Raw genomic sequence first — 57,671 nt, forward strand, 5'->3', positions numbered from 1 at the left:
GCAGCGGCCAGCCGGTGACCTGCGCGATCGCGCTGAAGCCGACCTCCAGCCTGCGCCTGCCGGTGGCCTCGGTCGACCACGAGGGCCGGCCGGTGACCGTCGAGGTCAAGGGCCGGCACGACCCCTGCGTCGGCATCCGCGCGGTGCCGATCGCCGAGGCGATGGTGGCCCTGGTGCTGGCCGATCAGTATCTGCGGCATCGCGCCCAGTGCGGCGAACCCGCAACGGAGAACCTGCGACCATGAACCCCACACCCCGGATCGCCGTGGCCGGCGCCACCGGCGCCGTCGGCGAGGCGCTGCTCGACATCCTGGGCGAGCGTGGCTTCCCGTTCGCCGACCTGGTGCCGCTGGCAAGCGCCCGATCTGCCGGCGGCCAGGTGCGCTGCCGCGGTCGCGACTGGACCGTGCGCGAACTGGACGGCTTCGACTTCGCCGGCATCGACATCGCCTTCTTCTCCGCAGGCGGCTCGGTCTCCGCGCAGCACGCGCCGCGCGCCGCGGCGGCGGGTGCCGTGGTCATCGACAACACCTCGCATTTCCGCAATGAACCCGATGTGCCGCTGGTGGTGGTCGAGGTCAATCCCGAGGCGCTGAAGCATCGCCCGCGCGGCATCGTCGCCAATCCCAACTGCTCGACGATGCAGATGATGGTGGCGCTGGCGCCGCTGTACCGGGAGGTCGGCATCGATCGCATCAACGTCGCCAGCTACCAGTCGGTATCCGGCGCCGGCCGGTCGGCGATGGAGGAGCTGGGGCTGCAGACGGCGCGACTGCTCAACTTCCAGGATGCGGCGCCGGAAAGGTTTCCCGTGCAGATCGCCTTCAACCTGATCCCGCAGATCGACGAGTTCACCGACAACGGCTACACGCGGGAAGAAATGAAGATGGTCTGGGAGACCCGCAAGATCCTGGGCGACCCGGCGATCGGCGTGAACCCGACCTGCGTGCGCGTGCCGGTGTTCTACGGCCACGCGCTGGCCTGCCACATCGAGACCCGCCAGCCGATAACGCCGGAACGGGCCCGGGCCGTGCTGGCCGCGGCCCCAGGCGTGGTCGTCGTGGACGAGCACCGGCCCGGTGGCTGGCCGACCCCGGTGACCCATGCGGCGGGGTCGGATCCGGTCTATGTGGGGCGGGTCAGGGCCGACCCGTCGCACCCGCGTGGGCTGGCCTTGTGGATCGTCGCGGACAATATCCGCAAGGGCGCGGCGCTGAATGCTGTTCAGCTGGCCGAAATCTTGGTAAAAGACGTGGCGTGATCTATAGTTGCGCCGTAGTTATGAGACTGCGTCACACTTTGGCCCCGGTTGCGGGGGTCGGCGCGCGGGTCCCTCCGGGGGTGCGGGCGCGGTGGGTGGCGCGGGGCAGGGGGAATCACCGGCAGGTTCAGGCGCCCGTGGGGGCGCCGTCCAGGTCCGGTGCCGTGGAATCCGGCCGCCACCGCCGGAACCGTCGCGGTGCGGGTGGTCCGCAGCGGCGTCCAGTCATCCGGGGGAGTCACCGAGCATGAAAATCCGAGTCCTGTTGGCCGCCAGCCTGATGGCGCTGCTGTCCGGGGCCGCCTGGGCGCTGGGCCTGGGCGAGATCGTGGTCAATTCCCGACTGAACCAGCCGCTGAGCGCCGAGATACTGGTGCGCGAGGCCTTCCCGGGAGAGGCCGAACAGCTGGTCGCCCGTCTCGCCTCGCAGGAAGACTTCGCGCGAGTCGGACTGGAGCGTGCCCGGATGCCGGTCACGCCGCGCTTCGAAGTCGGCCGGAACCAGCGCGGCCAGACCGTGATCCGGATCCGTTCCGACGAGCCGGTCCGTGAGCCCTTCCTGACCCTGCTGGTCGAGGCCAGCTGGAGTGGCGGCAGGCTGTTGCGGGAGTACGGCGTCCTGCTGGACCCGCCGGTCTCCGCGCCGGCCAGCAGCATCGCCCGCAGCGAGCCGGCGGCCGCCCCGCCCCCGGCGCCGGCCGCCACCGTACCCCTGGCCGAAACCCCAACCGGCCCGGCGCCCGCCGAGGCGCGGGTTCCTGAGCCGGTCTCGCCGCCCAGCCCGGCGCCGGCCGCCCCCGCCCCCGCGCCGGCCGCGCCCCAGGCCGCAGCGCCTGCGGTGCGGCGCCGCCGCCGGTCGGCCGCGCCGCCGCCCGCTGTTCGGCCGCCGGCCGCGCCTGGGCCGCGCCCGCCGTGGCCGACGATTCGGCCTATACGGTCCAGCGCGGCGACACCCTGGGCAGGATCGCCGCGCGCTATGCCGCCGCGCAGGGCGTCGCCACCAACCAGATGATGGTCGCGCTGCAGCGCGAGAACCCGCGCGCCTTCTTCGCCGACAACATCAACGCCTTGAAGGCCGGTGCGGTCCTGCGGGTCCCCGATGCCGACCAGGTGCGCGCTCTCTCGACCCGCGAGGCCACCGCGACGGTTCGCGCGCAGAACCAGGCATGGGCCGGGACCACCGCGCTGGCCGACGCGGGCGCCGCGCCGCGCCGCAGCAGCGTCCCGGCTGCGCCAGCCGCGGTCGACGACCGCCTGGCGATCGTGCCGCCCCGGGGCGAGGGTGGCGACAGTGAATCCGCCGGCCGCGCCGGCAGCGACCGGGGAGCAGCGCAGATGGCGCAGGTTGAGGCTGAGCTGCAACGTACGCGGGAAGACCTGCGCAGCAAGGACCAGGAGGTCTCCGAACTGGCTTCCCGGATCCGGGACCTCGAGGAACTGAACTCCCGCAACGCGCGCTTGCTGGAACTCAAGGATGCGGAGGTCGCGGAGCTGCAGCGCAGGCTGGCCGACGTGGCGCAGGCGCCGGTGCCGGTCGCCGAGGCCGTGGCCCCGCCGGAGCCGGTCGTGCCCGTCGAGGCGCCGATCGCCGTGGCGCCCGACGAGATCCAGGAAGCCGGCATGGACCCGGACGACACTGCAGGCTGGCCGACGCCGGGTGTCGATGAGACCGCGGATGCCGGCACGGACCCCGTTGCCGGGGAATTCGACGCGTCGATGCCGCCGGTGGATACCGAGCAGACTGGGCAGGTCGGTCCGACCGAGGGCGAAGCCTTCGTCGACGGCGAAGCGCCGGCCACGGTCGGCGAGCCTGAGCCGGTGCTGCCGGTCGCCGGCAGCGAGCCGGCGGAACCGGCGATGACGACGGCGGTGGAGGTGCCTGCGGCCCCCGCGCCGCTCCCGCGCCCCTGGTACATGGATCCGATGGTCCAGGGGGCAATCGGGCTGGGCGTGCTCGCGCTGCTGCTGCTGGCCGTGCTGGCGGGGCGCCAGCGTCGCAACGCCCAGGCCCAGGTCCCGGTGGAGGCGCCGCGCCGCTCGGTGGCCGACCTGTTCGGCAAGGAAGGCTCGGCGGCACCGGTTGCCGTGGCCGCGCCTGCGGTCGCCGACGGCATCGAGGCCGAGGCCCAGGCCCTGGAGGATCAGGTCGCAGCCGACCCTGACGATTTCGGTGCGCACCTGGAGCTGCTGAGCATCTACTACGCCGAGGGCGATCGCACGCGATTCGAAGCCGCCGCCATGCGCTTCCACGCCCGTCCGGGCGCTGCGACCAGCGCCGAGTGGGCCCAGGCGCTTGACCTTGGCGCCGAGCTTTCTCCCGGCCATCCGCTGTTCGCCGGCGCCGTCCAGGGCAGCGACCTGGCCGATGCCGCGGACGTCGGGGAGTTCGGTGGCGCGGGCTGGGACGAGCCGGAGTCGGAATCCGCAGCGGCGTCGACCCGGGCCCCCATGGAGGAGCCCGTGCGACGTGTGGTCGACATCGGTGGCACCCAGTTTCCGGCCGAACCGGACGTCTACGAGGAGGTCCTGGAACCGGATGCCCCGGCGATCGACTTCCAGCCGACCCCGATCGAGGAGCTCGACCTGGCTCCCGTGACCCCGGCCCCGGCGACGGATGCCGCCGACCAGGAGGACGACGAGGAGGCGCTGCCGCCGCTCACCTTCGGGGGCAACTTCGAAAAGGTCGATTCCGTGTCCGCGGAACCGGAGATCACCTTCGAGGGGGAGACCATGGACGCATCCGATTCCGTCGACGAGGGCGCCGGCATGGACGAGGCGGCGACCAAGCTCGAGCTTGCCCGCGCCTACCTCGACATGGGCGATCCCGAAGGTGCCCGCGCCATGCTGGAGGAAGTGCTGGGCGAAGGTGACACCTCGCAGCGCGAGGAAGCCCGGAAGCTGCTGGCGACCCTGTGACGGCGGCACCCGCGCCGGACCGCCAGCGCTTCGCGCTGGCGGTCGAGTACGACGGCAGCGGGTATTCGGGCTGGCAGCGGCTCGCGCACACGACGACCGTGCAGGCGACGCTCGAGGCGGTGCTGTCGAGGGTCGCAGACGAACCGATCGAAACCACCTGCGCCGGGCGCACCGATGCGGGGGTGCACGCCCGGGCCCAGGTCGTCCATTTCGACACCACCGCCCGGCGCAGTCCGCGCGGCTGGATGCTGGGCAGCAACGGCTGGCTCCCCGAGACCGTGGCGGTGGTATGGGTTGGCCAGGTGCCCGCGCAGTTCCATGCCCGCTTCACCGCCCGCCGGCGACGCTATCGCTACTGCATCCTGAACCGCGATGCCCGGCCGGGGTTGCAGGGTCGGTTCCTCACCTGGCAGCACCACCGGCTCGACCATGCGGCGATGGACCGCGCCGCAGCGGTGCTGGTGGGCCGCCACGACTTCTCGGCCTTCCGCGCCCTGGCCTGCCAGGCGCGCCACGCGCAGCGCACCGTGCACGAGGTCTCGGTGCGCCGGGACGGCGACCTGGTGGTCCTGGAGATCGAGGCCAACGCCTTTCTGCACCACATGGTTCGCAACATCGTCGGTTCCCTGGTCCTGGTCGGACGCGGCAAGCGGCCCGGCAGCTGGATCGCGGAACTGCTGGCCGGTCGCCGCCGCGAGCCGGCCGGGCCGACCGCGCCGCCGGAGGGGCTCACCTTCCTCGGCCCCCGCTATCCGCGGGGCCTTGGCTTGCCGGCCTGGCTGGAATGCGACGACCCGCTGTGAACGTTCCGCTGGTCAAGTTCTGCGGCCTGACCCGCGCCGTCGACGTCGAGCGGGCCGCCCGTCTCGGCGTCGCTGCGATCGGACTCGTGCTGGCCACCGGCAGTCCGCGCCGGGTCGGCGTGGATCTGGCCCGGTCCCTCGCCGAGACGGCGAGGGAACAGGTTCGCCCGCCGCGGGTGGTGCTGCTGCTGCGCAATGCGCCGGCCGGCGAGGTTGCGGCCGCGATCGCCGCGATCGCTCCCGACCTGCTGCAGTTCCACGGCGATGAGTCCGAGGACGAGTGCACGCGCTTCGGGCTTCCCTACTGGAAGGCGCTCGGGCTGGCCGGCGTCGCCGACCCGGCCGCGCTGCTGGCCGGGCACCTGCGCGCCGAGGCGCTGCTGCTGGACGGCCATCCGCCCGGCGCCGCCGGCGGCAGCGGGCAACGCCTGGACTGGCGACGCTGGCCCGCCGGCGCAAGTCGCCGGCTGGTGCTGGCCGGCGGCCTGGCGCCGGGCAACATCGCCGCGGCGATCGCCGCGACCCGACCGTGGGCGGTGGACGTCTCGTCCGGCATCGAATCGGCACCCGGCATCAAGGACGAGGCAGCCATGGCCGCGTTCATGGCCGCCGTGGCACAGGCGTAGCCGCCTGGCGCGGGCCAGCCTGCGCGCCGCGCCGGCGCCAGGCCGCCCGGCGAAGTGACGGGGCTCCGCCCCCGATGCGCGGACCGCACGGGCCGACACCGTCCGCAAGCGCCCACTGAAAGGCCATCCGCCCACCGGTCGCGCCGTTGTCCATGCCCTTGACCCTACCTGATTAGCGTCGTGTCTCCGCCCGCTGCCAGGCAGCTTTACGTCAGTGCGACGACACCGCACTTCTCCCCTCCCCCGCCCTGCGGGGGAGGGGCGGGGGAGAGGGCCGCCCGGGCCAGCGCGCGCCACCACTGGGCCGGCCACCATGCAAATCATGGCAAGTGCCGGCCCTCTCCCCCGGCCCCTCTCCCAGAGGGATGAGGGGAGTACAGCGCGCTGCGCTCACCGAACACCGGGTCCTGGTCCTTGGTCCCCGATCCTGGGCTGAGACACGACGCCAATCAGGTCGACCCGATGCCTGCCGGCGGGTCCGCAGTCCTGGGGTTGCACCCGGGCCCGGCGCCGCAGCGCCCCCGGATCGCGTCGTCTCGACACCCGGCAGCCGGCAAGACCGCTAAGCTTCGCGTCCGCCCTCCATGCTGCGATGCAATGAACGCGCCAACCACGCCAGCAACCGATCTAGACCTGACCGCCTGGCCGGATGCCGAGGGCCGCTTCGGCCAGTTCGGCGGCCGCTACGTGGCGGAAACCCTGATGGCCCCGCTGGCCGAACTGGAGGCCGCCTACCGCACGCTGCGCGACGATGCCGCCTTCCAGGCCGAACTGATGCGCGACCTCGCCGACTATGTCGGCCGGCCCAGCCCGATCTACCACGCGGAGCGCCTGAGTCGGCAGGTCGGCGGTGCGCGCATCCTGCTCAAGCGCGAGGACCTGAACCACACCGGCGCGCACAAGATCAACAACACGGTCGGCCAGGCCCTGGTCGCCCGGCGCATGGGCAAGCCCCGGGTGATCGCCGAGACCGGCGCCGGCCAGCACGGCGTCGCCACCGCCACGGTGGCGGCACGCCTGGGCCTGGAATGCGTGGTCTACATGGGTGCCACCGACATCGAGCGGCAGGCCATCAACGTGTTCCGGATGAAGCTGCTGGGCGCCACCGTGGTGCCGGTGACCTCCGGCTCGCGCACGCTCAAGGACGCCCTCAACGAGGCGCTGCGCGACTGGGTCACCAATGTCGCCGACACCTTCTACATCATCGGCACGGTCGCCGGCCCGCATCCCTACCCGATGATGGTGCGCGACTTCAACGCGGTGATCGGCCGCGAGGCCCGCGCGCAGATGCTGGAGCGCGAGGGCGCACTGCCCGACGCCCTGGTCGCCTGCGTGGGCGGCGGCAGCAATGCGATCGGCCTGTTCCACGCCTTCCTCAACGACCGCCAGGTGGCCCTGTACGGCGCCGAGGCGGCGGGCGACGGCATCGCCAGCGGGCGGCACGCCGCGTCGCTGGCGGCCGGTCGCCCCGGCGTGCTGCACGGCAACCGCACCTATGTGCTGTGCGACGACGATGGCCAGATCACCGAAACCCATTCGGTCTCGGCCGGCCTGGACTACCCGGGCGTCGGTCCCGAGCACGCCTGGCTGAAGGACACCGGGCGCGCCACCTACCTGGGCGTCGACGACGAGGAGGCGATGGCCGCCTTCCATGCACTGGCCCGCACCGAGGGCATCCTGGCTGCGCTGGAATCCAGCCATGCGGTGGCGCTGGCGATGCGCCTGGCCCGCGGGATGCGCCCGGATCAGACCGTCCTGGTCAACCTGTCCGGGCGTGGCGACAAGGACGTGCAGACCATCGCCGCGCGCGAGGGCATCGAACTGTGAACCGCATCGATCGACGATTCGCGGCCCTGGCCGCTGCCGGCCGCACCGGCCTGGTGCCCTTCATCACGGCGGGCGATCCGTTGCCTGAAGCGACCGTGCCGGTCATGCATGCCCTGGTCGAGGCCGGCGCCGACCTCATCGAACTGGGCGTGCCGTTCTCAGACCCCATGGCCGACGGCCCGGTCATCCAGAAGGCCAGCGAGCGGGCGATCGCCGCCGGCGTCGGCGCCAGCGCGGTGCTGGCGATGGTCGAGGAGTTCCGGCGCCAGGACGTCGACACCCCGGTGGTGCTGATGGGCTACCTCAATCCGGTCGAGATCGTCGGACGCGAGCGCTTCGTGGCGCAGGCCGCCCGCGCCGGCGTCGACGGCCTGCTGCTGGTCGACGCGCCCGTCGAGGAGTCGGCGGCGCTTGGCCCCCTGCTGGCCGGGCACGGCCTGCACCAGATCCTGCTGGCCGCGCCGACCACCGGGGGCGAACGCCTCGCCCGGCTCGCGGCGCAGGCGCGCGGCTTCCTCTACTACGTCGCCTTCGCCGGGGTCACCGGCGCCAGCCGCCTGGAGCCCGCCGAGGTCGGCACCAAGGTCGCGGCGATCAAGGCGCTCACCCAGGTGCCGGTGGCGGTGGGTTTCGGCGTCAAGGACGCCGCCTCGGCGCGGGCCGTGGCCGCCCATGCCGACGCGGTGGTGGTCGGCAGCGCCCTGGTGGAAACCCTGGCCGGCTGCGCGGATGCGGAGACCGCGGCAGCCGATGCCGGTGCCTTCCTGGCCCCGCTGCGCACGGCCCTGGACCACGCCTGACAGGCCGAGGCGGCAGGGCAGGGCGTTCGGCCGGTCGGTCTGCAGCCACCCCCAGACCGCCTCCCGACTGGCCCCGCTGCCGTCCCCGCGCTATCTTTGGCGGCTCGTCCGCACGCCGCCTTCCGAATGAACTGGTTGTCCAAGCTCATGCCCTCGCGGATCCGCACCGAGGCCGGCAACGGCCGACGCGGCGTCAAGGAGGGCGTCTGGGAGAAGTGCGAGGGCTGCGGTGCCGCCCTCTACCTGCCGGAGCTGGAGCGCAACCTGCAGGTCTGCCCGAAGTGCGGCCACCATCGTCCGATCGGCGCCCGGCAGCGGCTGCTGGCCCTGCTCGATGCCGGCTCCGCCGCCGAGATCGCCGCCGGCATCGAGCCCGACGACCCGCTGCGCTTCCGGGACGGGAAGAAATACAAGGACCGGCTCGTCGCGACCCAGAAGAAGGTCGGCGAGAAGGATGCCCTGGTCGCCATGCGCGGCACCCTGCACGGCCGGCCGCTGGCCGCCTGCGCGTTCGAGTTCGCGTTCATGGGCGGCTCGATGGGCTCGGTGGTCGGTGAGCGCTTCGCCCGCGCCGGCGAGATGGCGCTGGCCGAGCGCATGCCCCTGGTGTGCTTCTCGGCGACCGGCGGTGCCCGCATGCACGAGGGCCTGCTGTCGCTGATGCAGATGGCCAAGACCTCCGCGGTGATCGCGCGGATGCGCGAGGCCGGTCTGCCCTACATCTCGGTGATGACCCATCCGACCACCGGCGGCGTCTCCGCATCGCTGGCCATGCTCGGCGATCTCAACCTGGCCGAGCCGAAGGCCCTGATCGGATTCGCCGGACCGCGGGTGATCGCCCAGACCGTGCGGGAGACCCTGCCGGACGGCTTCCAGCGCAGCGAGTTCCTGCTCGAGCACGGCGCCATCGACCTGATCGTCGACCGGCGCGAGCAGCGCGACACCCTGGCCAGACTGCTGGCCATGCTGATGAACCAGCCGCGGCCGCTGCCGGCCGACGCCGGCGACTGATACCCGCCTGCCACGCCCCGTGACCCCGGCCGACGACCTGGCCGCCTGGCTGCGGCGTCTGGAGCGCGGCCATCCGCAGGCCATCGCCCTCGGCCTGGACCGCGTCGGCCGGGTCTGGCAGGCCCTTGGCGCGCCCCGCCCCGGCACCCGCGTGATCACCGTGGGCGGCACCAACGGCAAGGGCTCGACGGTCGCCTTCGTGGAAGCGGCGGCCACCGCGGCGGGAATGCGGGTCGGCTGTTACACCTCGCCGCATCTTCATCGCTACAACGAGCGGGTGCGCATCGCCGGTGTCGAGGTCGGCGACGCCGCGCTGGTCGAGGCGTTCGAGCGCGTCGAGCGCGCCCGCGAGGGTGTTCCCCTGACCTACTTCGAAGCCGGCACGCTGGCCGCGTTCCTGGTGATGGCGCAGGCCGACCTCGACCTGGCCGTGCTCGAGGTGGGCCTGGGCGGCCGGCTGGACGCGGTGAACCTGATCGATGCCGAAGTCGCGGTGGTGACCACGGTGGCCCTGGACCACCAGGACTGGCTGGGCGATACGCGCGCCGCCATCGCCCGCGAGAAGGCGGGCATCGCCCGCCCGGGACGTGCGCTGGTGATCGGCGAGCGCGATGCCGAGCCGGCCCTGCTGGCGGCGGCCGCCGCGCTCGGCGCCGGTGTGCGCTGGCTGGGCCGTGATCATGACTGGCTGCCCGGTCCGCCACCGGTCTGGCAGGCCGGCGGGCGCCGTGTCGCATTGCCCGGGCGACTGCCCCTGGTGGCGCCGGTGCAATGGGACAACGCGGCCTCCGCGCTGGCTGCACTGCATGCCCTGGATCCGGCCATCGATCTGCAAGCCGCGGCCGGCGGACTGGCGGGCGCAGCGCTGCCGGGTCGCCTGCAACGGGCGGGTGGCGATCGCCGCGTGATCCTGGATGTGGCCCACAACCCGCAGGCGGCGACGGCGCTGGCGCACTGGCTGGCGGACCAGCCCGGGCCCACCGACGCGGTGTTTTCCGGGTTGCTCGACAAGGACCTGCCCGGCGTGATCGCGCCACTGCGGTCGCATGTGCGCACCTGGCACCTGGCCGGCCTCGCGGACGACAGCCCGCGCGGACTGCCGGTCGAGGCGCTCGCGCTGCGCGTCGCGGGCCTGCTGCCGGCGGGTCGGGTGCACCGGCATGCCGATGTCGCCGCTGCGGTCGCCGCCGCTCGCGCGCTTGCCGGACCCGACGACCGGATCGTGGTGTTCGGCTCGTTCCTCACCGTGGCCCTTGCGGATGCCGCGCTCGGGCCAGGCGGAGGAGCCAGCTGAGTCCTCGGTCCCGACCTGCGCACAGGCATGCGGGCACGGCGATTCCGATGGCGCAGTCCGGTGGTGGCGCCGATCGGGACCTGTACCGGACACCAGCGGCACCGCATGGCCGGTCGCGGGCCGGCCCTGCGCTTGGCCTATAATCGGCGGCATGGATCCGACTCTGAAACGCCGCCTCGTCGGCGCTGCCGTGCTGATCGTGCTGGCCGCCATCGTGCTGCCGATGTTCCTGGCCGGGCCGCCGCCCGAGCAGCGCCGTACCGAGACGCTGCCGCTGCAGATTCCGCCGGCGCCGGACCGGGAGCTGGCCCGGGTCGAATTGCCCCTGACTGGCGACGTCGCCGACGCCGACCGGGTGGTCACGGTGGACACCGCCAGCCAGGCCCCGGCGCCGGTGGCCGCGCCGGATCCAGCCGCGGCTGCCGCGCCGCCGGAGCCGGCCCCGGTGACGGCCGCACCGCCGGCCACGACCCCGGCGACTGCCCCGGCGCCGGTGACACCGACCCCCGCCCAGGCTTCTGCGCCCGCGCCTGCCGCCGCTGGCGGCGGATTGCCGGCCACCGAGGCTGGCGGCCGCTTCTGGGTGAGTCTGGGCAGCTACGGCCAGACGGGCAACGCGGACCGTGTCGAGGCCGCGGCGCGGCGGGCCGGCGCTGCCGTCGCACGCGAGCAGGTGCAGTCCGGCGGGCGCAGCCTGGTGCGGCTGCGTGCCGGCCCCTGGCAGACCCGTGCCCAGGCCGAACAGGCGCGCCAGCGCCTGCTGACCGCCGTGCCCGATGCCCAGCCCAAGGTCGAGGAGGACGCTTCCGGCGGGGCCCCGGTCGCCGCCGCGCCGACGGCACCCCAGGGTGCTGGTGCGTTCGCGGTCCAGGTCGGCGCCTTCGCCCAGGAAGCGACGGCACGCCAGCTGGGCGACCGCCTGCGCGGCGCCGGGTACCCGGCCTTCGTGGTCCGGCGTGGCGACAGCCACGCGGTCCGGGTCGGGCCCTACACGCGGCGCGACCAGGCACAGGCCCAGCTGGAGCGGCTGAAGTCCAGCCAGCGCCTGGACGGTCTGGTGGTACCGCATCCGTGAGCCTGGGCCGGACGCCATGAACGGCGCCGACTGGGTGATCGTGGCCATCCTGCTGCTGTCGCTGCTGGTCGGCCTGTGGCGCGGCCTGGTGCGCGAGGCTCTGGCCCTGGTCACCTGGCTGGCGGCGATCGCCGGTGCCCTGCTGTTCGGCGGCCAGGTCGCGCAGTTCTACGCGGCCTGGATCGACCTGCCGTCGGCGCGCACCGCACTGGGCTACGGCACCGTGTTCGTGCTGGTGCTGGTGGTCGGCGGCCTGCTCGGCTGGCTGGTCGCGCGGGTCGTACGCGCCGGCGGGCTGGGCGGCACCGACCGCGTGCTCGGACTCGGCTTCGGCCTGCTGCGCGGCGGCCTGGTGGTCGCGGCGCTGGTGCTGGTGCTCGGCTACACGCCCTTTCCCCAGGATCCCTGGTGGCAGCAGTCCGAGCTGATCCCGCGCTTCCAGCCGGTGGCGACCTGGCTGCGCGAGCAGATCCCGGAAACCCTGGCCGCCCTGCAGGCCCTGTCGCCGCCGGTGCTGCCCTCGGCCGCCGAACTGCCGCAGCCGCCCCTCCCGGCCCCGGCCGGCAATTGAACCAGGACGCCATCCGGCCATGTGCGGAATCATCGGAATCATGGGCAAGTCGGATGTCGCCGGCGCCCTCTACGACGGCCTGACCGTCCTGCAGCACCGTGGCCAGGATGCCGCCGGCATCGCCACGGTCGACGGCAGCCGGCTGCGCCTGCACAAGGCCAACGGCCTGGTGCGCGACGTGTTCGGGCCGCCGGAAATGGCGCGCCTGACCGGCCATGCCGGCATCGGCCATTGCCGCTATCCGACCGCCGGGGCCGAGAACGCCGAGGAGGCCCAGCCCTTCTACGTCAACTCGCCGTACGGAATCGCCCTGGGCCACAACGGCAACCTCACCAATGCCGACGCCATCCGCGGGCAGCTGTTCGAGGAGGATCGGCGGCACATCAACACGTCCTCGGACTCGGAGGTGCTGCTCAACGTCTTCGCGCACGAACTGGCGATCCAGGACCGCATGCGGCTGACGCCCGAGCACATCTTCAAGGCGGTGGGCGCGGTGCACGCGCGCTGCAAGGGCGGCTATGCGGCGGTCGCCCTGCTGCTGGGTCACGGCCTGGTCGCGTTCCGCGACCCGCACGGCATCCGGCCCCTGGTGCTGGGCCAGCGCTGGACTGCCCAAGGCATGGAGTACGCCGTCGCCTCGGAGAGCGTCGCGCTCGACATCCTCGGCTTCGAACTGCTCCGCGACGTGGCACCGGGCGAAGCCGTGCTGATCGGCTTCGACGGCGTGCTGCACCACCGCCAGTGCGCCGAATCGACGCCGGCGCCGTGCATCTTCGAGTACGTCTACCTGGCCCGCCCGGACTCGATCATCGAGGGCATCTCGGTGTACCAGGCCCGCGTCCGCATGGGCGAACTGCTCGCGCGCCGGATCCAGGCGCTGCGCCCGGACCACGACATCGACGTGGTCATGCCGATCCCCGATACCGCGCGCAGCGCGGCGCTGGTGCTGGCTGCCGCCCTGGGCGTGCCGTTCCGCGAGGGCTTCGTGAAGAACCGCTACATCGGGCGCACCTTCATCATGCCGGGCCAGACCGAGCGCGCGAAATCGGTGCGGCGCAAGCTCAACGCCATCGGCCAGGAGTTCCGAGACAAGGTCGTGCTGCTGATCGACGATTCCATCGTCCGCGGCACCACCTCGAAGCAGATCATCCAGATGGCCCGCGACGCCGGCGCCCGCAAGGTCTATTTCGCATCCGCGGCGCCGCCGGTCCGCCACCCCAACGTCTACGGCATCGACATGCCCTCGGCGCAGGAACTGATCGCCAACGGCCGCACCGAGGACCAGGTGCAGACCCTGCTCGGCGCGGACTGGCTGGTCTACCAGCGCCTGGACGACCTGGTCGACGCGGTTCGCGACGGTCGCGACGACATCCAGCGTTTCGACACGTCCTGCTTTTCCGGCGAATACGTGACCGGTCTGGAGAGCAACTACCTGCGCGAGCTGGAGCTGATCCGCTCCGACGAGGCCAAGCAGGCCCGGCGCCTGGCGTCCTGACCGGGTCGGCGGCAGGGGGATGGCCAGCATCGAGGACAATCTGCACCTGCGTGCGCGCGCCTGCCTGGCGGCGCCCGAGCCGGCCGACAAGCTGGCGGCCACCGGCCAGGCCGTGGCGGACTGGCGCGCCGGGCGCCTGCGCGCGAGCGGCGAGGGGCTGGCGCCGCCGGAGCGCATCGATTGCCCGGGCCGGCCCGCACGTCCGGTCCTGGTGCATCCGCGGGCGCTGTCGCAGCGCGGCCTGGGCAGCGCCGAGGGCCGGGCCGCGCTGGTGCATGCGGTCGCCCACATCGAGTTGAACGCCATCGACCTGGCCTGGGATGCGGTGTACCGGTTCCGCGACATGCCGGATGGCTTCTACGACGACTGGATCTCGGTGGCCGCCGACGAGGCCAGGCACTTCGGGCTGCTGGCCGCCCGGCTTGCCGACCTCGGCCACGCCTACGGCGACTTCCCGGCCCACAACGGCCTGTGGGAAATGGCGCTGCGCACCGACCACGACTGCCTGCAGCGCATGGCCCTGGTGCCGCGCGTGCTCGAGGCGCGTGGCCTGGATGTCACGCCCGGGATGATCGACCGACTGAAGGCCGTTGGCGACGTGCAGACCGTGGCGATCCTCGAGACCATCCTGCGCGAGGAGGTCGACCATGTCGCCGCCGGGAGCCGCTGGTTCCACTGGTGTTGCGCGCAGGCCGGCGTCTGCCCGGACACGCGTTTCCACTCCCTGCTCGAGGGCCTGGCGCCCGGCGCGCTGCGCGGGCCGCTGAACCTCGCTGCGCGCCGGGCCGCCGGCTTCAGCAGTGCCGAGCTGGACCGGCTCGGGCAGCGGGTCGCCTGATGCGCCGGCCGATCTTCGCAGCCCTCGTGCTCGCCTGGAGCGCCCTGCTTCTGGCGCTGTTCGTGCCGCTGCGTCCCGGCGATCCGCCGAGACCGGCGCAGTCGCTGGCGATACCCGGCGAACGCTTCGCCAGTGCCATCGGCCAGGCGCGCGCGCGCGACGGCGGCCTGCACGTCACCGCGATGGCCGGCGCCAACGGTGCGCTGCAGGTCCATGCGCCGACGCCGTTCCGCGCGGAAGAGCTGCCGATACTGCGCTACCGCTTCGAGGGCCTGCCGCGGACCCTCGAGCTCACCTTCGTGTTCCGGCGCGCCGACCAGCCGGACGATGTCCGGGTGATGAGCCTGCCCGGCGTCGGGACCGGCGAAGGGGCGGTCGACCTGTCGGCATCGCCCCACTGGCGCGGCACCATCACGGAGATCGGTCTGGCCGAGTATCCCGGCGCGCAGTCCGTGCCGCCGGGTGCCGCTTTCCGGCCGTTCACCCTGCGCTCGGTGGAGTTGCAGTCGCCCTCCTGGTCGGGCGCCCTGGCGGCGCGGCGGCACGACTGGTTCGGCCGTCAGAACTGGGAGCTGCTGTCGCTCAGCGCGATCGGGCCGGACTCGCCGCAGGCACGCGGTTGGCCCTTGCCGGTGCTGCTGGCGCTGGCGGCGACCGGCGCCTGGCTGGCCGGCGTGCTGGTTCTGGGCTGGCGGGGCCGACGGGCCGGGCAGGCGGCGCTGCTGCTCGCGGCGATCGGCTGGCTGCTGCTCGACCTGCGCTGGCTGCACAACTTCCATGGCCGCCACCAGGCGACCCGGGTCGTCTACGCCGGTCTCGACGCCGGCGAGCGGGCTGCGCTGCAGCCGGACCAGGCCGCCTTCGACGCGGCCGCGCGGGTGCGCGAAGCGCTGGCAGGAATGGACTCCGACACCCGGGTGTTCGTCGATGCCGGATCCGACTACCAGCGCGCGCGCCTGCTGTACCACCTGCTGCCGCTCAACGTGGCGCCGGTCAACCTGGTCACCTACGGGACACCGGCGCAGCGTGCCGGTGCGGTGGTGGTCCTGTTCGATGCCCGGGCGCCGCGCTGGCAACCCGAGGCCGGCCTGCTGCATTTCGCCGACGTCGCCATGGCCGCCGAGCCGATCGTCCTCGACGGCGCCCTGCGCATCTTCCGTCTGGGTGAGGCGCCATGACCGTGACCCTCGGCCTGCTGCTGCTTCTGCTGCTGGGGGCGGGTGTCTACCGGTGCCTCTCGGGGCGGCCGTCGTCGCCGGGCGGCTGGCTGGCGTTCGCCGGCTATGCCGTGGTCCTGGGCCTGATCGGCGTCGGCTTCGTGACCCGATTGCCGTCGATGCTCGGGATCGAGGCGCTGCCGGCCTGGCGCTGGGCGTGGCCCGCGCTGCCCGCGCTGCTTGCCTGGGCGATGGCGGCGCCGGCCGCGCGCCTGCTGCGCGCACGTGCCGCAGGCCCGGCCCCGTCGACCGCCTGGCCGCCGGCTTCGCCCTGGCTGCTGCTGGCCGTGCTGACGCTGCTGGCCGTGCGCCTGGTGTGGATCATCGACGAGGCCTGGCTGCGGCCGTTGTTCGGCTGGGATGCCTGGCTGGCCTGGAGCGCCAAGGCCAAGGCCTGGTCGCTGGCTGGCGAGGCGGTCGAGTTCGCGCCTGCCCAGGTCTGGCTGGAACAGCCCCCCGGCAGCGCCCGGATCTCCCTGGCGCATCATTACCCCGAGCTGCTGAGCTGGATCGAGGTCTGGCTGGCCAGCCTGGCCGGCGGCTGGCGCGAGTCGGCCATCAACCTGGCGTGGCCGGCCCTCTGGCTGGCCATGCTGGCCGGTTGCGCGGGTCAGTGGCGGGTGCTGGGCGCGTCGCCGACCGCGGTCGCGCTGGGCGCCTACGCGCTGGGTTCCCTGCCCCTGCTGACCGTCCATGCCGCGCTGCCCGGCTACGCCGACATGTGGGTGGCCACCTGCCTGGCGTTCGCCGTGCTCTCGTGGCTGCGCTGGATGGAGCGCGGCGAGCGCGGCCACCTGCTGCTTGCCCTGGTGCTGCTGGCGGTCCTGCCGGCCCTGAAGTTCGAGGGCATGGTGTGGGCGCTGGGCATGATCGCCGTGATGCTGTGGTTCGGTTTGGCACGGCACCGCGCGGCCCTGCGCGTCCTGATCATCGCCGGCGGCGCGGCGCTCGTGGTGCTGCTGTCCTGGCTGTGCGGCCTGCAATGGCTGGAGACGCTGCGCCACCTCATGGCGCCGGCCCCCGAGGGCGCGGGCCGGCCGCTGGGCAGCGTGCTGCTGGCGACGGCGGCCGGCCTGTTCGCGCAGGGCAACTGGCACCTGCTCTGGTACCTGCTGCCGCTGGTGCTCGTCTGGCGCTGGCGTCGCCTGTGCAGCGATCCGCCGCTGGCCGGTGCGACGCTGCTGGTGCTGGCCGGGATGGGCCTGATCCTTGGCCTGTTCGTGTTCACCCAGGCCGGCCGGTGGGCGGAGAGCTACACGGTGGTCAACCGCCTGGTCATGCACCTGGCACCCACTGCCGTGGCCCTGATGGTGCTGGCGAGCCGGCCAGCCAGGCAGCCGGTCGACGGGGCGGTGCCGGCCGATGCGCCGGCGAAGGCCGTTGCCGGGTAGCCAGTCGTCTGCGGCGGCCGCCTGGGACCCGGGCGACGCGTGGTCCGAGCCTGGGCGCGGGTCGATCCCTCGGTGTGGCGGCGCACGCCGGCCGGTTCAGGCGGCCGCACCGTCCGCGAGGCATTCCCGATAGACCGCCTGCAGCGCCTGAGCCACGGCGTCGATGCGGTAGCAGCGCTGGAAACGCCGGGCACCGGCCTGACCTAGGCGGGCGCGCAGCAGGGGGTCGTCGCGCAGGCGCCCAAGTGCCTCGGCCAGGGCCCGCGGGTCGGCCGGCGGCACCACCAGGCCTGCGGGTTCGGGTCCGTCGGCAGCCAGCACCTCGGTCATGCCGCTGCCGGGCACCCGCGTCGCCAGGCACGGCACGCCGGCGCGCATCGCTTCCAGCAGCACCATGCCGAAGGCTTCGCTGCGTTCGATCGAGGGCAGGCACAGCACATCGGCCGCCGCCAGGGCGGTCGCCAGGGCGGCGTCGTCGAGGCTGCCCGGCAGGGCGACCCGGCCGGCCAGGTCGGGCCGGGCGGCCCGCTCGCGCACCGGGCGCGCCAGGTCGCCGTCGCCGATCAGCAGCAGCTGCACCCCGGGCGTCGCAGCCACCGCCTCGAGCAGGTGGTCGATGCCCTTGTAATAGCTGAAGCGCCCAACGAACAGCACGCGCAGGCCGGTGCCGGCGGGCCAGGCCTCCATCGTCGCCGCGGCCGCGCGGCCATCGGCCAGACCCAGGGGCAGCACCCGCACCTTGTCCTGCCAGGGCGCCAGCGGCCGGCTCGACGCGGCGTAGGCGGCACTGGTGGCGACCACCCGCCGGGCACGCCTCAGCAGGGCGGTCTCCAGTCGACGGTAGCCGGGATACAGCAGCCGCAGCCGCAGCGACAGGGCATCGTGCGGGACATCGGCATGCCAGTGGATCAGCCAGGGCAGGCGCCGTGCCGAGGGCAGGGCCAGCGCCCAGAACGCGGAAGGGTTGGGCAGGTGCAGATGCAGCAGTTGCGGCCGCCAGCGCCGGATCAGGCGGTCCAGGAGGCAAGGCCAGCCCGGGCTGACCGGCGCGTAGGCCAGGCGGGCCAGCACGCGTGCCTGTACCGCCGCGGCGCCAAGGGCGCGACGGCAATGCGTCGACGGATTGCCGGGATCGGCATGTGCAAGCACCGCCGGCCGCAGACCCAGGCGCCGCTGCGCCGGCAGCAGGTCGGCCAGGAACCGCTCGATGCCACCGGGGTGGGGCGGCAGGAACTTGCCGAGGTGGAGAATCCGCAGGGGAGCGTCGGTGGTGCCGCGCATGTCAGGGTCCGGCGGCGCGTCGCGCGGCAACACCCGAGCATCGGCCTTGCTTGCTGACGGCGATGCGGGCGATCGACGCTGACACGCGCGTTCAGTCCGGTCCGGTCTCGCGACGCGGCGGCGGCAACCCCTGGCGCACCCGCATCTCCTCCATGTCCTGCTCGAGAATGGCCAGCTTCTGCGACAGCCGGCGCAGCGCGCGCTCCTGGCGCGAGCGCTGCAGGTCGCCGAGCAGGCTCTTGATCAGCAGCGCGGCGATCGCCACCAGGCAGAGCAGGATCGGCGGGTAGTAGACGCCGGTGAGCTGGCCGATCCGGTCGATCACCCGGGGGAAGGCCGACAGGCCGATGATGCCCGCCGCCAGCAACAACCAGCCCAGTGCGTAGGGGCCGTGCAGGTGGTCGCGGCGCACCATGTACAGGATGGTGCCGGCCAGCGCCAGTCCGATCGCCAGGGTGACCACGATCAGGCTCATGCCTGCGCCTCCTCGGGCAGGCGCCTGCGGATCTGCGCCAGGCACAGCACCGTGGTGTGGATCATGTAGCGGGCGACGCTGAACCAGGACGAGAACACGCGCGAGTGGCCGTTCTCGCGCTTGCGCATCGCCACCGGCAGCTCGTGGATGCTGAGCCCCTGGCCGGACAGCAGCAGGAGCACGCCGATGTCCTGGTAGTCCAGCAGGCTGGCCTCCGGCCGCGACAGCAGGTCGATCGCCCGCGGCCCGTAGGCGCGCAGGCCGGAGGTGACGTCGACCACCTTCAGGCCGGTCAGAAACCGGAAGTAGGACCAGGCGACGCGCCGGGCCAGGCTGAGCCGGGCCGGGCAGGTGCCGATCACCACGTCGTCCTGCGCCAGCGCGGCGCGCAGGCCGGGCAGGGCATCGGTGGGGTGCTGGCCGTCGGCGTCCAGGGTCAGCACCTGCCGGTAGCCGTGCCGGCGCGCGTAGCGCAGTCCTGTCTGGATGGCGCCCCAGGCACCCAGCCTGGCGGGCAGCTCGAGCACGGTCGCGCCGGCAGCCAGCGCGGTGGCGACGGTGTCGTCGTCCGATGCGTCGGAAATGACCAGCACCGTGGCGCCAGGCAGGGCGCGCGCGCCGGCGACGACGGCCGCCACGGAGGCGCCCTCGTTGTAGGCGGGGATCACGACCAGGCAATCGGAGGTCGACACGGGAGGGTGCGCGGCGGGGGACCGACGATTGTCCCGGTCGGGTGCGCAAAGTGTCAAACCGAACGTCGGCGCCCTGGCGAGGCCTCCGCCCGGCGACCCGCGCCGGACGGCATGCGGGTTGGCCAGCACGCGGCACCATCCGGTGGCCGCGCGGCGGGTCATCCGTGCCGACTGACGCCTGTCAGTGGCGCCGCTGCGCCGGCCGATGGACCCTGCGTGCCATCAGGTCCATCACGAAGGAATTGCGCCATGCACCCGTCCGCCAAGGTTCCCGTCGTTGCCGTCCTGTCCAGCCTGCCGGTGGCCCTGGCGGTCGCCAGGTTGACCGGTCTGGCGCCGGGCCAGGTGCTCGCCCTGCTGCTGGGGGGACTGCTGCTGGCCGGATTCGTGGCCGCCTGGGCCGCCCGGCCGGCACCGGCCAGCGCCGGCTGGCTGGCCGCCGTGTTCGCCCGGAGCCTGCAGCTCCTGGTCGGACTGGTGGTGGTCGCCTTCGTCGTCCAGGGCCTGGTCTGGGCGCTCGCCAGGGTCGCCGTGACCGGGACAGCGTAGCCGCCACCCCGGCATGGCCCGCTTCATGCCGAACCCGGGGCGATCCCCGCTGGTTCCCTGCGCGCTACCGGGCGGGCGCGAGCGGAACCATCGGGTCCCCCCCCTCGCGCTGCGCGGCGCAGGTCAGGGGCAGGCGCCCGGGGCGGCGGGTCCGGTGCGTGGTCGACCGCCGTTGTTCACGACGACGGCGCGACCCTGGCCCGGCAGCCGGCTGTCGCACAGGGTGAGGGTCAGGTTGCTGCCGCTGGCGCTGCCGTCGGGCCGGTAGCGAAGCTGCGGCCGGCCGATGCTGCTGCGCGCGGTCAGGCCCGCCGGCAGCGGGTCGACGCGGGCCAGCACCGGCTCGCCGGGGTCCAGGCGTCGGTTGCGGTTGTCGTCCTGCCAGGCAAGCCAGCCGGCACTCCAGTCCAGCCCCCCGGAACAGGCGTGCTCCTGGACGGCCGGGCACAGCTCGGTCGGCAACTGGTTCGCCAGTGCGTGCATCCGCGCCTGCTGGAAGCTGGCCACGAACTGGTTGGCGGCGGTCGCCAGTCGATGCCGTGCGGCCAGCTCGCGCAGCGAGGGCGCGGCCATGCCGGCCAGGATCGCCAGCAGGGCCAGCGCGGCGAGCAGTTCGACCAGGGTGAACCCGGCCGGAACGCGGCGGGCAGGCATCGTGTCGGCGGGCTTGCATGGGCTGTCCATGGCCGCCACTGTGTCCGGTCGGGTCGCCGGCGTCGTCGGCGACCGCCCCGATCGCCTGTAGGAAAATGCCGGTCATGTCCGACGAACGTTCCGACGCCTTCCGCCTGGCCACGCCGTTCCCGCCGGCCGGCGACCAGCCGCAGGCCATCGCCCGGCTGATCGAGGGCTTCCATGCCGGCCTGGCGCACCAGACCCTGCTCGGCGTCACCGGTTCGGGCAAGACCTACACCATCGCCAACGTCATCCAGTCGGTGCAGCGGCCGACCCTGGTGATGGCGCCCAACAAGACCCTGGCGGCGCAGCTCTATGGCGAGTTCAAGGCGTTCTTCCCGGACAACGCGGTCGAGTACTTCGTCAGCTACTACGACTACTACCAGCCCGAGGCCTACGTGCCGTCCTCGGACACCTACATCGAGAAGGACAGCTCGATCAACGAACACATCGAGCAGATGCGCCTGTCGGCGACCAAGGCGCTGATCAGCCGGCGCGACGCCATCGTCGTCGCCACCGTGTCGGCGATCTACGGCCTGGGCAGCCCGGAGGAGTACTACAAGATGGTGCTGCACATGGTGCGCGGCGAGCGCATCGAGCAGCGCGAGCTGATCCGGCGCCTGACCGAGCTGCAGTACACGCGCGGCGACCACGAGCTGCGCCGCGCCACCTACCGGGTGCGCGGCGAGGTGGTCGACGTGTTCCCGGCCGAGAACGAGGACGAGGCGCTGCGCATCGAGCTGTTCGACGGCGAGATCGAGAACCTGGCGCTGTTCGACCCGTTGACCGGCGAGGTCCGCCGGCGCATCCCGCGCTACACCATCTACCCGAAGTCGCACTACGTCACCACCCGGCGCACCGTGCTTGAGGCGATCGAGACGATCAAGACCGAGCTGGCCGACCGCCTCAAGGAGTTGACCGAGGGCGGCCGCCTGCTGGAGGCGCAGCGGCTCGGCCAGCGCACCCAGTTCGACCTGGAGATGATGGCCGAGATCGGCTACTGCAACGGCATCGAGAACTACTCCCGGCACCTGACCGGCGGCATGCCCGGCGAGCCGCCGCCGACCCTGTTCGACTATCTGCCGCCGGACGCCCTGCTGGTGCTGGACGAATCGCACGTCACCGTCCCGCAGATCGGCGCCATGTACAAGGGCGACCGTTCGCGCAAGGAGACCCTGGTCGAGTTCGGCTTCCGGCTGCCCAGCGCCCTGGACAACCGGCCGCTGAAGTTCGAGGAGTTCGAGCGGCGCGCGCCGCGCACCATCTATGTCTCGGCGACGCCCGGCGCCTACGAGCTGCAGCATTCCGGCGACGCCGTGGTCGAGCAGGTGGTGCGGCCGACCGGCCTGGTCGATCCGGCGGTCGAGGTGCGCCCGGTCGCCACCCAGGTCGACGACCTGCTCGGCGAGATCCGACTGCGCACCGCGATGGGCGACCGCGTCCTGGTAACCACCCTGACCAAGCGCATGGCCGAGAACCTCACCGAATACCTGGCCGAGAACGGCGTGCGGGTGCGCTACCTGCACTCGGACATCGAGACGGTGGAGCGCGTCGAGATCATCCGCGACCTGCGCCTGGGCGCCTTCGACGTGCTGGTCGGCATCAACCTGCTGCGCGAGGGCCTGGACATGCCCGAGGTGTCCCTGGTGGCGATCCTGGACGCCGACAAGGAGGGCTTCCTGCGCTCCACCGGCTCGCTGATCCAGACCATCGGCCGCGCCGCCCGCAACCTGCGCGGCACCGCCATCCTCTACGCCGACCGGATGACCCGCTCGATGCAGGCGGCGATCGAGGAGACCGACCGGCGCCGGGCGAAGCAGCTCGCCTTCAATGCCGAGCACGGCATCGTCCCGCAGACCATCAGCAAGCAGGTCGCCGACATCATGGAAGGCGCCCGCGACGACACCCGCACCGGCAAGACCGGCCAGCGCAGCCGCAAGGTCGCCGCCGTGGCCGAGCCTGCCACCGACTACGCCTCGATGGACCCCGCCCGCCTGGCCGCCGCCCTGAAGAAACTCGAGGCGCAGATGTTCCGCCACGCCCAGGACCTGGAGTTCGAGGCGGCGGCCCGCGTCCGCGACGAGATCCACCGGCTGAAGGCCGCCTCGCTGATGGCCTGATGGGCGCTGGACAGCCGCTCGTCCCGGGCAGACACTTGCCCAGCGGCCGCCGGCCGCGACTGCCAGCATCCTTGAGGGAGGATCCATCATGCATCGACTGCTTGCCGCCGCCACCTTGCTGCTGGCGGGACTGCCGTTCGCCGTCTCGGCGCAGGGCCCGGCGCCGAAGTACCACTCCGGCCAGGGCACCGTCACCTGCGAGAGCAGTCGCGGCGGCTATCGCGAGTGCCATACGGGTTACCGGGCGCCGCCCCGCGTGATCCAGCGCCTGTCGGATTCCGCCTGCGTCGAGGGCCGAAGCTGGGGCCACCGTCCCGGCATGGTCTGGGTCAGCCAGGGTTGCCGCGCCGTATTCGAGGAGAGCCGGGGCTGGGCCGGCGGCGGCGGTCAGGGCCCGGGCGGCGGCATCGTCTGCGAGAGTCGGCGCAATCGCTACACCGAATGCCGCGCCGACTTCCGCGGCCAGGTCGACCTGGTCGAGCAGCTGTCCCGCGAGCCCTGCATCGAAGGCCGGACCTGGGGCCAGTCGCGCAACGGCGTCTGGGTCGACAGCGGCTGTCGCGGCCGCTTCGCCGAGTTCTACCAGGGCGGTGGCGGCCACTGGGGTGGCGGCAGCGGCTACAGCGTGGAATGCGAGAGCCGGGGCAACCGCCACCAGCGCTGCGCCTGGGACTGGGGCCGCGGCACGCCCTTCCTGCTGCGCCAGCTTTCCCATACGCCCTGCGTGCGCAACCAGACCTGGGGCTACGACGCCCGTCGCCAGGAGTTGTGGGTGACCGAAGGCTGCCGCGCGGTGTTCGGCGCCCGGTAACCGGGTTGCAGGCGGACCGCCTCCGGCACGACCGGAGGCGGCTCCGGTCGGTTTCCGGCACCTGCCGATAGCGGAGCGCGCTGTGCTCCCCTCTCCCTCTGGGAGAGGGGCCGGGGGAGAGGGCCGGCACTTGCCATGATGCGCATCGCTGCCGTCCCAGGCGGCGCGCGCTGGCCCGGGCAGCCCTCTCCCCCGCCCCTCCCCCGCAGGCGGGGGAGGGGAGAAGTGCGATGTCGTCGCACTGGCGACACGCCGCCTGGCAGCGGGCTGAGACACGATCCTGATCGGGCTGACGGGCGGGGTCGATCGGAGACCTCTGCGGGCCTGGCCTTTTCCGACGTCTGCCAGGAGGCGTGCCGGTGGGCGAGAAGACGACGGCCCGGCGGCGTTGCCCTTCAGTCGCCTGCTAGGGATCGCGACGGGCGTCCAGGGGCCAGGCGACGCCGCCGCGGGCGCTGACCAGGGCGCCTCGGCTGGCGCCGGGGCGCGAGGGCGCGTCGAGCAGCAGCACGAACGGATCTTCCGCGTCGGCGGACACCGGCAGCACCATCACCAGTCGTCCCTCGACCAGCGCTGCCGGCGTCGGGCCGCCGTGCGCGCCCATCCATTCGCAGGGCTCGTCCGCCAGCGGCTCGGGGCAGATCGCGGGGCCGGCATGCCACCAGACATGGGCCTCGGCTGCGCCCTGGGCATGATGGATGGCGAGTTCGAGCAGGCGGCTGCCGGCCAGGGTGCGCAGCGCCGGGTGGTCGCGGGTCAGGGTCCATTCGCCCTGCCAGGCGCCGAGCGGGGTCGGCACACGGTCGGCCGGATCTTCCTGGGCGGGGGCCCCGGCGGCCAGAAACAGGAGGAGCAGGGCTGGGAGGGCCGCCTGCCAGGCGCGGGTCGGCGGGGTTCGGGCGACTTCAGCCCTGGATACGGAGCGAACGGGGGCTGCGCTTCTCATTGCGGCACTCGATGGGAGGGTGCCTGCAGGAACGCGGACACCGTTCAGCGACTGCCATCGAACCCGGCCGGTGCCGTCCCGTGCGGTTCGCTGCGCCCGGTTTCCGATGCATCGGGTTCGTGCCAGATCCGCTGCCACATGGCGGCCAGACGGCGACGCGCGTCCAGCGGCTGGCGGACCTGTTCGGGCGGGATCGCCTGCCAGCCCGTGCCCTCGGCGCGGGCTACCGCGAAGTTGAAGGTGTAGGTCGGCTCGGCGCCCATCCTTAGGTCGGACAGCACCAGCCGGTCGTCGTCGCGCCAGGCCTTCATGAAGCCGTGGTTGAACCAGGCCAGGCGCTGCACGGCGGGCAGGTGGGCGACCGCGGCGAGATCCTCCTGGCCACGGTCGTGGGCGCGGAAACGCATCGGCGCGCGATCGGCGACCAGGGAGCGCTCGCCCTCCAGGAAACCGTCCGGGGTCAGCACCACGACCCGCCACAGCAGGATGTTGAACGGCATCGGCACCGAGAACCGTGGCGCATCGGCCAGTCCGGCCGCCGCCAGGGTCGCTGCGGCCGCGCGCTCCACCTGTGCCTTGGCCAGCAGCGAGGCGCCGGCGTAGCCGGTGCTCAGCACCAGGCCGGTGGCCAAGGCCTGGCCGGCGATCCGGCGCGGCCCGGCCAGGGCCGCCACCGCGACGGCCAGCAGCAGCCACACCGTGTACAGCGGATCGATGATGAACAGGCTCGACACCATCACCGGCGGCACCGGCAGCGGCCACCACAGCTGCGTGCCGTAGACGGTCAGCGCGTCGAGCAGCGGGTGGGTGAGCAGGGCCAGCACGATCGCCCACCACCAGCCGCGCGGCGCCGCGCGTACCGGCGCGGTGCGGCGCGCCAGCCACCAGAGCAGGTGGCCGAGCAGGGGCAGCATCAGAAGCGAATGGCTGGGGCCGCGGTGCCAGGTCATGCGCAGCACCGGGTCGTCGACCAGCAGCAGGGGCAGGGCATCGAGGTCGGGCAGGGTGCCGAGCGCGGCGCCGGCGAGCAGGGCGCGGCGGCGATGGCCGGGCGGCACGCAGGCGGCGGCGACGCAGCCGCCGAGCAGCATCTGGGTCAACGAGTCCATGGCCCAGAGCCTAAGGGCAAGGCACCGTCGACGCGGTGAAGACGGCGTTCGGGCACAATCGCGCGGTCCCCAACCGGCACGACGCCATGGCCAGCCTGGATCCGGTCATCCTGTTCTTCGCGCTCGGCCTGCTCGCCGGCCTGGCGCGCTCGGATCTGCGCCTGCCGGCGGCGATCTACGACTTCCTGACCGTGGTCCTGCTGCTGGCGATCGGCCTGAAGGGCGGCGTCGAGCTGGCCCGGCAGCCGGCCGCCGCCCTGCTGCTGCCGTCGCTGGCGGTGATCGCCATGGGCCTGGTGCTGCCGCTGCTGGCCTTCGCCTGGCTGCGTCTGGGCCTGGCGCGCGTCGATGCCGCGGCGATCGCCGGCCACTACGGTTCTGTGAGCGTCGGCACCTTCGCGGTGGCGGTGGCCTTCGTGCAGGCCCAGGGCCTGGCCTTCGAGGGTTATCTCGCCCTGTTCGTGGTGCTGCTGGAGGTGCCGGCGATCGTGGTCGGCATCGTGCTGGCGCGCGGCCTGGCCGCCGGCACCCGCTGGGGCGAACTGGCCGGTGAGGTATTGCTGGGCAAGAGCATCGTCCTGCTGCTGGGCGGCCTGGCGATCGGCTGGATCGCCGGCGAGGACGGCCTGGCGCCGATGTCCGGCCTGTTCGTCGACCTGTTCAAGGGCTTCCTTGCGCTGTTCCTGCTGGAGATGGGCCTGATCACCGCCGCGCGCGCCGGCGACCTGCGCCGCAGCGGGCTATTCCTGGTGGCGTTCGCCGTGCTGTTTCCGCTCGGCAGCGCGGTGGTCGGCGCCACCCTGGGCTGGCTGCTCGGCCTGTCGGTGGGCGGCACCACCCTGCTCGCCACGCTGGCCGCCAGCGCCTCGTACATCGCCGCGCCGGCGGCGTTCCGCCTGGCGGTGCCGCAGGCCAACCCGGCGCTGTCGCTGGCGGCCTCTCTGGGCATCACCTTCCCCTTCAACGTGCTGGTCGGCCTGCCCCTGTACCTGGGCCTGGCGCGCTGGCTGCACGCCTGACCGGAGACCGGCCATGGCCACCGCCATCCGCAAGCTCGTCACCATCGTCACCGAGGCCCGCATCGAGCGGCAGTTGCTGGCCGCGGTGGAGGCTGCCGGCGCCCGCGGCTGGACGATCACCGACGTCCGCGGCAAGGGCAGTCGCGGCGTGCGCCGTGCCGAGTTCGACCTGAGCGGCAACCTGCGGCTCGAGGTGGTCTGCGAGGCCGCGGTCGCCGAAGCGATCGCGACCGCCGTGCGCGAGCGCTTCTACGCCGATTACGCGATGATCCTGTACCTCCAGGACGTCGAAGTGCTGCGGCCGGAGAAGTTCTGATCAGCAGCCGTTGGGGATCGGCGCCACCGTGCAGATGTCCAGGGTGAGCTGGTTGCCCTCCATGGAGTGGCGGAACAGCACGTCGCTGTTGGCGAACAGCGGCACGCCCGGATAGCCGACCACACCGATATCCGGATTGACCCGGAAGCGGATCTCCTGGTTGCCGAACTGCGGCTGGCTGGTCTGCAGGGGGATCAGCAGTTCCAGCCAGACGCCGCGCGCCATGCCCCAGGCGCCGCCGCCGATGCCGCCGTTGGGTGCGGCGATGCGCAGGCCCTCCAGGCCCTGGGGGAACACCTGCGGACAGCCATACCCCGGATCGGTGCCCAGGTTGAACAACTGGTGGAACGGCCGGTTCGGGTTGGGCGGCGTGCGCGCGAAGCAGAACGCCGGATTGGCGGCGCTGGCCGCCGGGGCGACGCCCGGCGGCAACAGCATCTCGATGCCGACCGCGCTGCCCGCGCAGGGGTTGCCGGGGTGGCTGACCACAAGATGCGCGTAGAAGACCTCGCCGACCGCCGGCGTGCGGTTGGGAGGACGCAGGGTATAGCCGGCATAGGCCTGGGTACGCACCTCGACGATCGGCGGGTCGCTCAGGCAGGCGATGTTCTGGCCGATGTTGCGGAACACCCCGTTGAACCAGGGCAGGACCAGCTGCGGCATGGCCTCGCGAACGTCGGGCCCGGCCAGTCGGGTGTCGGCCCGGGCAGCGGTGAGGCTGCAGGCTATGAGCACGACGAGGGCGAGGGAGGATCGGAAAGGTGTGGACATGGCGGACTCCGGAAGCGGTCGGGCGCCCTGCCGGCTGGCGGGCTTCCTGTCCACCGGAAACGCAAACCAGGCGCCGGTCCCCTCAGCACGTTCCAAACAAGGCCGTTCTGGCCTCGATCGGACTCGCCGCGCCCGACACACTCCGCGCCGGGATCCGATGAATCAAACCCTTGCGTGCGTGGCTCACACCGGCCCGTCCACGGGCCGGAGGCGGATCTGGGGTGATCGGACCTTCCCTCCAGGGCGCCGCCGCCTTTCAGGCGCCGATCACGCCGCCATCGTCACGGGTGATCACCACGGTGGCCGAGCGCGGCCGTCCGGCGGCGGGGCCGTCCGGCCAGGCGCTGACTGCGGTCGGGCTGGCCGGGCCGGTGCGCAGGCCCAGCGCCGCGAGATCGCCGGGCACTTCGCCGGGATGCTGGATGTTGACGAAGAAGGTGCGCAGGTCCGGGGTCATCGACAGGCCGGTGACCTCGCAGCCGACCGGCCCGGTCAGGAACCGGCGGATCTCTCCGGTGTCCGGATCGCAGGCCAGCATCATGTTGTTGCCGAACCCGGCGAAGGCGCCGGCGCGCAGGTTGCGTTCGGGGATGTCGGTCTGGATCCAGAGCACCTCGCGGTCGTCCATCCACAGTCCGTCCGGATTGGCGAAGGCGTCGCGCGGCACGCCGCTGCCGTCGCCGGCCGGCTCGCCGGCCAGCGCCAGGATGTCCCAGCGGAAGCGCGGGGCGCCGGGGTGGTCGCCGTCTTCGCGCCAGCGCAGGATGTGGCCGAACGGGTTGGCCGCCCGGGGGTTGGCGGCATCCGCCGCCGGCTGGCCAGGCGCCCCGCGCAGTTCGTTCATGGTCAGCGACAGGTACAGCTCCCGGGTGCGCGGATTGGCGGCGATCCACTCGGGCCGGTCCATCGGCGTCGCGCCCAGCGCGTCGGCGGCGTTGCGGGCGAACACAAGCACCTCGGCCTGGTCGGCGAAGCCGTTCTCCGGGGTCAGCGGTCCCTGTCCGTGCACCAGCGGCAACCAATCGCCGCTGCCGTCCTCATGGAAGCGGGCGACGTACAGGGTGCCCTCGTCGAGCAGTCCCCGACCGGACGCGGGATCGGTCGGGTCGTAGCGCCGGCTGGCGACGAACTTGTAAGCGTATTCGAAGCGCTCGTCGTCGCCCGAGTACACCGCCACCGTGCCGTCCGGCCCCAGCACGCAGGTCGCGCTCTCGTGCGCGAAGCGGCCCAGTGCGGTGCGCTTGACCGGGGTCGAGTCCGGGTCGAAGGGATCGATCTCGACCACCCAGCCGTGTCGGTGCGGTTCATTGGGCTCGCGCGCCACATCGAAACGCGGCAGCAGGCTCGACCAGCCCAGCCGAAGGTATCCGGCGCCGACCAGGCGATAGCGCCGGTAGCGCTCGGGGCGGTCGGGAACGTGCCCGTCCGGCACGTCGAAATGGCCGTGGAAGTTCTCCTCGCAGGTCAGGTAGGTGCCCCAGGGCGTGACCCCGTGCGCGCAGTTGTTGAAGGTGCCCAGCACGGTCCGGCCCGCCGGGTCCTCGCTGGTGCGCATCAGCGGATGGCCGGCTGCAGGGCCGGCCAGCGCCATCGGCGTCGCCGCGGTGATCCGGCGCGCCAGGGCCGAGGGGCGGACCACATGCCATTCGCCCGCCTCGTCGCGTCGTACCTCGATCACGCTGACGCCATGCGCAGCCAGTTCCTTGTCGAGCTTCTCGCGGTCGTATCCGAAGGGATCGTGGCGATGGCCGCCGTCGGGGTGCAGCAGGCCGGGGGCGATGTACTCGTGGTTGAGAACCAGCAGACCATGGTCGGCGCTGGCGCTGCCGCGCGGCAGGGGAAAGAAGTGCATGCCGTCGTGGTGCATGCCGGCCTGCAGCGCCTGGTCGGCCGCCGGGTTCGTCGCATCCTGGCGGAACGCGGGTCCGTCGGAGATCGGGTCGCCCCAGGCGTACAGGACCCGGGCGCTGTAGCCGGGCGGCACCACCACGGTGTCGGCGGTCGAGACGGGCACCGGCCGGAAGCCCAGCTTGCCGGCGGTTGCGGAGCGCGCGCCGCGATCCACCGGCCCGGAAGCCGCCGAGCACCCGGGCAGCAGGGACCCCGCGGCGAGGCCGGCAAGTCCCAGGCCGGCGCCGCGCAGCAGTTCGCGCCGGCTCAGCATCCGGGCCAGGATCTCCTGGAACGGTGCGGTCGGGTTGCCGGTGGGTGGCGACGGCTTTCGGTTCGGTATCGACATGGGAGCGCGGGAAGTTCGGGTAGCGTGGATTCTGGCGTGCCAGGATGACCGGCGCGTGGCGAGGTCCGGGTGATTGTGCGCCGCCGCGAACGCGCGTATCATTCGCGGCCCTGACGGGCGCGTAGCTCAGCGGTAGAGCACTACCTTGACATGGTAGGGGTCACAGGTTCGATCCCTGTCGCGCCCACCACCGGCCCCGCCGGTGCCGTCGATCCACAGGAGCCGTAGCCCGAACGGGCACGATCACCATGACGCGAACCGCCTTCAACGCCTGAGTCGAGCGCGATGCGTGGTTCCGCACAGGGGCGCGTTGCGCCCCTTTTCGTTTCCGGCACCGTCGGATCCCGCGCCAGCGCGGGATCGGGCAGGGCGGCGCCGACAGGAGCACCCCGATGGTCACGATCACCCTTCCCGACGGCAGCCAGCGCAGCTTCGAGCAGCCGGTGACGGTCCATGAACTGGCCGCCAGCATCGGGCCCGGCCTGGCCAAGGCCGCCCTGGCCGGCAAGGTCGACGGCACGCTGGTCGACACCAGCCATCCGATCGCCGCCGATGCCGTGGTCGAGATCGTCACCGACCGCCATCCGGACGCCCTCGAGGTGCTGCGCCACTCCACGGCGCACCTGCTGGCGCAGGCGGTGCAGCGCCTGTTCCCGGGCGCCCAGGTCACCATCGGCCCGGTGATCGACAACGGCTTCTATTACGACTTCTCCTACGAGCGGCCGTTCACCGCCGACGACCTGCCGCGCATCGAGGAAGAGATGCAGCGCATCGTCAAGGAGGCGCTGCCGGTGACCCGCACGGTGAAGCCGCGCGACGAGGCGGTCGCCTTCTTCCGCGGCCTCGGCGAGGAGTACAAGGCCCGGATCATCGAGGACATCCCGGCCGGCGAGGCGCTGTCCCTGTACAGCCAGGGCGAGTTCACCGACCTGTGCCGCGGCCCGCACGTACCCGGCACCGACCGCCTGCGCGCGTTCAAGCTGATGAAGGTGGCCGGGGCCTACTGGCGCGGCGACCACAACAACGAGATGCTCAGCCGCATCTACGGCACCGCCTGGCTGAACGACAAGGACCTGAAGGCCTACCTGCTGCAGCTCGAGGAGGCCGACAAGCGCGACCACCGCAAGCTGGCCCGCCAGCTCGGCCTTTTCCACCAGCAGGAAGAGGCGCCGGGCATGGTGTTCTGGCACCCGCGCGGCTGGGCGCTGTGGCAGCAGGTCGAGCAGTACATGCGCCGGGTGTACCGGGAGTCCGGCTACCAGGAGGTGCGCTGCCCGCAGATCCTCGACGTCACCCTGTGGAAGAAGTCCGGCCACTGGGACAACTACAAGGACAACATGTTCTTCACCGAGTCGGAGAAGCGCGACTACGCGCTCAAGCCGATGAACTGCCCCGGCCACGTGCAGGTCTTCAACCACGGCCTGCACAGCTACCGCGACCTGCCGATCCGCTACGGCGAGTTCGGCTCGTGCCACCGCAACGAGCCGTCCGGCGCCCTGCACGGCATCATGCGCGTGCGCGCCTTCACCCAGGACGACGGCCACGTGTTTTGCACCGACGGCCAGGTCGAGGCCGAGGTCACCGCCTTCCACCGGCAGGCGTTGAAGGTCTACGAGACCTTCGGCTTCACCGACATCGAGGTGAAGATCGCCCTGCGCCCGGAGTCGCGGCTGGGCGACGACGCCACCTGGGACCGCGCCGAGGCCGCGCTGCGCGCGGCGCTGTCGGCCTGCGGCGTGGCCTGGACCGAGCTGCCCGGGGAGGGCGCCTTCTACGGCCCGAAGATCGAATACCACCTCAAGGACGCCATCGGCCGCGCCTGGCAGCTCGGCACCATGCAGGTCGACTTCATGATGCCGCAGCGCCTCGGGGCCGAGTACGTGGACGAGCACTCCTCGCGTCGCCACCCGGTCATGCTGCACCGGGCCATCGTCGGCTCCATGGAGCGCTTCATCGGCATCCTTCTGGAACACCATGCCGGCGCCCTGCCGCCCTGGCTGGCGCCGGTGCAGGCGGTCCTGCTCAACATCACCGACGCCCAGGGCCCCTATATCGACGCGCTCGGAAAAGCCTTTGCAAATCAAGGCTTCCGCGTGGAAACGGATTTGCGGAACGAGAAGATCGGCTATAAGATCCGCGAGCACACCTTGCAGAAGGTGCCCTACCTGCTGGTCGCGGGCGACCGCGAGAAGGAGCAGGGCACGATCGCGGTGCGCACGCGCGGCGGGGAGGACCTGGGGGTGATGACGCCCGCCGAGTTCGAACGCCGGCTGCGCGAGGAATGCGTGCGGCCCTGACGGCGCACGACCGGACAACCCCCTGGAGGACCAGCGAATCAGCACCGTCAACGACAAGGGCAACCGCCGCAACGAGGACATCCGCGTTCCGCGGGTGCGGGTGATCGACGCCGAAGGCGAACAGGCCGGCATCCTGACCCGCGCCCAGGCGCTGGCCATGGCCGAGGAGGCCGGCATGGATCTGGTCGAGATCCAGCCGAACGCCGATCCGCCGGTCTGCCGGATCATGGATTACGGCAAGTACCGCTTCGAGCTGCAGAAGAAGGCCAACGCCGCGCGCAAGAAGCAGAAGATGGTCGAGATCAAGGAAGTCAAGTTCCGTCCGACCACGGACGAGGGCGACTACCAGATCAAGCTGCGCAACATGCGCCGTTTCCTGGAAGAGGGCGACAAGGTCAAGGTCACGATCCGCTTCCGCGGCCGCGAGATGAGCCACCAGGAACTCGGCCTGGCCAAGACCCAGCGCATCGAGGCCGACCTCGGCGAGGAGGCCGTGATCGAGCAGCGGCCGCGCCAGGAAGGCCGCCTGCTGGTGATGATGATCGCCCCCAAGAAGCGCTGACCGCGCCGGGGGCCCCGAGTCCTGGGGCCGATTGGCGTCGTGTCTCAGCCCTGGATCGGGGACCAAGGGCCAGGGCGCGGTATTCGGTGAGCGGAGCGCGTGTGCTCCCCTCTCCCTCTGGGAGAGGGACCGGGGGAGAGGGTCGGGGCTGGCCACGATCTGCATCGTTGCCGGCCCAGCGGCCCGCGCTGGTCCGGGCAGCCCTCTCCCCCGCCCCTCCCCCGCAGGCGGGGGAGGGGAGAAGTGCGGTGCCGTCGCGTAGGCGACACGCTGCCTGGCAGCGGGCTGAGACACGGCTCCAACCAGGTCCCCTGGGGGTGCGGGCCGCCGCGCAGGGCGGACGCAGGGTCCGGACCGGTCCGGATATTCCTGCTATCATGCGCGGCCCGGTTCGTCCGGGCCGCCCCCGCGTGGGGCATACAAGCAGGTCGAGGTCTCCACGAAGTGCGCCGCCATGGCGCCACCCCGGCCGGTAACGAAGAGCAGCTCACGGAGCCAACACCATGCCAAAGATGAAGACCAACCGCGCGGCGGCCAAGCGCTTCCGCAAGACCGCGTCCGGCAAGTTCAAGGCCGGCCATGCGTTCAAGAGCCACATCCTGACCAAGAAGTCGACCAAGCGTAAGCGCGGTCTGCGCGCGACCAACCACGTGCGTGCCGAGGACGCCGGTCGCGTCCAGCGCATGCTGCCGTACATCTGAGGAGCGCTGAGCCATGGCACGAGTCAAGCGTGGTGTCACCGCCCGCCGTCGTCACAAGAAGGTCCTGGCCAAGGCCAAGGGCTACTACAACGCGCGCCGCAAGGTCTTCCGCGTCGCCAAGCAGGCGGTCACCAAGGCCGCCCAGTACGCCTACATCGGCCGCAAGCAGAAGAAGCGCAACTTCCGCTCGCTGTGGATCGTCCGCATCAACGCGGCGGCGCGCCAGTTCGGGCTGTCCTACAGCCGCCTGATCGCCGGTCTCAAGAAGGCGCAGATCAACATCGACCGCAAGATGCTGGCCGACCTGGCCTTCCATGACATCAAGGCGTTCGGCGCGGTCGCGGAACGCGCCAAGCAGAGCCTGGCGGCCTGAAGCCGTCCGTCCGGGGCGCATCGCGCGCCCCGGCATCCATGGAATTGCTGGCGTGGGGATCGGGACGACCGGTCCCCACGCGCGTTTTGGAGGCCGGAATCGTGGCGGTGGACCAGCTCAATCTCGACAACGCGCATGCGCGCATCGAAGCCGCGGACAGCCTGGACGCCCTGGAGTCGCTGCGCGTCGCGCTGCTCGGCAAGCAGGGCCTGGTGACCGCCGAGCTCAAGCGGCTCGGAGGCCTGTCGCCCGAGCAGCGCAAGCAGCAGGGTGGCGTCATCAATCGCCTCAAGGACGAGATCGGCCAGGCCCTGGCCCATCGCCGGGAGATGCTGGAGGCGCGCGTGCTGGCCGGTCGACTGGCCAGCGAGCGCATCGACGTCACCCTGCCGGGCCGGCAGGCAGGTACCGGCGGCCTGCATCCGGTGACCCGCGCGCTGGAGCGGATCACCGACATCTTCTCCCGGTTCGGCTACGACGTCGCCGAGGGTCCCGAGGTCGAGGACGACTGGCACAACTTCGAGGCGCTCAACTTCCCGCCCGACCACCCGGCGCGGGCGATGCACGACACCTTCTATTTTCCGGACGGCCGGCTGCTGCGCACCCACACCTCGCCGGTGCAGATCCGCGCCATGGCCGGCCGTGAGCCGCCGCTGCGCCTGATCGCGCCGGGCAAGGTCTACCGCAGCGACTCCGACCAGACCCACTCGCCGATGTTCCACCAGGTCGAGGGCCTGGTGGTCGGTGAGGGCATCACCCTGGCCGACCTCAAGGGCACCCTGGCCGCCTTCCTGCGCGGTTTCTTCGAGCGCGACTTCGAGATGCGCTTCAAGCCCACCTATTTCCCCTTCGTCGAGCCCGGCGCCGACGTGGTGATCCGCTGGCAGCTTCCGGACGGCGGCAGCCGCTGGCTGGAGGTGCTGGGCGCCGGCATGGTGCATCCGGCGGTGCTGCGCAACTGCGGCATCGACCCGGAACGCTACAGCGGCTTCGCCTTCGGCATGGGCGTCGAACGCCTGGCCATGCTGCGCTACGGCGTCACCGACCTGCGCGCGTTCTTCGAGAACGACGTGCGGTTTCTGGGGCAGTTCCGGTGAGGAGCGGGGACCGGGGACCAGGGACCAGGGACCGGGGACCAGGGACCGGGGACCAGGGACCGGGGACCGGGGACCAGGGACCAGGGACCAGGGACCAGGGACTGGGAACTGGGACTGGGAACTGGGAACTGGGAACTGGGAACTGGGAACTGGGAACTGGGAACTGGGAACTGGGACTGCCGGCCGGGAAACGGAGCGATGCAGCGATGACGGGCAGGATTGACAACGCGCGCCGGGTCTTGCGGACGGTGCGCCGGAAGGCGGGGCGGCTGGATCGGGGCTCTTCCGGTCCCCGGTCCCCGGTCCCCGGTCCCCGTCTCGAGTCGGCCATCAAGGATGCTGGAACACCATGAAGCTGAGCGAAAACTGGCTGCGCGAATGGGTCGATCCAGGGGTGGATCGCGAAACGCTGTGCACCCGGCTGGACATGATCGGGCTGGAGGTCGAGTCGGTCGAGACGCTGGGCGCAGGCCTCGACGGTGTTGTGGTGGCGCGCATCGTTTCGGCGGTGCCGCACCCGGATGCCGACCGCCTGCGTGTGTGCGAAGTCGATGCCGGCGACGCGCGCCTGCAGATCGTCTGCGGCGCCCCGAACGCGCGTGAGGGCCTGCTGGCGCCGCTGGCGCGCGTCGGTGCCCGTCTGCCGGGCGGCCTCGAGATCAAGGCGGCCAGCCTTCGCGGCGTGGAGTCGCAGGGCATGCTGTGCTCGGCACGCGAGCTGGGCATCGATGCCGACGCCGCCGGGCTCATGGAACTGCCGGCCGAAGCCGTCCCGGGCACGCCTCTGGCGACGCTGCTCGGCCTTCCCGACGCGGTCATCGAACTGGGCCTGACGCCCAACCGCGCCGACTGCCTGGGCATGCTCGGTCTGGCCGTGGACGTCGGCGCCGCGTTCGCGGTGCCGGTGTGCCGGCCGGCGATCGCCGACGTACCGGCGCAGGTCGCCAGCAGCCGGGCGGTGGCGCTGGCCTCGCCGGCCGCCTGTCCGCGCTACCTGGGCCGCGTGGTGGAGGGCGTCGATGCCTCGCGCAGCTCGCCGCCGTGGCTGGCCGAGCGGCTGCGCCGTGCCGGCATCCGGCCGATCAATGCGGTGATCGACGTCACCGCCTACGTCATGCTGGAACTGGGCCAGCCGATGCACGCCTTCGACCAGGCCCATCTGCACGGCGATATCGTCGTGCGCCACGCGGCTGCGGGCGAGCGTCTGGTCCTGCTCGACGGCCGCGAGCTCGTGCTGGATCCGGACCTGCTGGTGATCGCCGACGCCCGCGCGCCGGTCGCCCTGGCCGGCATCATGGGCGGCATGGACAGCCGGGTCACCGAGACCACCCGCGACGTCTTCCTGGAGGCCGCGCATTTCGCGCCCGCCGCCATCATCGGCCGCGCCCGTCGCCTGGGCATGCACACCGATGCCTCGCACCGATTCGAGCGCGGCGTCGACCCGGCGCTGCCCCGTCTGGCGCTGGAACGCGCGACCGCCCTGCTGGTCGAGCTGGCCGGTGGCCGGCCGGGTCCGGTGGTCGAGGCCATGGATGCCGGCCACCTGCGCAGCCATACCCAGGTGCCATTGCGCCGCAGCCGCATCGGCCGGCTGCTCGGCATCGAGGTCGCCGATGCCGAGGTCGAGCGCATCCTGGCCGCGCTGGACATGGCGGTCGAGCGCTGCGACGCCGGCTGGCGGGTGACCCCGCCGGGCAGGCGCTTCGATATCGCCATCGAGGAGGACCTGATCGAGGAGGTGGCGCGCATCCACGGCTACGACAACATCCCGGTGCGACCGCCCGGGGGCGAGCTTGCGCCCGCGCTGCCCAGCGAGGCCCAGCTGGCCGACAGCCTGCTCCGGCGCAGCCTGGCGGCCCGCGACTGGCAGGAGGCGATCACCTTCGCGTTCGTCGACCAGGCGCTGCTCGAGCGCTGGCAGCTTGCCGGCGATGCGCTGGCGCTGGGCAACCCGCTGTCCGCCGAGCTGGGCGTGATGCGCACCTCGCTGTTGCCGGGACTGGTGCAGGCGCTGGCCCACAACCGCGCGCGCCAGGTCGACCGGGTCCGGTTGTTCGAGCTGGGCCGCCGTTTCCACGCCGCCGCCGGGGAACGCGACAGCCTGGCCATGGTCGCCTGCGGGCCGGCCCACACCGAACATTGGGCCGGCCGGGACCGTCGTGGCCACGATTTCCACGACCTCAAGGGCGAGCTGGAAGCGCTGATCGCCCTGGGCGGCGAGCCCGAGGTCTGGTCCTTCGCCGCCGACGCGTTGCCGGCCTGGTTGCACCCGGGCCGGGCCGCCACCGTGTCCCGCGACGGCCGGCCGGTGGGCTGGATCGGTGCGCTGCACCCGGCGCTGCTGCGGCGGCTCGACCTCGATCACGAGGTGATCGTGGCCGAGCTGGACCTGGATGCTCTTCGGGGCGCCCGCGTTCCGAAAGCGAGAGCTCTATCACGCTTTCCGTCGGTGCGCCGCGACATCGCGGTCAAGGTCGATGCCGGCATCCCCTACCAGGCCCTTGCGAGCGTCGCCCGGGAGGCCCTGGGCAGCCGGCTCGAGGACCTGGTCGTCTTCGACGAGTACCGGGGCGCCGGTTTGAGCGAAGACACAAAAAGTATCGCCATGGGCTTGATTTTGCGTGACCCTTCGCGCACCCTTACCGACGACGATGCCGACCGGGCAGTTGCCGCGGTGGTGCACGGGCTGAACGCGCGTTTTGGCGCGGAACTCAGGGGCTAGGGGATGACCACGCTGACCAAGGCCGAGATGGCCGAGCGGCTGTTCCAGGAAGTGGGGCTGAACAAGCGTGAGGCGAAGGAGTTCGTCGACGCCCTGTTCGAGACCCTGCGCGCGGCCCTGGAGCGCGGTGAGCAGGTCAAGCTCTCGGGTTTCGGCAATTTCGAGCTTCGCCAGAAGAACCAGCGTCCCGGTCGGAATCCGAAGACCGGCGAGGAAATCCCCATTTCGGCCCGGCGGGTGGTCACCTTCCGCCCGGGTCAGAAACTGCGCGCACGGGTGGAAACCTATGTTGGATCCGACCAGCAATGACGAGCTGCCGCCAATCCCGGCCAAGCGCTACTTCACCATCGGTGAAGTCAGCGAGCTGTGCGCGGTCAAGCCGCATGTGCTGCGTTACTGGGAAACCGAATTCGCCAGCCTGAAGCCGGTCAAGCGTCGCGGCAACCGGCGCTACTACCAGCGCCAGGACGTGCTGATGATCCGCCAGATCCGCTCCCTGCTGTACGAGGAGGGCTTCACCATCGGCGGCGCCCGCCAGCGTCTGGAAGGCGAACAGGGCCGCATGGAGAACTCCATCGTCCAGCAGCTCGCCCGCCAGCTCCGCCTGGAGCTCGAGGAAGTGCTGCAGATCCTGCGTCGCTGATCGCCGCCGGTCTTGGGCCGGCCTCGGCCCGGCCCGGCACCGTGCGCCCGGGATGCACCGTGAAGGACATCGGCGCGGCTGGCGAACTTGCCCGCCCTGCGACGGTCCATCAGCCCTGGCGCTACCGCCACGATGCCAACGAGGTGCAGCCCATGACCCAGTACCGATCCAGCGCAACCCCGCGGGCGAAGGCGCTCACGCTGATTGCCGTGGGCCTGGCACCGCTGGGCTGGGCGCAGGCCAGCAACCAACCCGCGACGCTCGCCGGACCGGGCCCGTTCGTGTTCGGCCAGGTCAACGAGCTGGTCGCCGACCAGTACATGCTGGACACCCGGACCGGCCGGCTGTGGCGTCTGGTCGACACCGCCGACGGCACCGGCAGCGTGCTGGAACCGGTGCCCTATGCGCTGCCGGACGGCAGCAGCCAGCCGCTGCCGCCCGATGCGCAGCCCGGATTGCCGGTTCCCGCCGATCTCGTGCCCGTGGTTCCGCCCGGGCGCTGATGCACGCGCGGCCGTCCTCACTCCGCGGCCGCGCGGAAATCGCGTGACCGCGGCGGGCGGGCTTTGCTAGACTTGCGCGCTGATCGGAACGTCGGGGCGTAGCGCAGCCTGGTAGCGCACCACGCTGGGGGTGTGGTGGTCGCGAGTTCGAATCTCGCCGCCCCGACCATTTCCGTCAAAGCCATCGCCCGCCAGGCCAGGACCGCGCGGCAACGCAGCGAGCACCGGCATGAGCGTCGAGCACCGCCTGTACCCGGACATCGAGCCCTTCGACACCGGCTGGCTGCAGGTCTCGCCCCTCCATCGCATCCGTTACGAACAGAGCGGCAACCCGCAGGGCAAGCCGGTGGTCGGCCTGCATGGCGGTCCGGGCGCGGGCGCCTCGCCGCGCATGCGCCGCTTCTTCGATCCCGCCCGTTACCGCATCGTGCTGTTCGACCAGCGCGGCTGCGGGCGTTCGACGCCGCACGCCGAACTGGCCGAGAACACCACCTGGCACCTGGTCGACGACATCGAGGCGCTGCGCAGCCACCTGGGCATCGAGCGCTGGCAGGTGTTCGGCGGCTCCTGGGGGTCGACCCTGGCGCTGGCCTATGCGCAGCGCCATCCTTCGCGCGTCACCGAACTGGTCCTGCGCGGCATCTTCATGCTGCGTCGTGCCGAACTCGAGTGGTTCTACCAGCGCGGCGCCGACGCGCTTTTCCCGGACGCCTGGGAGGACTATGTCGCCGCGATCCCCGAGGTCGAGCGTGGCGATCTGATGGGCGCCTACCACCGGCGCCTGACCGGACCCGACGCGGAGCAACGACTGGCCGCGGCGATCGCCTGGACCACCTGGGAAAGCCGCACCAGCTTCCTGCTGCCCGATCCCGTGCATGTCGCCGCCACCCAGGCCGACGCCTTCGCCCTGGCCTTCGCTCGCATCGAGAGCCACTACTTCGTCAACGGCGGCTTCTTCGAGACCGACGGCCAGCTGCTGCGCGACATCGACCGCATCCGCCACATCCCCGCCACCATCGTGCAGGGCCGCTACGATGTGGTCTGCCCGATGCGCTCGGCCTGGGACCTGCACCGGGCCTGGCCGCAGGCCGAGCTGCGCATCGTCGACGATGCCGGCCACTCGGCGTTCGAGCCGGGTATCGCCGGCGCCCTGGTCGAGGCCACCGACCGCTACGCGCGCGCCTGACTGCGGGGCAGGGCGCTCGGTACGTCGCACTCGGCTGGGTCCCGGCCGGGGCGGGGCGCCGCGAGCGCTCGGCAGCGTGGTGTTGTACCGCCTGCAGGCGGACAATCGACCGCGCGACCGGTCGCCCAACCGGCCCCGTGCCGGAAGCGCACCTGCCCGGTGACCTGAAGCACTCGCCGAACGGCGATCCTGCCACTGGCGCATGACCCGGATGTCTGGTGACGGGAGGGTGCGAGGCCGTCGGGATCGTGCCGTCGTGCCGTCGTGCGGGCAGCGGACGATTGCGCGGCGATGGCCAGCCGGCACGTCGAGCGACCCCCCGGCAGCAGACCGTGCTGCGGCGCGAAGATCGGCGACCGGCGTGGCAGCCTCGTCGGACTTCCGGGTTAAGCTTGCGGCGATGTCCACCCTGGATCCCATCCCCGCGTTTCCCCCCGTCCCCGACGGCTTCGCCGCGCGGCTGTCGCGCCTGCGCGAACTCGTCGATACGCAGCTGCTGCCGCTGGACCCGCTGCTGCTCGCCGGACACCATGAGCAGTTGCTGTCGGAAATGGATGCGGTGCGTGCGCGCATGCGCGCGGAGGGTTTCTGGCTGCCACAGGTCCCGGTCGGGCACGGTGGCCAGGGCCTGGGGCTGTTCCTGCACGGGCTGGTCAGCGAGCAGCTCGGGCGCAGCCTGCTCGGCCACCTGGCCTGCAACTGCCAGGCGCCCGATGCCGGCAACATGGAGGTGCTGATCGAGCACGGCAGCGGCGAACAGCAGGCGCGCTTCCTGGCGCCGCTGCTGGCCGGCCGCGCGCGCAGCGCGTTCGCGATGACCGAGCCCGGCCAGGCCGGTTCCAATCCGCTGCTGCTGGAAGCCCGCGCGGTCGTCGACGGCGGCGACTACCTGATCGACGGGCACAAGTGGTTCACCACGGGCGCCGATGGCGCCGCCTTCCTGATCGTCATGGCGGTGACCGACCCCGACGCGCCGCCGCATCGCGCCGCCAGCCAGATCCTGGTGCCCATGGACACGCCCGGCGTGCGCCTGCTGCGCAACATCCCGGTGATGGGCGAGACCGGCTGGGGACCGTTCTCGCATGGCGAGTTGCTGCTCGAAGGCGTGCGGGTCCCGGTCGGCAACCGCCTGGGCGCGGCGGGCGAGGGCTTCTCGATCGCCCAGCAGCGCCTGGGCCCGGGCCGTATCCACCATTGCATGCGCTGGCTTGGCATCTGCGCGCGCGCCTTCGAACTGATGCTGGACCGGGTGCGCCAGCGCGCACTGGCACCTGGCCGGGTGCTCGCCGACGAGGGCGTGGTGCAGGCCTGGCTGGCCGACAGCCGGGCCGAGATCGATGCCGCCCGCCTGCTGGTGCTGGCCACTGCCGCGCGGATCGACCGCGAGGGCCAGAAGGCGGCGCGCGATGCCGTGTCGATGATCAAGTTCCATGTCGCCGGCGTGCTGCAGCGGGTGCTCGACCGCGCCCTCCAGGTGCACGGCGCGCTCGGGATGAGCGACGACACCCCGCTGGCCTTCTGGTTCCGCCACGAACGCGCGGCGCGCATCTACGACGGTCCGGACGAGGTGCACCGGGCGGCGCTGGCGCGCCGCCTGGTCGCCGGCGCGCGGTGAGCGGCGAGGACCTCATCGCGGTCCGCAAGGACGAGCGCCTTGACGAGGCGGCCGTTGCGGCGTGGCTGCGCGGGCAGGGCCTGCTTGCAGCGGGCGAGACCCTGACGGTGCGGCAGTTCGCCGGCGGCAAGGCCAACCTGACCTACCTGCTGGAACTCGCGGGTCGGCCGCTGGTGCTGCGCCGCCCGCCGCTGGGCCCGGTCGCGCCCGGCGCCCACGACATGGTCCGTGAGTACCAGGTGCTGTCGCGCCTTCACACGGGGTTCGACAAGGCGCCCAGGGCACTGGCGCTGTGCACCGACCTCGATGCGCTGGGCGCGCCGTTCTTCGTGATGACGCATCGCCCTGGGATCGTGGTGCGCGAGCGCATGCCTGCAGCATTCGCTGACGACCCGCGCTCGCCGACGGCCATGGCGGACGCTTTGGTCGATACTCTGGCCGAGTTGCATGCGGTCGATCCGTCGGCGGTCGGCCTGGCCGACCTTGGCCAACCCGAGGGATTCATGGCGCGCCAGGTCGCCGGCTGGTACCGGCGCTGGCAGGCTGCGACCGATTCGCCTCTGCCGGCCATGGACTCGTTGCACGACTGGCTCGCCGCGCGGGTGCCGGCACCGCAGCGCGTCGCCCTGGTCCACAACGACTACAAGCTCGACAACGTGGTGCTGGCCGCCGACGACCCCGGCCGCGTGGTCGCCGTACTGGACTGGGACATGTGCACCCTGGGCGACCCGCTGTCCGACCTGGGCGCGCTGCTCACCTACTGGATCGGGCCGGACGACCCGGCGCCGTTCCGGGCCATGGCGACCATGCCGGTCGATCCCCGCTTTCCGGACCGCGCCGCCCTGGTCGCGCGCTATGCGCAGCGGACCGGCCTGGACCTGTCCGGCATCGCCTGGTACCACGTGCTCGGCCTGTTCCGGCTGGCGGTGATCCTGGCACAGATCCATGTCCGCTGGCGCCGCGGCCAGACCGCCGATCCGCGCTTCGCGCGGTTCGGCGAGTTCGCAGCGCTTGCCGCCGATTGGGCGCTGCGGGTGGCCGGAGCGCAGAGGCGGGCATGAGGTCGGCGTCAGCGACAGCCGACGCTCTCGATGTCCTGATCGAGGGGCAGCTCAGGCGCGCCTTTGCCGAGCGCGAGGCGTGGCCGACCGGGCAGGCGACGCCGTCCCCCGCGCCCGCGGTGACCATCGTGATCCCGGTCTTCAATGCGCTCGCCCAGGCGCGCAGGTGTCTGGAGGCGGTGCTGGCGCACACCCACGCCAGGCACCGCATCCTCATCGTCGACGATGCGAGTACCGATCCCGGCGTCGGCCCCTGGCTGGCGGGTCTGCAAGGCGCCGGACGGCCGCTGGAGGTCAGACGCAACCCCGTCAATCTCGGCTACCTGGCGACCGTCAACCAGCAACTCGCGGGTCTCGCCGGCGACGTCGTTCTCCTGAACAGCGACACCGAGGTCACGGCAGGGTGGCTGGACGCGCTGGCGCGCGCCGCCTGCCGGCCTGGCGTGGGCATCGCCTGCCCGGTGACGGACCAGGCCGGTCCGCTTGGCGTGTTCGCCGACGTGCCCGTTTCGGACCCGGCCAGCTGCCCCGCCAGGGCGCGTGCTGCCGCGGGACCGGGTCCGCTGGCACTGCCGGTGGCGGTCGGCTTCTGCATGTACCTTCGCCGCCCGATGCTCGATGCCATCGGGCTTTTCGACACGGCGTTCGCGCCGGGCTATGGAGAGGAGAACGACTACTCGATGCGGGCCTGGCGGTCTGGCCATGCCGTGGTGGCGAGCCCCGATGCCGTCGTCCTGCACGCCGGCAGTGCCAGCTTCGGCGACGACGAGGAAATCCGTCGGCGCCGCGCCCTGCATGCGCGCCTGGTCGAGTCCCGATGGCCCGGCCACGACAGCCGGATCCGCGACTGGTGGCGCGACTGGCCGCTTCGCCCGCAGGCGATCCGGCTTGCGGTGCGCCCCGGCTCCGGTACCGGTCCCGGCGTACTCCACCTCATTCATGCCATCGATCGTCTCGGTGGCACCGAGATCCACACTGCCGCGCTCGCCCAGGCCCTGGCGCGCGACTTCGATGTCAGCATCGTCGCGCCCCAGGACCTGGGCGGTCGTTGGGGGGACCAGATCGTCCAGCGGGTCGGCGGCATCCGGCTGATCGGCCTCAATTCGGCGCACATCCGCCCCAACCAGCGCCTGCATGGCGGCGGCGTTGATCTCGCCGACCCGGGCGTCGAGCGCCGTTTCCTGCGCCTGCTCGAGGCAGGCGACTGGCCGCTGTTGCACGTGCATTCCCTGCTGAACTGGAACTCCCTGCTGCTGCCGTTGCTGGCACGCCGGGCAGGCGTCCGGGTGGCGATCACGCTGCACAGCCTGGAATCGGTGTGTGCGGACTTCACCCTGGTGCCGCCGGCGCTGGGAAGGGATTGCGGTCACCGCTATGGCGGCGACGATCCCGTCTGCGAGCCCTGCGTGGCGCAGCGCCTGCTGCGTCGTCGCGGCGTGGCGACGCCGCCGCCGGCTGCCCTGCTGGCATCACGGCGACACGCCTGGAAGCGGATACTGCAGGCCGCGGACGCGGTGGTCGCGCCCTCCCGATTCGCCCTGGAGCGGGTGGGCAGGGCGCTGGATCTCGATCTGTGCAGCCGCGGCCTGGTCATTCCTCATGGACTGCCGGCCCGGCCCCCGGTCCTGCCAGGGCCCTGCGGCGATGCCCGCTTCACCGTCGGGTTCCTGGGCGGCAGCTCCGCGGTCAAGGGCTTCGGTCTGGTGACGCGGCTTGCCGCCGATCCGAGTCTCGGCCACGTGGCGTTTCGGATCCACGGCGAAGTCGAGCCGGAGCGCCTGGCCGGCGCAGCGCAATCCAGGCTGGAGCTTCGAGGTTCCTACCGGCCCGATCAGCTGGCCGGCATTCTCGCCCCCCTGGACCTGGTGCTGCTGCCTTCGCAGGGCCTCGAGACCTACTCGCTGGTCCTGTCGGAATGCCGCGCGGCGACCGTTCCGGTGCTGGCCAGCCGCTCAGGCGCGTTGGCAGAGCGCGTCCGTGACGACATCGATGGCTGGCTGTTGCCTCCCGGGGATTTCGAAGCCTGGCGGAGGCAGCTGCTCAACTTGTCCGGAGCGGAGGGCCGAGCGCGCCTTGCGCGGGTCCGCGAACACCAGCGCAGGATGACGCCGCGCACCATCGAGGACAATGCAGCGGACTACCGTTCGCTCTATCGCGAGCTCCTGACCACGCCAGCCGCCCGTCGCGCCCCTGGCGGGGCCGGGATCGACCTCGCCAGCCGCCGTCTGCTGGCATCGCCGCCTGTGGCTGCGGCGGACGCCTGCCAGGATCTGCTGGCGGTCTCGGCCGCGCAATCACCGGCAGCGGTCGGTGCACTGCTGCTGGCCGACGAAGATGACATTTCTCGGACCGATGCCACGCTTCGAGCGCTGGAAACGGTGCTTCCCGGTTGCGAGCCGCTGCTTCTGCATCGCGGTGATCAGTCCCAGGCCGGACGACACGCACTGTTCGACCAGCTGAAGGCCAGCCCGGACAGATGGTGGCTGCTCCTGGAAGCCGGGGACATCCCGCTGTCGACTCTGCCGGCCCTGCTCGCCGAGGCCGGGCCGGACTGCGATCTCCTGCTCCCCGACGTCGCGTTGGCCGACAGCAGCGGCCGTCGTCATGGGATCCAGCAGGCGACACCTGCCGATCGGCTGCTGTCCTTGTCCGGAGGTGCCGGGCCGGCGACCGCGTGTGCCCGCGGCCGGCTGTTCGGGGCGCTGTCGGCGCATGGCCTCGGCTCGCCGGCCTTGCCCTACGCCCTGGTGTTGGCCGCCCTGCGCCTGGGGCGCACCGCGATCGCGCCAGGAAGGATCGGTGTGCAGCGCGATGACCGGCACCTTTCGCGCGGGCAGTCGGACACCGTGCTGGCGGAGCACCGGCGCTTGGCCAATCAGCTACGGGGTGCCCTGGACCTGCCTGGGGTCATCGTCGGCAATGGCGAGGCCCCGGGCTGGCGTTTCAGGCCGGACCCTGCGGCGAAGCGTGCGGTGGCTGTTCGATTGCATGGCGGGACGCCCGCTGCGATGGCGACGGCACTCGCTCGGCTGCGTGAGCGCATGCGCGATACAGGCGCCGACTGTGGCGTGCTCGGCCACGACCCCCTGCCGCCAGGATGCGAGCGCGTGGTGCTGCTGCACTGGGCTGCGGCGGCGCCGCAACCCGCACAGGTGGCCCGCCTGCTCGCCTGGCTTGAGCTGCCGGGTGTTGCGATGGTGGCACCGCGCCGGGTCGACCTGGCAGGCTCCGCGCTGCCCTCTGGCTGGCGATTCGATGGCCATCGCCTGCGAGCGATACCTGCGCCCGAGAGCGCCAGCGGTTGCGATCCCGGCGCCTGGGCGCCCATTCCCCGGTCGATGCCTGGCCTGGATGCCACCTGCCTGGCATTTCGTGCCGAAGGAGCGACCGCGCGCGACCTGGCCGATCTCGTCGACGCCGACCGCGCGCGTGGATTTCTCGCCCAGCAGCGCTGGCGCAGCGGTGGACACCTGCTTTGGCTGCCGGAGCCGACGCTGCGCCAGGCGGGCGAGTCCCCGACCAGCGCGGAGGCGCCGCCCGGGGTCCGGCGGGTCCTGGGTGCGCAGGGACTGGACCGGGGCAGGCCACCGGTCGACCATCGGTTTCGCCCCCTGCGGGGCGCTCGCGCATGCGAGGGGCCGCTTCGAGTCGCTGCGCTCACCCGCGACCACTGGGCGCCCAGCCGCTACCGCGTCGACCTGCCGCTGGCCGATCTGCACCGGTGCGGCGGCATCGCCGCGCCGGCCGTGTGGCGGCATGGCCTGGAACCGCTACCGTCGCTCTTCGAAGTTGCGGCGGTCTCGCCGAATGCCGTGCTGTTCCACGACGCATACGACGACCATGCGCTGGAGCTGATGCTGGCGCTCCAGCGCCAGTTGCCGGGTGTGCGACGTGTCGTCCTGATCGATGACCTGATCACCGACCTGCCGCCATGGCACCCAGGCCGGGCAAGGGTGGATGCCGGGCTGGCCGGCCGGATCGGCAGGCTGTGCGCGGCGGCCGACCTGCTCGTGGTGACCACGCCAGCCCTCGCCGACGCGTTCGGCGCTTCCGCTCGTTCGTGCATGGTGATCGGAAACGGATTGCCTGATCATCCCTGGCTGACCCTTGCGGCGGGCACCCGTCCTGAAGGGCGATCGAAGGCGCGCCAGGTCAGGGTCGGCTGGGCCGGGGCGCAGCAACACGCCGGCGATCTGGCCCTGCTCGACGAGATCGTTGCCGCGCGTCCTCACCTGGACTGGCGCTTCATGGGCCTGGCTCCCGAGGCTGCGCGGCGTCTGGGCAAGGCCTGCGCACCGATGGTCGAATTCGATGCCTACCCTGCGGCACTGGCGGCAATGGAACTCGACGTCGCCCTGGTGCCGCTTGCCGCGCACCCGTTCAATGACTGCAAGAGCGCGCTGAAGCTCCAGGAGTTCGGCGCGCTGGGGACTGCGGTGATCGCCAGCGATTGTCCCGCCTACCGCGATGTGCCCCTGACGCGCGTGGAAAGCCGTGCCGATGCCTGGCTTGCCGCGCTCGATGTCCTGGTCGGCGATGCGGATAGGCGTCGACGCGATGGCGAACGCTTGCGCGAATGGGTGCTGTCGCAGGGGATGGCCAGGCACCATCGACGCCGCTGGCTGGTCGCCTTGGGCGGCGATGGCGAAGTAGGTGAAACCGTCGCATCATCGCCGTAGACGCGTTCGCACCTTCGCAACGACTTGAATTCGATACTTCCAGTTGCGATCATCCCCGCGCAGACATCCGGCCAGCGCAGGCCGGCCGAAGCAGAGTGGTCGGACAGTTGCCAGCCAGGCGGCGGACCACACCGGGAGGCCCCGACAGTGAATATGCGACCTCTCAGCCGTGCGATCGGCCTTGCCTTCCTGGCTGCTGCTGCCGGGGTCTCAGCCCACCGCGGCACGGTGGTGCCTGGCGGGCCGGCAATTCAGGCCGGCCAGGGCGCTCCCGCCGCGGATGCGCCCGCAGAGGCCGAGGATTCCGGGCTGGCCGGGCTTGTCGCGTTGGAAAGCAGCCTGGACGACCCGCTGCTCTACCTCGATGCCGACGATGCCGAGCGGGGCCAGGGCGATTGCCCGGGTCCAAGCGGTTGTGTTGCGGACCTGGCGATCAATGCGCTGTTCCTGCCGGAGTTCGGCGATGGGCTGCCCCTGCGCAGCCGGGCCGCCGTTGCGACGGTGTCCAACCGGCCGCACAGCACCATCCCGGGCGAGGACATACGGGTTCGGGTGACCGTCTCGCCCGGCCACGAACTCGAAGGCCCCCGGTGCGAACCGGTTCCCGAAGAGCCCCGTACGGTCGTATGCCGGCTCGCGTCGCTGGCGGTGGGCGAGGAAACCTCGGTCCTGCTTCGAGCCCGCAACGTCGACGCGACCCAGGCGGACGGCTGGCTCCAGGCGCAGGTGCTCGCCAGCACCCCCGACCCCATCCCGGTCAACAACACCAGGGCGGCCGCGTTCGGAATCTCGACGAACCCCTCGCTGGTGCGCCTGGCAGGCATCGATGCCGCCGCCTGCCCCACCCTATCCATGCACCTGAGCGCGACGACGCTGTCGGGCGGGTTCCACCCGGCCCCCGTTCCCGGGGTCGACCAGTTCATGCTCCTGGACGATGACGTTGCGCCCCTCTCGGGGCCGGCGCTGGTGCCGTCCGGACAGGTGCCAGTGTCCGCCGTCTATCTCGTGGACGACAGCGCCAGTCTGCCGGCCTCGCTTCTGTCCCTGCAACTCGCCGTGGTCGCCGAGTCGGCATTCGACTGGTACCAGCGCGCCGCCAGCAACGGCTGGCCGCCCCCTGCGCTTGCCGTGACCTCGCTGAGCGCCGACACGCCGCCGGAACTGGTATCGGACTTCGAGGCACTGGAGGCTCAGCTTGCGCTGATCGAGGCGACTTCGGCGCCAGCCGACGCGCTGGCGCGAGCGGCCGCGGTCGCGCAGACCCTGTCCGGGCGACCGGGTCGACGGGGCGTCCTGCTGATGTTGGCCGGCACCAGCGTGCTGGGCAACGACGAGGTCGACCCCGTCGCTCCTGTTCGCGACTCCGATGTTCCCGTGCACCCGGTCGTGCTCGAGGCCGCCCTGGAACCCCTTGCCGAGCGCGTGGCCAGAGCCACCCGCGGCTTCCGGCAGGTGGTCTCGGCCGGAGATGTCCAGGCGGCGCTCGGTGCCGCGGTGCGCACCATCGAGGACGCAACCACGGTCGCCTGGGAGGTCAATGGCAACGGGGATCCGGCGCGACGGCTGCAGGTATCCGTGCCGAACCCGCCATTCGGCCTCGGTATCCAGACCCATTATTCGCAGGCCGGGACGCCCTGCGCCCAGACCTGCACCGTCGAGCGGGCAATCTCCGGTCCGGCCTATTCCCAGTCCACGCCCGCCCAGGTCAGGTTGAGCGTCGCCGCCTCACCCGATGCCACGCCGTTCACGTTGGTCGAGCAGTTGCCGAGCGGCTGGGTCGCAGTCGAGGTCGGGCAGGGCGGACACTACGACGCCTTCCAGCGACTCATCCAATGGGTCGGCGTGTCGGGCGCCGCGCCTGCGGAGTTCACCTACGCCATCGCTGGTCCTCAGAACGCCCCCTGGGGCATGTCGCGCGGAACCCTCAAGGGCGCGTTGATGCCATGGATGGCGGCGTCGTCTCCGACCTGTGGAGCTACCGGCGTCACGCAGATCTCCCGACATCCTGCGGACCTGTCCAGCAACGGCAGGGTGCAGCGCGGGCTGTTGCCGGCCTACACCGACGCCTGGCTGCATGGGCAGCCCTGGCCGTCCGGATGGGGCCTGGTGTCGGCGTCCCAACTCACCCGTGCGGCGCAGATCGCGGCGCTTGGCGGCACCTACCAGCAGGTTGGAGCCGCGCTGCCCTGGCGTGCGGTGGCCCATCCGCCGGGGCCTTACATCGCCTCGGCAGTGCGAACGGCGCCGGCGGTCTTCGTACCTGGGCAACCGGTGCGTGTCGAGCTGCGGGTCGAGCCGATGCCGGGCAGCCATGCCAGTGCGATCGAGGAGGTCCCGCCGGCGGGATGGCAGGTGTTGGAGATCGATCGCAGCGGTCGCTTCGACCCCATGACCCGCACCATCCGGTGGGGCCTCTACCATGGCGATCAGGCCCTGCAGGTGGCCTACACCCTGCTGCCGCCGCCCGATGCAGCGGGCGAGTTCGGAATCACCGGGCGCTACTTCGTGGATGGCGAGTGGGTCGCTTTCGCCGGCAACGCAACCCTGTTGCCCGGAGAGGACCTGCTGTTCGCCGACGGTTTCGAACAGCGCTGAGGCATCGGCGGCGCAGCGGCGCGGCGACAACCTGCCGCTGGCGCGCAGAACGTCAGCGCCCTCGATCGGCAGCCCGAAGGCGTGCATCGGACCCGCACGCCGGCTCCGTCCGCCGCGCGGTCTGGTCTCCCTCAGGCCGCCTGCTGCGCGTCCTGCGCCTTGCGCGGGCCTTCCAGAAGGGCCTTGCGGACACCGTCGACCAGCAGGGCGATCTCCTCGCCGGTGACGTTGAAGTGTGGGGTGAAGCGCAACGAGTTGGCGCCGCCGTGGATCACGCCCCAGCCGTGCTCGCGCAGGTACTCCTCGGTGCTGCCGGCGCCGTAGCACTTGAACTGCGGCGCCAGCTCGCAGGAGAACAGCAGGCCGGTGCCCTGCACGCGGGTGACCAGGCCGCCCAGCTCGCCGGCCAGCGCGGTCAGCCGCTGCACGGCCTCGCGGCCGCGCTCGACGATGTTGACGCGCAGCTCCGGGCTCAGGCTGGCGAGCACCGCGCAGGCGACGTCGAGGGCACGCGGGTTGGCGGTCATGGTGTTGCCGTAGACGCCCTTGCGGTACAGGTCGGCGGCGCGCTCGGTCACCGCCAGCACCGACATCGGGTACTGGCCGGCGTTGAGCGCCTTGGAGTAGGTCTCCATGTCCGGCGCCTCCAGGCCCTCGAAGCCCGGGTAGTCGACCACCGACAGCACGCCCTGGGCGCGCAGGCCGGCCTGGATGGAGTCGACCAGCAGCAGGGTGTCGTGGCGGCGGGTCAGCTCGCGGGCGGCGGCGTAGAACGCCGGCGTCAGCGCCTTGCCGGGATCGCCTTCGCCCATCACCGGCTCGACGAACATCGCCTCGATGAACCAGCCCTCGGCATCGGCCTGGGCGAACACGGCGCGCAGGGCCTCGACGTCGTAGGGATCGACGGTCAGCAGCTGGGCGTCGTGGTGCTTCCAGCTCGCCAGGTGCTGGGCATAGGTCTTGCGGGTGGAGTCCGAGTACAGCGCCGGCAGTTCGGTGCGGCCGTGGAAACCACCCTTGACCGCCAGGCGCTTGACCCGCTTGCCGGCATGACGGCCACCGGCATCGGTCTGCAGGCGGGTGTTGACGTCGGCGATGCGGCCGGCCAGCGAGACCGACTCCGAACCGGAGTTCAGGCACAGGAAGCGCGCGTACGGGCAGGCATCGCGGGTGTGGCCGATCTCCCGGCGCATCGCCTCGACGAAGCGGTGCTGGGCGAGCGAGGGCGTCATCACGTTGGCCATCACCTGCGGGCGGGACATCGCCTCGATCACCTGGGCCGGCGTGTGGCCGAAGCCGAGCATGCCGTAGCCGCCGGCGTCGTAGACCACCGCGCCCTTCAGGGTGACGATCCACGGCCCGGCCGCGGCCAGGGCGACGTAGGGATTGACCGCATCGTCGGGGTAGAAGTTGACGAAGCCGGCCTGCATGCGGCGCACCTGCTCGTGCTCGTCGAGGTCGGGCAGGTCCGAGCCTTCGGCGCGCAGCGCCTCGAAGGCGGCGACCGCGGCCCGGATCGCTTCCTGCAGGTCGCGGTCGTCGAGGAACGGCGCCAGCGCCTGCGCGGACAGGCCGACGGTACGGGCGGCGCCGGCGGAATCGCGCAACGGCTTGAGCTTGGCCAACAGGTCCATCGGATACCTCGCGGGAAGGGGCGTGGCGGCGGGACGGCCCGGCAGGGCGGTCGGCGCGGGGCACGGAGGCGGCCGCAACGCATTGATTCGGGGGCGCAAGTGTAGCATGCGCCCCTCCGGTGCCGGGCCACGGCGGGCTCGGGCTATGCTTCCGGGCCAGGTCGCGGGGCAGGGCCGACGGCACCGCCGAGGCCCGCCCGCGACCGCCTCCGGCCTGCGCCGCCGGGCGCCGGCCTCCGCGCCCCGATCACCCGTCCCCCGTGGAGTCCCGCCATGCAGTCAAGCTTCGATCTCAGCGGCAAGGTCGCCCTGGTCACCGGCGCCTCGCGCGGCATCGGCGAAGCGATCGCCCACGGCCTGGCCGGTGCCGGCGCCGCGGTGGTGCTGACCGCCCGCAAGCAGGGCGACCTCGATGCCGTCGCCGCGGCGATCGCCGCGGCGGGCGGGCGCGCCCTGGCGGTGGCCGCCCACAGCGGCGACGAGGCCGCGGTCCGGGCCGCGGTGGCGGCCGGCGTCGAGGCCTTCGGCGGCCTCGACATCCTGGTCAACAACGCCGCGACCAATCCGCACTTCGGGCCCTTGCTGGCGGCCGACGACGCGGCCTGGGACAAGACCCTGGACACCAACGTCAAGGGCTACGTGCGCTGGGTGCGCGCGGCGCTGCCGGCGATGCGCGCGCGCGGCGGCGGCAAGGTGATCAACCTGTCCTCCATCCTCGGCCGTCGCGCTGCCCACGGCATGGGCGTGTACTGCGTCTCGAAGGCCGCGGTGCTGATGCTGACCCAGGCGCTGGCGATCGAGCTGGCCCCGGACCAGGTCCAGGTCAATGCCATCGCGCCGGGCTTCGTCCGGACCCGGTTCAGCGCCAGCCTGTGGGACGAGCCGCGCCGGGCGGCGGCCCTGGTCTCGCGCATTCCGCAGCGCCGCATCGCCGAGCCCGAGGCGATCGTCGGTGCGGCCCTGTACCTGGCCAGCCCGGCCGCAGACTTCTGTACCGGCGCGACGCTCGAGGTCGACGGTGGGCAGCTGGCCGGGGCCCTGGCGATCCCGGGATTCGCCGAGGCGGTGTCGGCGATGGCGGCAGGCGCGCCGTCCGCCACCGGCGACTGAGGCGCCGGCCGCGCTGACAGGTGTCATCGACGCCGGCTGACCTGGGAGGCTGCCGGCCCCCGTGCCTGGGGCGGACACTGGCTCCGCACTCACGGGAGCCCATCGATGGAACCGGTACTGGCCGAATTGCGCGGCATCCACAAGCGTTACGGCAGCACGATCGCCCTGACCGGCGTCGACCTCGAGCTTCGCCGCGGCGAGCTGCTGGTGCTGCTGGGCGGCAACGGCGCCGGCAAGACCACGGCGATCGGCATCCTGCTCGGGCTGCTGCGCGCCGATGCCGGCAGTGTGGCGCTGTGCGGCGGCAGTCCGGACCAGCGTGCCGCGCGGGCCCAGGTAGGGGCCATGCTGCAGACCGGCGGCGTGCCCGAGACGCTGCGCGTCGGTGAACTGCTCGACCTGTTCGGCAGCTATTACCCCGCGCCCTTGCCGGTCGCCGAGGCGGCGCGGATGGCCGGGGTCGGCGACCTGCTCGATCGTCCTTACCGGAAGCTGTCGGGCGGACAGCAGCGGCGCGTGCAGTTCGGCCTGGCCGTGGTCGGCCGCCCGGCGCTGCTGGTCCTCGACGAACCCACGGTGGGTCTGGACATCGAGGCCCGGCATGGATTCTGGGAGGGCCTGCGCGCCCTGGTCCGGGCCGGCACCGGCGTGCTGCTGACCACGCACTGGCTGGAAGAGGCGCAGGCCCTGGCCGACCGGGTCGCGGTGCTCGCGCGCGGCCGGGTGGTCGCAGTGGACACCCTGGCCGGCATGCAGGCCAGGGGCGGCGAACGCCGTGTGACCTGCCGCACCCGCCTGGCACCGACGCAGGTCGCGGCCTGGCCGGGCGTCAGCGAGGTCCGGACCGGCGACGACGGTTGTCTGGCCCTGATGGCCGCCGATGCCGAGGCGGTGGTGCGCAGGCTGCTGGAGCGCGACCCCGACCTGTCCGACCTCGAGGTCCGGCGCAGCGGTCTGGCAGAGAGATTTCTTGAACTCACTTCGGAGGCGGCATGAACATCCTGGCCGATGCCGTGGCGACGGCACCGCGCAACCCCTGGGCGCGCGAGATCCGCTACGAATTCCTGCGCCTGCTGCGCACACCGGGGTTCGCGCTGCCGACCCTGCTGTTCCCGCCGATGTTCTACGTGCTGTTCGCCCTGCTGTTGCCGATGGGCCGCAGCGGCAACTGGCAGGCAGCCCACTACCTGCTGGCCACCTACACGGTGTTCGGTGTGATGGCGCCCGGCCTGTTCGGCTTCGGGGCCACGGTGGCGGTCGAGCGCGAGCAGGGCTGGCTGCGCCTGAAGCGCGCCGCGCCGATGCCGGCCGGGGCCTGGCTGCTGGCCAAGGCGGTGATGGCGGTTGGCTTCGCCCTGCTGGTGTTCGCGATCATGGCGGCGCTGGCAGCCGGTGCCGGCGGCGTGCGCCTGCCGGCGAGCGCCTGGCTGGCGCTGGCGGCGGTCGCCGGCCTGGGCGTGCTGCCGTTCTGCGCCGCCGGCCTGTGGATCGGTCTGGTCGCCAGCGCCCAGGCGGCACCGGCCATCGTCAACCTGGTCTACCTGCCGATGGCCTTCCTGTCCGGACTGTGGTTCCCGTTGATGCTGCTGCCGGCGCCGGTGCAGGCGATGGCGCCTCTGTGGCCGGCGTATCATCTCGGCCAGCTGGCGCTGGCGGCGGTCGGGCAGGGCAGCAGCAGCGCCCCGGCGCTGCATGCGCTGGCACTGCTCGCCTTCGGCGGTGTGTTCGCCGGGCTGGCGGCCCGGGCGCTGCGCCGGGCGTGACAGGGCGCTGACAGGACCGGGAGACGGCAGTGGAAGCGCGAGAGAGGGCAGGGCGATGGCGGCAGACGGCGTGAAGTCACTCGGCTTGCGGCTGCGCGCGTGGCTCTTGCCGGCGGCGGTGGTGGAGACCCTGGGCTGGATGCCGATGCTCTGGCTGGCCTACCTGGGCTTCCTTTTCGTCCTGCCGGTGGCCACGGGCTTCGACGACACCCGCATGTGGCAGGCGACGGTGGCGACCGTGCCGCCGTTCCTGTGGCTGTACTTCCGCGCCTTCCGGCATCAGGGCTGGCCACTGCTGCCGTGGCTTCTGGCGATCGCCGCGCTGTCCTTCGTGCTGACACCGTTCAATCCGTTCGGCAACAGCTACCTGATCTACGCCGCGGCGTTCGCGCCGCTGCTGGGCTCGCTGGCCCGCGCCCTCGCCGTGCTCGGCGTCGTGCTGGCGCTGTACGCGCTGCAGGCCTGGTGGCTGGCCACCGGCTTGATCCCGCCGCTGATCGCCCTGCTGGTCGGCACCTCGGTGTGCCTGGCCAACCACTTCTACCTGGTCAAGCACCGCCAGGATGGCGAGCTGCGCCTCGGCCTGGAGGAGGTGCGGCGGCTGGCGGCGGTGGCCGAGCGCGAGCGCATCGGCCGCGACCTGCACGACCTGCTCGGCCATACGCTGTCGCTGATCGCCCTGAAGAGCGAGCTGGCCAGCCGTCTGCTGGCAAGCGACCCGGCTGCGGCGCAGGCGGAGGTGGCCCAGATCGAGCAGGTCGCGCGCGATGCCCTGGCCCAGGTGCGCCGCGCGGTGACCGGCATCCGCGCCGCCATGCTGCGACCGGAGCTGGCGTCGGCGCGCCTGCTGCTGGGCGGTGCGGGTGTCGAGCTGGACGAGCGACTCGACGACGGTCACGAGCTGCCGCCCGACATCGAGACCTGTCTGGCGCTGGTGCTGCGCGAGGCGGTCACCAACGTGCAGCGCCACGCGCGCGCCGCGCGTGTCGAAGTCAGGTTATGGCAAGCGGCCGGCGCAGTCGTGCTGGAGGTCGCGGACGACGGCCGGGGTGGCGCGCGCCGGCGCGGCAACGGTCTGGACGGCATGGTCGAACGGCTGGCCGCACTGGGCGGCAGCCTGGAGATGGACTCGCCCCCCGGGGGCGGCACCCGCCTGCGCGCGCGGGTGCCCTTGCCTGCGACCCTGGCGTCGTCGCTGGACGCCCAGCGGAGCGCGGCATGATCCGCTTCGTGCTGGCCGAGGACCAGGGAATGGTGCGCGGTGCCCTGGCGGCGCTGCTGCGCCTGGAGCCCGATCTCCAGCCGGTCGCCGAGGTGGCCGATGGCGAGGCTGCCTGGCGTGCGGTGCGCGAGCAGGCGCCCGATCTGCTGGTCACCGACATCGAGATGCCCGGGTTGACCGGCCTGGAGTTGGCCCAGCGCATCCAGCGCCACGCGCTGGCGACCCGGGTGGTGATCGTCACCACCTTCGCGCGTGCCGGCTACCTGCGCCGGGCCCTCGACGCCGGTGTCGCCGGCTACCTGCTCAAGGATGCCCCGGCCAGCCAGCTGGCCGAGGCGATGCGCCAGGTGCATCGTGGCGGCCGCGCCATCGACCCGCAGCTTGCGGTCGACGCCTGGGGGGAACCCGACCCGCTGACCGAGCGCGAGCGCCAGGTGCTGCGACTGGCCGGCGAGGGCCTGGGCGCCAACGACATCGCCGCCCGCTTGAACCTCAGCCACGGCACCGTCCGCAACTACCTGAGCGAGGCGATCGGCAAGCTCGGCGTCGGCAACCGCATCGAGGCCTACCGGCTGGCGCACCAGAAGGGCTGGCTCTAGCAGGTTGTTGAAAAACAGCCTGCTGGCGGCGGCCATGGATGGCCGCTCGGCGAAGCTGCGTAAGCAGTTGATTCGACGGGAGCCCGTCCGGACCTGCGCCGGACGGGCGACTTGAAAATCGACCAGGAAGGTCGTTTTTCAACAAGCTGATAGTCCGGATCCAACCCGGGGCCGCTGCTGCGGTCGCCGATGTCCGCGCGGGTGTACGGTCTGTGCCCGCAATCCGGATCGATGTCCCGTCGACTCCGGATCAGCTTTCCCAGCGGTTGGCCCGCACCGCGACGCGACCCCGACACCCGCGCTTGCGCGTCCCCCGACGAGCCGGCTGGCCGGATGTCTTCCCGGCGGCGCCCGACCGCGTCTCCTCGCTGCCGAAACGCATAAGGTGCGGGAAGCACGGGCCGGCCGTGAGCCCCGCGCGCGCCGTCCGCAGACCGCACGCTTCCCCCGGGACGCTCACGCGGGCATCATCGCCGCGCAATGAAGCGCACCGACTTCCATTTCGACCTGCCGCCGGCGCTGATCGCGCAGGCACCGCTGCTCGGGCGCAGCGATGCCCGCCTGCTGCACCTTCCCGCCGACGGCGACCTGGCCGATCGCGCGATCCGCGACCTGCCGGATCTGTTGTCGCCCGGCGACCTGCTGGTGTTCAACGACACCCGGGTGCTGCCGGCGCGGCTGCATGCCCGAAAGCGCACCGGCGGCGTTGCCGAGATCCTGGTCGAGCGCCTGCTCGGCGGTGCCGAGGTGCGCGCCCTGCTCGGCGTCAGCAAGAAGCCGCGGCCGGGCGACCGGCTCGATCTCGAGGACGGCAGCCAGGTCGAGGTGCTGGGCCGCGACGGCGCCTTCTTCCACCTGCGTTTCGCCGACGACCTGCCGCTGGCCGAGCGCCTCGAGCGCCTTGGCCACATGCCGCTGCCGCCCTACATCGCCCGGGACGACGACGCCGCCGACCGCGAGCGTTACCAGACGGTGTTCGCGCGCGCGCCCGGCGCGGTGGCGGCACCGACCGCCGGCCTGCATTTCGACCAGGCGCTGCTCGACGCCCTGCGCGAGCGCGGCGTCGAGACCGGCGCGATCACCCTGCACGTCGGCGCCGGCACCTTCCAGCCGGTGCGGGTCGACGACATCCGCGAGCACCGCATGCACAGCGAGTGGCTGGAGGTCGACGCCGCGCTGTG

The 57,671-nt window shown here is 72.2% G+C and carries 50 protein-coding genes and 2 tRNA genes (2 of these 52 only partly in view); 43 read left to right on the forward strand and 9 right to left on the reverse strand.

The features are described 5' to 3' along the window. From aroC to KF823_10715, 16 genes are all read left to right on the forward strand, one after another. Positions 1-245, forward strand: the 3' portion of a protein-coding gene (gene aroC / locus KF823_10640) for a chorismate synthase (GenBank protein MBX3726359.1). Its footprint begins 841 nt before the window's first position; only the last 245 of its 1,086 coding nucleotides appear in the window; its start codon lies beyond the left edge, outside the window; the stop codon is at positions 243-245. Then, entirely contained in the window at positions 242-1,261 is a 1,020-nt protein-coding gene (locus KF823_10645) for an aspartate-semialdehyde dehydrogenase (GenBank protein ID MBX3726360.1), read from the forward strand. Before aroC ends, KF823_10645 begins: the two co-directional genes overlap by 4 nt. 247 nt (positions 1,262-1,508) lie before the next feature. Beyond that, the gene (locus tag KF823_10650) at positions 1,509-2,273 is read left to right on the forward strand and encodes a hypothetical protein (protein MBX3726361.1); all 765 of its coding nucleotides are present in this window, start codon (positions 1,509-1,511) and stop codon (positions 2,271-2,273) included. Then, the gene (locus tag KF823_10655) at positions 2,174-4,177 is read left to right on the forward strand and encodes a LysM peptidoglycan-binding domain-containing protein (GenBank protein ID MBX3726362.1); all 2,004 of its coding nucleotides are present in this window, start codon (positions 2,174-2,176) and stop codon (positions 4,175-4,177) included. The genes KF823_10650 and KF823_10655 overlap by 100 nt, the downstream gene beginning before the upstream one ends. Beyond that, positions 4,174-4,980, forward strand: a complete 807-nt coding sequence (gene truA / locus KF823_10660; GenBank protein MBX3726363.1) for a tRNA pseudouridine(38-40) synthase TruA — start codon at positions 4,174-4,176, stop codon at positions 4,978-4,980. Before KF823_10655 ends, truA begins: the two co-directional genes overlap by 4 nt. Further along, complete coding sequence (locus KF823_10665; GenBank protein ID MBX3726364.1) at positions 4,977-5,606, forward strand: phosphoribosylanthranilate isomerase; 630 nt, start codon at positions 4,977-4,979, stop codon at positions 5,604-5,606. Before truA ends, KF823_10665 begins: the two co-directional genes overlap by 4 nt. 597 nt (positions 5,607-6,203) lie before the next feature. Beyond that, positions 6,204-7,433 (forward strand): tryptophan synthase subunit beta, encoded by a 1,230-nt coding sequence (gene trpB / locus KF823_10670; GenBank protein ID MBX3726365.1) that lies wholly within the window; start codon positions 6,204-6,206, stop codon positions 7,431-7,433. Beyond that, positions 7,430-8,233 (forward strand): tryptophan synthase subunit alpha, encoded by an 804-nt coding sequence (trpA, locus tag KF823_10675; protein MBX3726366.1) that lies wholly within the window; start codon positions 7,430-7,432, stop codon positions 8,231-8,233. The genes trpB and trpA overlap by 4 nt, the downstream gene beginning before the upstream one ends. Positions 8,234-8,359: 126 nt before the next feature. Further along, complete coding sequence (gene accD, locus KF823_10680; GenBank protein ID MBX3726367.1) at positions 8,360-9,244, forward strand: acetyl-CoA carboxylase, carboxyltransferase subunit beta; 885 nt, start codon at positions 8,360-8,362, stop codon at positions 9,242-9,244. A 19-nt stretch (positions 9,245-9,263) separates the two neighbouring features. After that, positions 9,264-10,538, forward strand: a complete 1,275-nt coding sequence (locus tag KF823_10685; protein MBX3726368.1) for a bifunctional folylpolyglutamate synthase/dihydrofolate synthase — start codon at positions 9,264-9,266, stop codon at positions 10,536-10,538. Between the two features lie 151 nt (positions 10,539-10,689). Then, a complete protein-coding gene (locus KF823_10690; GenBank protein ID MBX3726369.1) occupies positions 10,690-11,613 on the forward strand; it encodes an SPOR domain-containing protein in 924 nt (307 codons plus the stop codon). A gap of 16 nt (positions 11,614-11,629) precedes the next feature. After that, a complete protein-coding gene (locus KF823_10695) occupies positions 11,630-12,184 on the forward strand; it encodes a CvpA family protein (GenBank protein MBX3726370.1) in 555 nt (184 codons plus the stop codon). 19 nt (positions 12,185-12,203) lie between these two features. Next, positions 12,204-13,679 carry an amidophosphoribosyltransferase gene (gene purF, locus KF823_10700; protein ID MBX3726371.1) on the forward strand — a complete coding sequence of 492 codons (1,476 nt, stop codon included), beginning with the start codon at positions 12,204-12,206 and terminating at the stop codon, positions 13,677-13,679. 19 nt (positions 13,680-13,698) lie between these two features. Further along, positions 13,699-14,517: a ferritin-like domain-containing protein gene (locus KF823_10705; protein ID MBX3726372.1), complete on the forward strand. Its 819-nt coding sequence runs from the start codon at positions 13,699-13,701 to the stop codon at positions 14,515-14,517. Further along, positions 14,517-15,695, forward strand: a complete 1,179-nt coding sequence (locus KF823_10710; protein MBX3726373.1) for a hypothetical protein — start codon at positions 14,517-14,519, stop codon at positions 15,693-15,695. Before KF823_10705 ends, KF823_10710 begins: the two co-directional genes overlap by 1 nt. After that, the gene (locus KF823_10715) at positions 15,692-17,125 is read left to right on the forward strand and encodes a hypothetical protein (protein ID MBX3726374.1); all 1,434 of its coding nucleotides are present in this window, start codon (positions 15,692-15,694) and stop codon (positions 17,123-17,125) included. Before KF823_10710 ends, KF823_10715 begins: the two co-directional genes overlap by 4 nt. A 96-nt stretch (positions 17,126-17,221) precedes the next feature. Here KF823_10715 and KF823_10720 read toward each other — a convergent pair whose 3' ends face one another. From KF823_10720 to KF823_10730, 3 genes are all read right to left on the reverse strand, one after another. Next, on the reverse strand, positions 17,222-18,406 hold the full coding sequence (locus KF823_10720; protein ID MBX3726375.1) for a glycosyltransferase: 1,185 nt from the start codon (positions 18,404-18,406) through the stop codon (positions 17,222-17,224). 91 nt (positions 18,407-18,497) lie between these two features. Continuing rightward, positions 18,498-18,881, reverse strand: coding sequence for a DUF2304 domain-containing protein (locus tag KF823_10725; protein MBX3726376.1), 384 nt, complete (start codon positions 18,879-18,881; stop codon positions 18,498-18,500). Next, positions 18,878-19,735, reverse strand: a complete 858-nt coding sequence (locus KF823_10730) for a glycosyltransferase family 2 protein (protein MBX3726377.1) — start codon at positions 19,733-19,735, stop codon at positions 18,878-18,880. The genes KF823_10725 and KF823_10730 overlap by 4 nt, the downstream gene beginning before the upstream one ends. An 87-nt stretch (positions 19,736-19,822) precedes the next feature. Here KF823_10730 and KF823_10735 point away from each other — a divergent pair, with 87 nt between their 5' ends. Then, entirely contained in the window at positions 19,823-20,122 is a 300-nt protein-coding gene (locus tag KF823_10735; protein MBX3726378.1) for a hypothetical protein, read from the forward strand. A gap of 123 nt (positions 20,123-20,245) precedes the next feature. On the opposite strand, the gene KF823_10740 is transcribed toward KF823_10735, so the two are convergent. Then, positions 20,246-20,806: a GspH/FimT family protein gene (locus tag KF823_10740; GenBank protein MBX3726379.1), complete on the reverse strand. Its 561-nt coding sequence runs from the start codon at positions 20,804-20,806 to the stop codon at positions 20,246-20,248. Positions 20,807-20,880: 74 nt separating this feature from the next. Here KF823_10740 and uvrB point away from each other — a divergent pair, with 74 nt between their 5' ends. Both uvrB and KF823_10750 read left to right on the forward strand, forming a co-directional pair. Beyond that, positions 20,881-22,917, forward strand: coding sequence for an excinuclease ABC subunit UvrB (gene uvrB / locus KF823_10745; protein ID MBX3726380.1), 2,037 nt, complete (start codon positions 20,881-20,883; stop codon positions 22,915-22,917). Between the two features lie 88 nt (positions 22,918-23,005). Beyond that, positions 23,006-23,728 carry a DUF3011 domain-containing protein gene (locus KF823_10750; GenBank protein ID MBX3726381.1) on the forward strand — a complete coding sequence of 241 codons (723 nt, stop codon included), beginning with the start codon at positions 23,006-23,008 and terminating at the stop codon, positions 23,726-23,728. Between the two features lie 406 nt (positions 23,729-24,134). Here the strand turns inward: KF823_10750 and KF823_10755 are convergent, their stop codons facing one another. Together KF823_10755 and KF823_10760 are read right to left on the reverse strand one after the other, a co-directional pair. Next, positions 24,135-24,527, reverse strand: a complete 393-nt coding sequence (locus tag KF823_10755; GenBank protein MBX3726382.1) for a hypothetical protein — start codon at positions 24,525-24,527, stop codon at positions 24,135-24,137. A 191-nt stretch (positions 24,528-24,718) separates the two neighbouring features. Continuing rightward, positions 24,719-25,783, reverse strand: a complete 1,065-nt coding sequence (locus KF823_10760; GenBank protein MBX3726383.1) for a metal-dependent hydrolase — start codon at positions 25,781-25,783, stop codon at positions 24,719-24,721. 86 nt (positions 25,784-25,869) lie between these two features. Between KF823_10760 and KF823_10765 the strand changes: the two genes are divergently transcribed. Continuing rightward, positions 25,870-26,802 carry a sodium-dependent bicarbonate transport family permease gene (locus KF823_10765; GenBank protein MBX3726384.1) on the forward strand — a complete coding sequence of 311 codons (933 nt, stop codon included), beginning with the start codon at positions 25,870-25,872 and terminating at the stop codon, positions 26,800-26,802. A 13-nt stretch (positions 26,803-26,815) separates the two neighbouring features. Beyond that, positions 26,816-27,118, forward strand: coding sequence for a hypothetical protein (locus tag KF823_10770; GenBank protein MBX3726385.1), 303 nt, complete (start codon positions 26,816-26,818; stop codon positions 27,116-27,118). Here KF823_10770 and KF823_10775 read toward each other — a convergent pair whose 3' ends face one another. Further along, positions 27,119-27,889, reverse strand: a complete 771-nt coding sequence (locus tag KF823_10775) for a hypothetical protein (GenBank protein ID MBX3726386.1) — start codon at positions 27,887-27,889, stop codon at positions 27,119-27,121. Positions 27,890-28,145: 256 nt separating this feature from the next. Then, a complete protein-coding gene (locus KF823_10780) occupies positions 28,146-30,128 on the reverse strand; it encodes a PhoX family phosphatase (protein MBX3726387.1) in 1,983 nt (660 codons plus the stop codon). A 115-nt stretch (positions 30,129-30,243) separates the two neighbouring features. On the opposite strand from KF823_10780, the gene KF823_10785 reads away from it, so the two are divergent. The 16 genes from KF823_10785 (at position 30,244) to KF823_10860 (ending at position 50,162) form a co-directional block, all read left to right on the forward strand. Further along, positions 30,244-30,318, forward strand: a tRNA-Val gene (locus tag KF823_10785). Between the two features lie 202 nt (positions 30,319-30,520). After that, the gene (gene thrS / locus KF823_10790) at positions 30,521-32,425 is read left to right on the forward strand and encodes a threonine--tRNA ligase (GenBank protein MBX3726388.1); all 1,905 of its coding nucleotides are present in this window, start codon (positions 30,521-30,523) and stop codon (positions 32,423-32,425) included. A gap of 22 nt (positions 32,426-32,447) precedes the next feature. Further along, complete coding sequence (gene infC, locus KF823_10795; GenBank protein MBX3726389.1) at positions 32,448-32,987, forward strand: translation initiation factor IF-3; 540 nt, start codon at positions 32,448-32,450, stop codon at positions 32,985-32,987. Positions 32,988-33,490: 503 nt separating this feature from the next. Next, complete coding sequence (rpmI, locus tag KF823_10800; protein ID MBX3726390.1) at positions 33,491-33,688, forward strand: 50S ribosomal protein L35; 198 nt, start codon at positions 33,491-33,493, stop codon at positions 33,686-33,688. A gap of 13 nt (positions 33,689-33,701) precedes the next feature. Further along, positions 33,702-34,061 (forward strand): 50S ribosomal protein L20, encoded by a 360-nt coding sequence (rplT, locus tag KF823_10805; protein ID MBX3726391.1) that lies wholly within the window; start codon positions 33,702-33,704, stop codon positions 34,059-34,061. Positions 34,062-34,099: 38 nt separating this feature from the next. Further along, positions 34,100-35,158 carry a phenylalanine--tRNA ligase subunit alpha gene (gene pheS, locus KF823_10810; protein ID MBX3726392.1) on the forward strand — a complete coding sequence of 353 codons (1,059 nt, stop codon included), beginning with the start codon at positions 34,100-34,102 and terminating at the stop codon, positions 35,156-35,158. Positions 35,159-35,507: 349 nt separating this feature from the next. After that, complete coding sequence (gene pheT / locus KF823_10815) at positions 35,508-37,880, forward strand: phenylalanine--tRNA ligase subunit beta (GenBank protein ID MBX3726393.1); 2,373 nt, start codon at positions 35,508-35,510, stop codon at positions 37,878-37,880. A gap of 3 nt (positions 37,881-37,883) precedes the next feature. Beyond that, positions 37,884-38,189: an integration host factor subunit alpha gene (locus KF823_10820; GenBank protein ID MBX3726394.1), complete on the forward strand. Its 306-nt coding sequence runs from the start codon at positions 37,884-37,886 to the stop codon at positions 38,187-38,189. Then, positions 38,167-38,523 (forward strand): MerR family transcriptional regulator, encoded by a 357-nt coding sequence (locus tag KF823_10825; protein MBX3726395.1) that lies wholly within the window; start codon positions 38,167-38,169, stop codon positions 38,521-38,523. The genes KF823_10820 and KF823_10825 overlap by 23 nt, the downstream gene beginning before the upstream one ends. 59 nt (positions 38,524-38,582) lie before the next feature. Then, a complete protein-coding gene (locus tag KF823_10830; protein MBX3726396.1) occupies positions 38,583-39,026 on the forward strand; it encodes a hypothetical protein in 444 nt (147 codons plus the stop codon). 92 nt (positions 39,027-39,118) lie between these two features. Continuing rightward, a tRNA-Pro gene (locus KF823_10835) sits at positions 39,119-39,195 on the forward strand. Positions 39,196-39,255: 60 nt separating this feature from the next. Beyond that, complete coding sequence (gene pip, locus KF823_10840; protein ID MBX3726397.1) at positions 39,256-40,212, forward strand: prolyl aminopeptidase; 957 nt, start codon at positions 39,256-39,258, stop codon at positions 40,210-40,212. A 400-nt stretch (positions 40,213-40,612) separates the two neighbouring features. Further along, a complete protein-coding gene (locus KF823_10845) occupies positions 40,613-41,827 on the forward strand; it encodes an acyl-CoA dehydrogenase family protein (GenBank protein MBX3726398.1) in 1,215 nt (404 codons plus the stop codon). Beyond that, the gene (locus KF823_10850; protein MBX3726399.1) at positions 41,824-42,888 is read left to right on the forward strand and encodes a phosphotransferase family protein; all 1,065 of its coding nucleotides are present in this window, start codon (positions 41,824-41,826) and stop codon (positions 42,886-42,888) included. The genes KF823_10845 and KF823_10850 overlap by 4 nt, the downstream gene beginning before the upstream one ends. Further along, positions 42,885-47,567 carry a glycosyltransferase gene (locus tag KF823_10855; GenBank protein MBX3726400.1) on the forward strand — a complete coding sequence of 1,561 codons (4,683 nt, stop codon included), beginning with the start codon at positions 42,885-42,887 and terminating at the stop codon, positions 47,565-47,567. The genes KF823_10850 and KF823_10855 overlap by 4 nt, the downstream gene beginning before the upstream one ends. 147 nt (positions 47,568-47,714) lie before the next feature. Then, positions 47,715-50,162, forward strand: a complete 2,448-nt coding sequence (locus tag KF823_10860; protein ID MBX3726401.1) for a hypothetical protein — start codon at positions 47,715-47,717, stop codon at positions 50,160-50,162. Between the two features lie 131 nt (positions 50,163-50,293). Here the strand turns inward: KF823_10860 and KF823_10865 are convergent, their stop codons facing one another. After that, positions 50,294-51,796 carry an aminotransferase class III-fold pyridoxal phosphate-dependent enzyme gene (locus KF823_10865; GenBank protein ID MBX3726402.1) on the reverse strand — a complete coding sequence of 501 codons (1,503 nt, stop codon included), beginning with the start codon at positions 51,794-51,796 and terminating at the stop codon, positions 50,294-50,296. 273 nt (positions 51,797-52,069) lie between these two features. Here KF823_10865 and KF823_10870 point away from each other — a divergent pair, with 273 nt between their 5' ends. From KF823_10870 to queA, 6 genes are all read left to right on the forward strand, one after another. Next, on the forward strand, positions 52,070-52,906 hold the full coding sequence (locus KF823_10870) for an SDR family oxidoreductase (GenBank protein ID MBX3726403.1): 837 nt from the start codon (positions 52,070-52,072) through the stop codon (positions 52,904-52,906). 105 nt (positions 52,907-53,011) lie between these two features. Continuing rightward, the gene (locus tag KF823_10875) at positions 53,012-53,902 is read left to right on the forward strand and encodes an ABC transporter ATP-binding protein (protein ID MBX3726404.1); all 891 of its coding nucleotides are present in this window, start codon (positions 53,012-53,014) and stop codon (positions 53,900-53,902) included. Beyond that, positions 53,899-54,669: an ABC transporter permease gene (locus KF823_10880; protein ID MBX3726405.1), complete on the forward strand. Its 771-nt coding sequence runs from the start codon at positions 53,899-53,901 to the stop codon at positions 54,667-54,669. The genes KF823_10875 and KF823_10880 overlap by 4 nt, the downstream gene beginning before the upstream one ends. 70 nt (positions 54,670-54,739) lie before the next feature. Beyond that, complete coding sequence (locus KF823_10885) at positions 54,740-55,891, forward strand: sensor histidine kinase (protein MBX3726406.1); 1,152 nt, start codon at positions 54,740-54,742, stop codon at positions 55,889-55,891. Then, a complete protein-coding gene (locus KF823_10890) occupies positions 55,888-56,490 on the forward strand; it encodes a response regulator transcription factor (GenBank protein MBX3726407.1) in 603 nt (200 codons plus the stop codon). The genes KF823_10885 and KF823_10890 overlap by 4 nt, the downstream gene beginning before the upstream one ends. A 480-nt stretch (positions 56,491-56,970) precedes the next feature. Continuing rightward, a protein-coding gene (gene queA / locus KF823_10895; GenBank protein ID MBX3726408.1) for a tRNA preQ1(34) S-adenosylmethionine ribosyltransferase-isomerase QueA crosses the window boundary here: on the forward strand, positions 56,971-57,671 show its 5' portion. Its footprint extends 334 nt past the window's final position; the window shows 701 of its 1,035 coding nt (coding positions 1-701); its start codon is at positions 56,971-56,973; its stop codon lies beyond the right edge, outside the window.

The sequence above is a fragment of the Lysobacterales bacterium genome, from assembly GCA_019634735.1.
GTDB lineage: Bacteria > Pseudomonadota > Gammaproteobacteria > Xanthomonadales > UBA2363 > Pseudofulvimonas.

Bases quoted from the DNA above. Each gene is read 5' to 3' on its own strand.
- KF823_10645 (MBX3726360.1), top strand. From the start codon at position 242: ATGAACCCCACACCCCGGATCGCCGTGGCCGGCGCCACCGGCGCCGTC.
- KF823_10650 (MBX3726361.1), top strand. From the start codon at position 1,509: ATGAAAATCCGAGTCCTGTTGGCCGCCAGCCTGATGGCGCTGCTGTCC.
- trpB (MBX3726365.1), top strand. From the start codon at position 6,204: ATGAACGCGCCAACCACGCCAGCAACCGATCTAGACCTGACCGCCTGG.
- accD (MBX3726367.1), top strand. From the start codon at position 8,360: ATGAACTGGTTGTCCAAGCTCATGCCCTCGCGGATCCGCACCGAGGCC.
- KF823_10690 (MBX3726369.1), top strand. From the start codon at position 10,690: ATGGATCCGACTCTGAAACGCCGCCTCGTCGGCGCTGCCGTGCTGATC.
- KF823_10695 (MBX3726370.1), top strand. From the start codon at position 11,630: ATGAACGGCGCCGACTGGGTGATCGTGGCCATCCTGCTGCTGTCGCTG.
- purF (MBX3726371.1), top strand. From the start codon at position 12,204: ATGTGCGGAATCATCGGAATCATGGGCAAGTCGGATGTCGCCGGCGCC.
- KF823_10705 (MBX3726372.1), top strand. From the start codon at position 13,699: ATGGCCAGCATCGAGGACAATCTGCACCTGCGTGCGCGCGCCTGCCTG.
- KF823_10710 (MBX3726373.1), top strand. From the start codon at position 14,517: ATGCGCCGGCCGATCTTCGCAGCCCTCGTGCTCGCCTGGAGCGCCCTG.
- KF823_10715 (MBX3726374.1), top strand. From the start codon at position 15,692: ATGACCGTGACCCTCGGCCTGCTGCTGCTTCTGCTGCTGGGGGCGGGT.
- KF823_10720 (MBX3726375.1), bottom strand. From the start codon at position 18,406: ATGCGCGGCACCACCGACGCTCCCCTGCGGATTCTCCACCTCGGCAAG.
- KF823_10725 (MBX3726376.1), bottom strand. From the start codon at position 18,881: ATGAGCCTGATCGTGGTCACCCTGGCGATCGGACTGGCGCTGGCCGGC.
- KF823_10730 (MBX3726377.1), bottom strand. From the start codon at position 19,735: ATGACCCGCCGCGCGGCCACCGGATGGTGCCGCGTGCTGGCCAACCCG.
- KF823_10735 (MBX3726378.1), top strand. From the start codon at position 19,823: ATGCACCCGTCCGCCAAGGTTCCCGTCGTTGCCGTCCTGTCCAGCCTG.
- KF823_10740 (MBX3726379.1), bottom strand. From the start codon at position 20,806: ATGGACAGCCCATGCAAGCCCGCCGACACGATGCCTGCCCGCCGCGTT.
- uvrB (MBX3726380.1), top strand. From the start codon at position 20,881: ATGTCCGACGAACGTTCCGACGCCTTCCGCCTGGCCACGCCGTTCCCG.
- KF823_10750 (MBX3726381.1), top strand. From the start codon at position 23,006: ATGCATCGACTGCTTGCCGCCGCCACCTTGCTGCTGGCGGGACTGCCG.
- KF823_10760 (MBX3726383.1), bottom strand. From the start codon at position 25,783: ATGGACTCGTTGACCCAGATGCTGCTCGGCGGCTGCGTCGCCGCCGCC.
- KF823_10765 (MBX3726384.1), top strand. From the start codon at position 25,870: ATGGCCAGCCTGGATCCGGTCATCCTGTTCTTCGCGCTCGGCCTGCTC.
- KF823_10770 (MBX3726385.1), top strand. From the start codon at position 26,816: ATGGCCACCGCCATCCGCAAGCTCGTCACCATCGTCACCGAGGCCCGC.
- KF823_10775 (MBX3726386.1), bottom strand. From the start codon at position 27,889: ATGTCCACACCTTTCCGATCCTCCCTCGCCCTCGTCGTGCTCATAGCC.
- KF823_10780 (MBX3726387.1), bottom strand. From the start codon at position 30,128: ATGTCGATACCGAACCGAAAGCCGTCGCCACCCACCGGCAACCCGACC.
- thrS (MBX3726388.1), top strand. From the start codon at position 30,521: ATGGTCACGATCACCCTTCCCGACGGCAGCCAGCGCAGCTTCGAGCAG.
- rpmI (MBX3726390.1), top strand. From the start codon at position 33,491: ATGCCAAAGATGAAGACCAACCGCGCGGCGGCCAAGCGCTTCCGCAAG.
- rplT (MBX3726391.1), top strand. From the start codon at position 33,702: ATGGCACGAGTCAAGCGTGGTGTCACCGCCCGCCGTCGTCACAAGAAG.
- pheS (MBX3726392.1), top strand. From the start codon at position 34,100: ATGGAATTGCTGGCGTGGGGATCGGGACGACCGGTCCCCACGCGCGTT.
- pheT (MBX3726393.1), top strand. From the start codon at position 35,508: ATGAAGCTGAGCGAAAACTGGCTGCGCGAATGGGTCGATCCAGGGGTG.
- KF823_10820 (MBX3726394.1), top strand. From the start codon at position 37,884: ATGACCACGCTGACCAAGGCCGAGATGGCCGAGCGGCTGTTCCAGGAA.
- KF823_10825 (MBX3726395.1), top strand. From the start codon at position 38,167: ATGTTGGATCCGACCAGCAATGACGAGCTGCCGCCAATCCCGGCCAAG.
- pip (MBX3726397.1), top strand. From the start codon at position 39,256: ATGAGCGTCGAGCACCGCCTGTACCCGGACATCGAGCCCTTCGACACC.
- KF823_10845 (MBX3726398.1), top strand. From the start codon at position 40,613: ATGTCCACCCTGGATCCCATCCCCGCGTTTCCCCCCGTCCCCGACGGC.
- KF823_10855 (MBX3726400.1), top strand. From the start codon at position 42,885: ATGAGGTCGGCGTCAGCGACAGCCGACGCTCTCGATGTCCTGATCGAG.
- KF823_10865 (MBX3726402.1), bottom strand. From the start codon at position 51,796: ATGGACCTGTTGGCCAAGCTCAAGCCGTTGCGCGATTCCGCCGGCGCC.
- KF823_10870 (MBX3726403.1), top strand. From the start codon at position 52,070: ATGCAGTCAAGCTTCGATCTCAGCGGCAAGGTCGCCCTGGTCACCGGC.
- KF823_10875 (MBX3726404.1), top strand. From the start codon at position 53,012: ATGGAACCGGTACTGGCCGAATTGCGCGGCATCCACAAGCGTTACGGC.
- KF823_10880 (MBX3726405.1), top strand. From the start codon at position 53,899: ATGAACATCCTGGCCGATGCCGTGGCGACGGCACCGCGCAACCCCTGG.
- KF823_10890 (MBX3726407.1), top strand. From the start codon at position 55,888: ATGATCCGCTTCGTGCTGGCCGAGGACCAGGGAATGGTGCGCGGTGCC.